Origin of the sequence: Candidatus Cloacimonas sp. (assembly GCA_039680785.1) — a bacterium.
Classification (GTDB): Bacteria; Cloacimonadota; Cloacimonadia; order Cloacimonadales; family Cloacimonadaceae; genus Cloacimonas.
The window spans coordinates 1-48,689 of sequence record JBDKSF010000122.1 but is presented as its reverse complement, the minus strand read 5'-3'; the positions used below and the strand labels follow the sequence as shown (position 1 = coordinate 48,689).

50 protein-coding genes and 1 tRNA gene are annotated in these 48,689 nt (G+C 39.0%); 37 read left to right on the top strand and 14 right to left on the bottom strand.

Annotated features, from left to right (window positions below):
* The 7 genes from cas1 to ABFC98_08730 all read right to left on the bottom strand — a co-directional run.
* Nucleotides 1–1,019 (bottom strand): CRISPR-associated endonuclease Cas1 (gene cas1, locus ABFC98_08760; protein MEN6446107.1); only part of this gene is annotated, 1,019 nt, incomplete at its 3' end.
* Entirely contained in the window at nt 1,019–3,430 is a 2,412-nt protein-coding gene (gene cas3 / locus ABFC98_08755; protein ID MEN6446106.1) for a CRISPR-associated helicase Cas3', read from the bottom strand. The genes cas1 and cas3, both read right to left, overlap by 1 nt.
* Nucleotides 3,427–4,206 (bottom strand): CRISPR-associated protein Cas5, encoded by a 780-nt coding sequence (gene cas5, locus ABFC98_08750; GenBank protein ID MEN6446105.1) that lies wholly within the window; start codon nt 4,204–4,206, stop codon nt 3,427–3,429. The genes cas3 and cas5 overlap by 4 nt, the downstream gene beginning before the upstream one ends.
* A gap of 12 nt (nt 4,207–4,218) precedes the next feature.
* Nucleotides 4,219–5,088: a type I-B CRISPR-associated protein Cas7/Csh2 gene (gene cas7b, locus ABFC98_08745; protein MEN6446104.1), complete on the bottom strand. Its 870-nt coding sequence runs from the start codon at nt 5,086–5,088 to the stop codon at nt 4,219–4,221.
* The gene (locus tag ABFC98_08740) at nt 5,075–7,174 is read right to left on the bottom strand and encodes a TM1802 family CRISPR-associated protein (GenBank protein ID MEN6446103.1); all 2,100 of its coding nucleotides are present in this window, start codon (nt 7,172–7,174) and stop codon (nt 5,075–5,077) included. Before ABFC98_08740 ends, cas7b begins: the two co-directional genes overlap by 14 nt.
* The gene (locus ABFC98_08735; GenBank protein MEN6446102.1) at nt 7,171–7,842 is read right to left on the bottom strand and encodes a CRISPR-associated endonuclease Cas6; all 672 of its coding nucleotides are present in this window, start codon (nt 7,840–7,842) and stop codon (nt 7,171–7,173) included. The genes ABFC98_08740 and ABFC98_08735 overlap by 4 nt, the downstream gene beginning before the upstream one ends.
* 331 nt (nt 7,843–8,173) lie before the next feature.
* On the bottom strand, nt 8,174–8,620 hold the full coding sequence (locus ABFC98_08730; protein ID MEN6446101.1) for a hypothetical protein: 447 nt from the start codon (nt 8,618–8,620) through the stop codon (nt 8,174–8,176).
* A gap of 1,010 nt (nt 8,621–9,630) precedes the next feature.
* On the opposite strand from ABFC98_08730, the gene ABFC98_08725 reads away from it, so the two are divergent.
* The 10 genes from ABFC98_08725 to ABFC98_08680 all read left to right on the top strand — a co-directional run bounded on the left by ABFC98_08725 (nt 9,631) and on the right by ABFC98_08680 (nt 19,616).
* On the top strand, nt 9,631–12,180 hold the full coding sequence (locus ABFC98_08725; protein MEN6446100.1) for a HEAT repeat domain-containing protein: 2,550 nt from the start codon (nt 9,631–9,633) through the stop codon (nt 12,178–12,180).
* Complete coding sequence (gene rsmG, locus ABFC98_08720; protein MEN6446099.1) at nt 12,177–12,818, top strand: 16S rRNA (guanine(527)-N(7))-methyltransferase RsmG; 642 nt, start codon at nt 12,177–12,179, stop codon at nt 12,816–12,818. The genes ABFC98_08725 and rsmG overlap by 4 nt, the downstream gene beginning before the upstream one ends.
* 21 nt (nt 12,819–12,839) lie before the next feature.
* Complete coding sequence (locus ABFC98_08715; protein MEN6446098.1) at nt 12,840–13,619, top strand: AAA family ATPase; 780 nt, start codon at nt 12,840–12,842, stop codon at nt 13,617–13,619.
* Nucleotides 13,616–14,473, top strand: coding sequence for a ParB/RepB/Spo0J family partition protein (locus ABFC98_08710; protein ID MEN6446097.1), 858 nt, complete (start codon nt 13,616–13,618; stop codon nt 14,471–14,473). Before ABFC98_08715 ends, ABFC98_08710 begins: the two co-directional genes overlap by 4 nt.
* Nucleotides 14,470–15,540: a dTDP-glucose 4,6-dehydratase gene (rfbB, locus tag ABFC98_08705; protein MEN6446096.1), complete on the top strand. Its 1,071-nt coding sequence runs from the start codon at nt 14,470–14,472 to the stop codon at nt 15,538–15,540. Before ABFC98_08710 ends, rfbB begins: the two co-directional genes overlap by 4 nt.
* Before the next feature lie 108 nt (nt 15,541–15,648).
* A complete protein-coding gene (locus tag ABFC98_08700; protein MEN6446095.1) occupies nt 15,649–16,773 on the top strand; it encodes a M20/M25/M40 family metallo-hydrolase in 1,125 nt (374 codons plus the stop codon).
* 1 nt (nt 16,774) lies between these two features.
* Entirely contained in the window at nt 16,775–17,524 is a 750-nt protein-coding gene (gene dapB / locus ABFC98_08695) for a 4-hydroxy-tetrahydrodipicolinate reductase (protein ID MEN6446094.1), read from the top strand.
* Complete coding sequence (gene dapF, locus ABFC98_08690) at nt 17,518–18,306, top strand: diaminopimelate epimerase (GenBank protein MEN6446093.1); 789 nt, start codon at nt 17,518–17,520, stop codon at nt 18,304–18,306. Before dapB ends, dapF begins: the two co-directional genes overlap by 7 nt.
* Nucleotides 18,294–18,914: a helix-turn-helix domain-containing protein gene (locus ABFC98_08685; GenBank protein ID MEN6446092.1), complete on the top strand. Its 621-nt coding sequence runs from the start codon at nt 18,294–18,296 to the stop codon at nt 18,912–18,914. The genes dapF and ABFC98_08685 overlap by 13 nt, the downstream gene beginning before the upstream one ends.
* Before the next feature lie 264 nt (nt 18,915–19,178).
* On the top strand, nt 19,179–19,616 hold the full coding sequence (locus ABFC98_08680) for an Hsp20/alpha crystallin family protein (protein MEN6446091.1): 438 nt from the start codon (nt 19,179–19,181) through the stop codon (nt 19,614–19,616).
* A gap of 1,758 nt (nt 19,617–21,374) precedes the next feature.
* On the opposite strand, the gene ABFC98_08675 is transcribed toward ABFC98_08680, so the two are convergent.
* The 7 genes from ABFC98_08675 to ABFC98_08645 all read right to left on the bottom strand — a co-directional run bounded on the left by ABFC98_08675 (nt 21,375) and on the right by ABFC98_08645 (nt 29,527).
* On the bottom strand, nt 21,375–24,374 hold the full coding sequence (locus tag ABFC98_08675) for a S8 family serine peptidase (protein ID MEN6446090.1): 3,000 nt from the start codon (nt 24,372–24,374) through the stop codon (nt 21,375–21,377).
* A 9-nt stretch (nt 24,375–24,383) separates the two neighbouring features.
* Nucleotides 24,384–24,737, bottom strand: coding sequence for an HIT family protein (locus ABFC98_08670; GenBank protein ID MEN6446089.1), 354 nt, complete (start codon nt 24,735–24,737; stop codon nt 24,384–24,386).
* Between the two features lie 264 nt (nt 24,738–25,001).
* Nucleotides 25,002–25,919 carry an exopolyphosphatase gene (locus tag ABFC98_08665; GenBank protein MEN6446088.1) on the bottom strand — a complete coding sequence of 306 codons (918 nt, stop codon included), beginning with the start codon at nt 25,917–25,919 and terminating at the stop codon, nt 25,002–25,004.
* A 71-nt stretch (nt 25,920–25,990) separates the two neighbouring features.
* Nucleotides 25,991–27,283: a serine hydroxymethyltransferase gene (glyA, locus tag ABFC98_08660; GenBank protein MEN6446087.1), complete on the bottom strand. Its 1,293-nt coding sequence runs from the start codon at nt 27,281–27,283 to the stop codon at nt 25,991–25,993.
* Nucleotides 27,283–27,714, bottom strand: coding sequence for a ribose 5-phosphate isomerase B (rpiB, locus tag ABFC98_08655; GenBank protein ID MEN6446086.1), 432 nt, complete (start codon nt 27,712–27,714; stop codon nt 27,283–27,285). The genes glyA and rpiB overlap by 1 nt, the downstream gene beginning before the upstream one ends.
* Entirely contained in the window at nt 27,711–28,619 is a 909-nt protein-coding gene (locus ABFC98_08650; protein ID MEN6446085.1) for a phosphate acyltransferase, read from the bottom strand. Before ABFC98_08650 ends, rpiB begins: the two co-directional genes overlap by 4 nt.
* Before the next feature lie 5 nt (nt 28,620–28,624).
* Nucleotides 28,625–29,527, bottom strand: coding sequence for a phosphate acyltransferase (locus ABFC98_08645; GenBank protein MEN6446084.1), 903 nt, complete (start codon nt 29,525–29,527; stop codon nt 28,625–28,627).
* Between the two features lie 552 nt (nt 29,528–30,079).
* On the opposite strand from ABFC98_08645, the gene ABFC98_08640 reads away from it, so the two are divergent.
* The 27 genes from ABFC98_08640 to secY form a co-directional block, all read left to right on the top strand.
* Nucleotides 30,080–34,330, top strand: coding sequence for a chitobiase/beta-hexosaminidase C-terminal domain-containing protein (locus tag ABFC98_08640; protein ID MEN6446083.1), 4,251 nt, complete (start codon nt 30,080–30,082; stop codon nt 34,328–34,330).
* A 690-nt stretch (nt 34,331–35,020) separates the two neighbouring features.
* The gene (locus ABFC98_08635) at nt 35,021–35,995 is read left to right on the top strand and encodes a class II fructose-bisphosphate aldolase (GenBank protein MEN6446082.1); all 975 of its coding nucleotides are present in this window, start codon (nt 35,021–35,023) and stop codon (nt 35,993–35,995) included.
* Between the two features lie 175 nt (nt 35,996–36,170).
* Nucleotides 36,171–36,713 (top strand): BglII/BstYI family type II restriction endonuclease, encoded by a 543-nt coding sequence (locus ABFC98_08630; protein MEN6446081.1) that lies wholly within the window; start codon nt 36,171–36,173, stop codon nt 36,711–36,713.
* A gap of 21 nt (nt 36,714–36,734) precedes the next feature.
* Nucleotides 36,735–37,733 (top strand): type I glyceraldehyde-3-phosphate dehydrogenase, encoded by a 999-nt coding sequence (gene gap, locus ABFC98_08625; protein MEN6446080.1) that lies wholly within the window; start codon nt 36,735–36,737, stop codon nt 37,731–37,733.
* Nucleotides 37,734–38,008: 275 nt separating this feature from the next.
* Nucleotides 38,009–38,084 (top strand) — tRNA-Ala (locus ABFC98_08620).
* 589 nt (nt 38,085–38,673) lie between these two features.
* On the top strand, nt 38,674–39,000 hold the full coding sequence (gene rpsJ / locus ABFC98_08615; GenBank protein MEN6446079.1) for a 30S ribosomal protein S10: 327 nt from the start codon (nt 38,674–38,676) through the stop codon (nt 38,998–39,000).
* Nucleotides 39,001–39,002: 2 nt separating this feature from the next.
* Nucleotides 39,003–39,635: a 50S ribosomal protein L3 gene (gene rplC / locus ABFC98_08610; GenBank protein ID MEN6446078.1), complete on the top strand. Its 633-nt coding sequence runs from the start codon at nt 39,003–39,005 to the stop codon at nt 39,633–39,635.
* Between the two features lie 10 nt (nt 39,636–39,645).
* Nucleotides 39,646–40,281, top strand: a complete 636-nt coding sequence (rplD, locus tag ABFC98_08605) for a 50S ribosomal protein L4 (protein ID MEN6446077.1) — start codon at nt 39,646–39,648, stop codon at nt 40,279–40,281.
* Nucleotides 40,278–40,565, top strand: coding sequence for a 50S ribosomal protein L23 (gene rplW, locus ABFC98_08600; protein ID MEN6446076.1), 288 nt, complete (start codon nt 40,278–40,280; stop codon nt 40,563–40,565). Before rplD ends, rplW begins: the two co-directional genes overlap by 4 nt.
* A gap of 10 nt (nt 40,566–40,575) precedes the next feature.
* Nucleotides 40,576–41,406: a 50S ribosomal protein L2 gene (gene rplB / locus ABFC98_08595; GenBank protein MEN6446075.1), complete on the top strand. Its 831-nt coding sequence runs from the start codon at nt 40,576–40,578 to the stop codon at nt 41,404–41,406.
* Nucleotides 41,407–41,423: 17 nt separating this feature from the next.
* A complete protein-coding gene (gene rpsS / locus ABFC98_08590; GenBank protein MEN6446074.1) occupies nt 41,424–41,702 on the top strand; it encodes a 30S ribosomal protein S19 in 279 nt (92 codons plus the stop codon).
* A 9-nt stretch (nt 41,703–41,711) separates the two neighbouring features.
* On the top strand, nt 41,712–42,053 hold the full coding sequence (gene rplV, locus ABFC98_08585) for a 50S ribosomal protein L22 (protein ID MEN6446073.1): 342 nt from the start codon (nt 41,712–41,714) through the stop codon (nt 42,051–42,053).
* Nucleotides 42,054–42,063: 10 nt separating this feature from the next.
* On the top strand, nt 42,064–42,711 hold the full coding sequence (rpsC, locus tag ABFC98_08580; GenBank protein MEN6446072.1) for a 30S ribosomal protein S3: 648 nt from the start codon (nt 42,064–42,066) through the stop codon (nt 42,709–42,711).
* 12 nt (nt 42,712–42,723) lie between these two features.
* Complete coding sequence (gene rplP / locus ABFC98_08575; protein ID MEN6446071.1) at nt 42,724–43,143, top strand: 50S ribosomal protein L16; 420 nt, start codon at nt 42,724–42,726, stop codon at nt 43,141–43,143.
* The gene (gene rpmC / locus ABFC98_08570) at nt 43,140–43,334 is read left to right on the top strand and encodes a 50S ribosomal protein L29 (GenBank protein MEN6446070.1); all 195 of its coding nucleotides are present in this window, start codon (nt 43,140–43,142) and stop codon (nt 43,332–43,334) included. Before rplP ends, rpmC begins: the two co-directional genes overlap by 4 nt.
* Before the next feature lie 8 nt (nt 43,335–43,342).
* On the top strand, nt 43,343–43,597 hold the full coding sequence (rpsQ, locus tag ABFC98_08565; protein ID MEN6446069.1) for a 30S ribosomal protein S17: 255 nt from the start codon (nt 43,343–43,345) through the stop codon (nt 43,595–43,597).
* A gap of 15 nt (nt 43,598–43,612) precedes the next feature.
* Nucleotides 43,613–43,981, top strand: coding sequence for a 50S ribosomal protein L14 (rplN, locus tag ABFC98_08560; protein MEN6446068.1), 369 nt, complete (start codon nt 43,613–43,615; stop codon nt 43,979–43,981).
* A gap of 23 nt (nt 43,982–44,004) precedes the next feature.
* A complete protein-coding gene (rplX, locus tag ABFC98_08555) occupies nt 44,005–44,310 on the top strand; it encodes a 50S ribosomal protein L24 (GenBank protein MEN6446067.1) in 306 nt (101 codons plus the stop codon).
* A 14-nt stretch (nt 44,311–44,324) separates the two neighbouring features.
* Nucleotides 44,325–44,870 carry a 50S ribosomal protein L5 gene (gene rplE, locus ABFC98_08550; GenBank protein ID MEN6446066.1) on the top strand — a complete coding sequence of 182 codons (546 nt, stop codon included), beginning with the start codon at nt 44,325–44,327 and terminating at the stop codon, nt 44,868–44,870.
* A 10-nt stretch (nt 44,871–44,880) separates the two neighbouring features.
* Entirely contained in the window at nt 44,881–45,066 is a 186-nt protein-coding gene (locus ABFC98_08545) for a type Z 30S ribosomal protein S14 (GenBank protein ID MEN6446065.1), read from the top strand.
* Nucleotides 45,067–45,082: 16 nt separating this feature from the next.
* The gene (gene rpsH / locus ABFC98_08540) at nt 45,083–45,496 is read left to right on the top strand and encodes a 30S ribosomal protein S8 (protein ID MEN6446064.1); all 414 of its coding nucleotides are present in this window, start codon (nt 45,083–45,085) and stop codon (nt 45,494–45,496) included.
* 10 nt (nt 45,497–45,506) lie between these two features.
* On the top strand, nt 45,507–46,079 hold the full coding sequence (gene rplF, locus ABFC98_08535) for a 50S ribosomal protein L6 (protein ID MEN6446063.1): 573 nt from the start codon (nt 45,507–45,509) through the stop codon (nt 46,077–46,079).
* Between the two features lie 15 nt (nt 46,080–46,094).
* Nucleotides 46,095–46,466: a 50S ribosomal protein L18 gene (gene rplR, locus ABFC98_08530; GenBank protein MEN6446062.1), complete on the top strand. Its 372-nt coding sequence runs from the start codon at nt 46,095–46,097 to the stop codon at nt 46,464–46,466.
* Between the two features lie 9 nt (nt 46,467–46,475).
* Entirely contained in the window at nt 46,476–47,003 is a 528-nt protein-coding gene (rpsE, locus tag ABFC98_08525) for a 30S ribosomal protein S5 (protein MEN6446061.1), read from the top strand.
* On the top strand, nt 46,993–47,178 hold the full coding sequence (rpmD, locus tag ABFC98_08520) for a 50S ribosomal protein L30 (GenBank protein MEN6446060.1): 186 nt from the start codon (nt 46,993–46,995) through the stop codon (nt 47,176–47,178). The genes rpsE and rpmD overlap by 11 nt, the downstream gene beginning before the upstream one ends.
* Nucleotides 47,179–47,180: 2 nt before the next feature.
* Nucleotides 47,181–47,636, top strand: coding sequence for a 50S ribosomal protein L15 (gene rplO / locus ABFC98_08515; protein MEN6446059.1), 456 nt, complete (start codon nt 47,181–47,183; stop codon nt 47,634–47,636).
* Between the two features lies 1 nt (nt 47,637).
* The coding region (gene secY / locus ABFC98_08510) for a preprotein translocase subunit SecY (protein MEN6446058.1) at nt 47,638–48,689 on the top strand (1,052 nt) is incomplete at its 3' end.

The following is a 48,689-nucleotide window of genomic DNA, read 5'->3' as shown; positions in this document are numbered from 1 at the left end:
AGGAAATTTTGTAATTTCCTGTTTACAGAGGTCTCCAGATAGTTTTCCCTTTTCTCAATTAAGTAATTGGCAAAAGCATGAGCATCAGTTTGAAGCATATCAATGCGTTTACGGTTTTTATTATGATACCGGATAATTTCATCAAAATGTTCTAACAACAAAGGAGCTAAAAATTTTTTGCCTGCAGTGCTGAGTAAAACACCTTGATGAACCGGTTCAATAAACTCAGGCGAAAATTTATGCCGGGAAAAAATATAAAATACCGGCTCATCCACCAAAATACGATACGGCTCTATAAAATCAAACACAAAGGACTTTTTGTTATAGTTATCACTATGCAAAATACCCAAATAAGGATCGAGACCGGCAATAATTAAAGCTCGCTCCACTTTGGAATAAAGCATACCATAGCCATAATTCAACATAGCATTAAAAGCATCTTTGGCAGGACGCGAACTTCTGCCCGCAAATTTATAAGCATCCGGAATAAGCTCTGCCAAAATAGAAAAGTAATTTTTGGACGCACCTCCTTCCCAACCCATAAAAGAACCCGAAAGTTCTTCCAATTTGCCTTCTGCCTGCATTATACAAATAGCCGCCTCTTGCATATTTTGCATCCGATTTTGAAAAATACTTTTATCACAATCCCGCTTGGAAAGTAAACGCTGCACAAAACGATACTGATTCATTGTTTTAATGGCAACCCAGTTTTTGATGAATTGTAAACCTACATTATCGGAAAGCATTTCCAGCTGCCTTCTCCGAATTAAAACAGTACTACCAATCTTCGGAAACCAAATTCTGCCATAAGGATTGCCATATTTATCCAGAAAAACAATGTCTATATTATAATCCATCGCTAATTGAATTGCATCCGTAGTTATAATGGCAGCATTGGAAATTACAATGGAAGATATCTTTTCCGGAGAGAGCTTGGTTTTCCTGTCCTCAATGCTCAATTCAAACATTTCATCTTTTTTGCGTAAGTAACTGCCGTAGGTATTTAAATGAACTTCCATCAGAAAGCAAGACAGCTTGATTTAGCTGTAGAATATAGTTTAAAGCCAGTTGTGCATTCGTAAAAGTCATTAACAAATTCGTTCTCAATGTAATAAATATGGTCATTAAGTTTTTTTACCTTATACGAATCATAAATAGCGTTAAGTTCATTGAGGGAGAGATTTATTTGATATGAGTTCAAAGAACGATATTCTGTTTCCAGAGCTGTTTTTGTTTTTTGTAATTCCTCCTTTGTAAGCTTATTCTGCTTAATGTATTCTAGTTTACTTATTATAGATGAGATTGCTTTAGTAGATGTATCATCACAAAGAATATAGAGCGTCTCAGTAGCATAATTATCGGTAATGATTTTAAAATCAGCAATGGGTATTTGATTTTGAATGTTTTGATCGTAATTTAGAACGGAGATAGCTTTTAATATGGCTTCTCCTTTTGCACCAACATCAAGCTTTCTATAATAGTTATCTACAATATCAGTAAACTGACGACTTTCTAAGGTAGTGTTACCTTCAAGACACTCTTTTGTTTTAGATAATAGATATTTATCATATACATAGTGGCTAAGAAACTTGCCATCTTTTTGTAGATTGACCAAAAACATTTCTCCGCCAAGTTCACCTAATTCATTATGTCTATTACATCTACCTGCAACCTGGATAATACTATCTAAAGGACCAAAATCACGATATACTTTTTGAAAACTTATGTCAACACCTGCTTCGATCAATTGAGTGGAAACCAAAACTACTTTTGTCTTTTCTTCTTTAATGATACAACCAATTTTTTCTATAATTTTCTGCCTACATAAAGGGATATGCAAAGTAGTTAAACAGAAAACTTGATAAGATGATTTGAATTTAGAAGAAAGATAATCATATATAGCAAGAGCTGAGCGTTTAGTATTCATAACAATTAAAATACTCTTGGAACCTCCAAGCTCCAGGTAATTCTGGCAAAACTCATCTAAAGTTTGTTCCTTTAGATCAATATTTAGTTTTACACGATTAAAATCAGGAACTGAGAAAAGTTCTTTCTGACATAATTCTATATATGTATCCTGAGGAAATAAATAGGGTTGAGTGGCAGAACAAGACAATATAAAAGTATCAAATCTTTCCGCAAGCACTTTAAATAGAACTCTTAGTAAAGGATAATAATCTGCAGGCAAGTTTTGGACTTCATCCAGAAGAATTATTGAATTAATTATATTATGCAGCTTTCGGAGCATCCCGTTTCTATTGCCAATTAAGGAATGAAACAATTGAACAAATGTAGAAATAACACAAGCAGATTCCCAGGATTCAATAGACAAGATATCTTTTTGCAATTCATCCAAATTGTATGTTGGCTCAGCTTTTGTAACTGTTGAATAATCTACCAAATGATGATGTTTTACTATAAATCTGTAATCTAAAGTAGCTTGCTCAGAGAGGTTAGAATGTAACACACTTTCAAATTCTTTATAATTTTGGTCTATAATAGAAGTATAGGGAAGGCAATAAATAACTCTGCGTGAAGTATCCTCAAGGTTTTGAATGCAATTAGTAAATTCCAGACAGGCAAATGTTTTTCCGCTTCCGGTTGGAGCAGTTAGAGTATATAATTTCTGAGAGAGTTCAATGCTTAGATTTTCTTGGATATTAGCAATAAATTGATTTCTTAAAGTATTTAAAGCTCCCTGTTTCTTATTCTTTTCTGCAATTAATTTTGAGGGTGAATAGCAAAGTTTAGGTTTAAGCTTATCCAAATATACATATTCTTTCCCTGCTGCATTGTGTTTATCAGCATCAATAAGAACAGAGAATAATAGATTTTGAATGAGAAATGTTTCTATTTTATCATCGTTATCAGCAGGAGAATAAGTAAGAGAAAAATCATCCAAATTATCATTCAAAAGCTGAAAATAGCTATAGGACAAGTCCGGTAAGCTGATATTGTGTTCTTTTAGGAGTTTTGTTAGATCAACATCGTTATTTATGTTATCCAATACACTTTTATAGATAGTAAGGGTCTCATTGATAAGAGCTGCATTATCCAGTCCTTCACTATAAAAAGAACTTAAATTACTATGATGTTTTTGCACACATTTAAAGGCAAAGGGAGCAAAACAGGAAAATTCTTTCCAGGAGTTAAAATTAAAATATGTTATAACTGCCGAGATAAAACTATGATGGCTTAAGTTATTTTGTTTTCCCCCCCGGATATAGTTTTGAAAATAGGAAGATGCCTTTCCCAGATCATGCATTATACCAATTTTTTCAGCAACAGAAGCTAAATTATCTTTAGTTGTAGTATTTAAATTCAGGGAAAGCTTTTGGATCATCTCTTTAGCATTAGAAGCCACTTCAGCTAAATGATCTACCAAAAGCTTCTCCTGATATCCATTTTTTGCAGGATGGGAAATAATCATAAAAAAGATATTCTGGTTCTTTGGTTATTATGTAATTCAACCAAATCTTTGAACTTACCGGGAATTCTTTTCCCGTTCGTTTCTAATACTATATTTCCAAAGCGCTTGGTTTGACGATAACTTTTTCTTTTCCCTTCCATTAATTCCTGTTCCAGAGGCATTCTTTCCATAATTAAATCACAATCTTGAGAAGTAATGCCTTCTATCAATTCTCTTTCTATAGCAGAATCCAGATAGTCAGATTCAGATATTGGTTCAAATTCACCTTGGTTATAGGTTCTAATTAATTCCAGATGAGCAATAAACTGTCTTTGTCCTAAATATAAACCATAACCAAAATCTTTTACTTTGATCTTGTTTTCCAATTCTGTAAATACACTACTTTTCATCCTATCGAAACAAAGAAAAAGTATCCATTCCAGATCTTCAGAACCCTGTGCTTTAAGAAGTTCCAAACGACATTGTTTATGAGCAGAAAGATCATTTATCGGAATTTTGGTAGTTGCATCTTGTGCATAATTCAATGTCTGAAATACTTTATGATAGTATATGTTGGGGACTAAAGATATGGCAACTCCAAGATTTTCTGAACTCATAATATCATAATAACCGTCTCTTTCGATTTGCATAATAGAAGCAAGTAAACCACAGATTGTAGTTCGGGGCGGTATTATGTAAGTTAGAGAAGATGCGTTAGTATAAAATTTACGGAAATGCGCAAATTTACCTGTTAGCTTCAGCTCTAAAATCTGATTAAAATTATCAGGTATTTTCATATCTTTCCCCCATCATTTAAGGGAAAGCGGTTTTTTCCAGTTCTCTTGGATAAAAATTTTATCAAACTCAGGAATTGATATCTGTTCATCTTTCCAGTAATTAATGCAGGAAATCAATTCTCTGTTTTGATTTAAATATTCTATTAAGGGGTTGATGTTTAATTCATAATCTTCCGGTTTTCGGATAAGACGAAGATTTTGTGCTATATTAGAATTCTGAGAAGTTACCTTAATCATACTGCGTAAGTCCTTTAAAAATTTATCTTTGTCCTTCAATTCTATCCGCAAATACAAACGTGGGTATTGTCCAATTTTAGTTCTGGTTCTGGCAAGAGGAATGGAATTAAGCATTGCCTCATCTAAAAGTTGCAGGTCTGTTTCGGAAAGATTTGTTTCTTTTGCAGTATTGGCATTTATACTTCCGGAAAAGGCAATTAGGGAATAATATAAACGATAATCTTTACCAATACCTTGACCACCTGAAAAACTGGAAGTGATCGTTGAACTATCAACCATTTCAACAGGATGTAAGGAATAACCCCAGTTAAATTGAACCGGTCCTGTAAAATGTCCACCCTTATCCTCTTCTGTAGTTACAGCTCCGAATAGACGAACATCAATCAAATCAATATGTCCTTTCTTGATTGCTTTAATTTGGCTATTGCGTTCTTTAGCATCTTTGGCTTTATTGGAAATAAAAATTTCCTCCCCTTTGATATCCTCAAAATAATCTCTAATATAGCGTTTTAAGCGGACATCGGAAACAAGGTTTATGAAAGTATCATAATCCATACGAGGTTTGTTTTCATTGTCCATATCACCATTAGGATTGCACATTTGTGCATCGTAAAGAAATAGGATTTCTGAGTTATTGTTGATCATTTTGTTCCTCCTGATTTTTTTCAGTTTTATCTGGATGTTCTAATTTATACATAGCACCTAAATAATTTGAATAAGCCCTGCCACTTAAAATGTGAAAGACAATTTCTTCCGGTGATAGAGAAGAGTTCTCTATACCTTGCAAACATTCTCTGTAATAATTTTCAGTTATAGAATCATAAAATATATTCCAAACCTTACCCATTTCATCAACCATAGCCATCAAGGACTTAACTTTTTGAACAGGAATACCACGCAGATTCAATCTATTAATTAAAGTGCTTTTGATATTCTTTTTTCTCTGTTCGGATTCTATCGCGGCAATATACATACCCAATATGAAAAGTCCTTGAGCAAAGAAGTTGTTTTCATAAATTTGGGAATGAGAGTTAAAATATACAGTGATTCTTTCATCCTGCAGCTTTGAAATTAAATTACGCTGTTCCATAATTGATACTCCTTCTAATTGATTAAATTTTATTAAGTGATCTAAATATAGGGTCATAAGAAAGGGGGTTATATTTAAAAAATACTTATTCTCGGTTTTCAAATTATTGTTTTTCCGATTATAAATATCAGCAAACCTACAGATAAGATCATAATATTGAAAGTTCCTTTTATATATGTATGTCCCTAAAGAACTGATAATGTTTTTATTCAATACAGTATAATCATTTTGATCCATACCTGGATGAGATTCTTTTGAAGGTAGAATTAAATATCTAAGCCCTTCAAAAGATAAACATGCCTGTTTACCATATAAAGAACCTAAGTTATAATCCTGAACCATTTTATTCAAGTGTTCAGTTTTAGCGATTAATTCCTTTAGATTGATGTTTTTAATCATACCATTAATGATAAATTCTTGTGAAGTAGGGCTTGGTTTGTTATAAAAAAGCAAAGTAAATTCTTTTAACCTTCTGAGAAGTGTATTAAGAGTATTAATATCATCCCTTTTTTGATCTAAGGGTATTCGCTCCAGAAGCTTTGTAGCCATATTAAGTTTTTGAGGATCAATTAGTTCTTCATCATTATCAATTTCAAACTTAATTTCGGGTAGGACTATAGTTTTCAAACCAAGTAAGGTTGTTCTCAACTTTGTAGATGCATATTGAATTCCTATTAAAACTTGCTGATTGCAATTTTCGCACATTGAAAAAGCATTGTGAGTTAAATTTCCGTCTACTTTATCAAAATAAAGAGGGTTAGTAGTTCCAAAAAATTTCTGTTTAATAGCTATGTCTTTAGGTAAGGTAGATTCATTTCCACAGATATGACAATAGCCCTGTTTTGTGTTATCTAAATAATGTCTGTCAAAAAGGTAATGATACAAAACATCAATATAACAATCGGCATACTTCGTTTGATGCAAAAATTGACCATCAATCTTTAAAGCATAAGCTTGTCTTTCTGTAACAAAATCTTTTATAGTAGTAGAAAGATATTTTTTTAAGTATTTTTGAAATTCTTTGTTGTAGTCCTTTTTTTCATTCAGCTTATCTTTAAGTTCAGGTATATTCTCAGGATCAGGAAAATCCTTTTGTTGGTCTTCTTTAAGCTTATCATATTTAAGTGAGATAATATTATTTTCCATTCTGAAAAATGTCTCTTGTATATCTTTGAGATAGTTTAAGAACTCCTTTCCCCGAGTTTCTTCTTTCCACGGTATTTTTTTGAAGTTGTTTTCTACATAATTATATAGTTCAAATTGCAGTAGTGGTTTTAACGATATGTGGGCAGCATAGATAGAAGGATCATTTGGAGAATAATTAGAAAAAACCAAGAGTTCATCTTTTTTTTCAGGAATTAATTGAGTACCCTGGGAAAAATAGCATACCTTTTTAGTAGTATCAAGGTTTAACTCCAATAACCTTCCAACATCATCTTTTACATTATTGTCCACATTATTGTCCACATTATTGTCCACATTATTGACCACATTATTGACCACTTTTTTCGGCCATTTATAATTGTTCAGTTCATTACAATACTGTTTCACAATCAATAGTTTTTGTTCTTTTTCGGGAAGCGAGTTAAAATTCACTGTTTTTAATACTATTTTCCCTATAGCTTGATATAAAGGAATCATTTTTCCTCCTTTCTTTTTCTTACTACACCAAAGCCGCGAGCACTTTGTTTTCCGAGACCAAGGAATTCAGGGATAAGGAAATTGGTTGTAAAATCGCCGGTAAAGCATTGCATAGGTTGATTATGGAAATTTACTTCCAGGGGTTTAAACCAGCCATCCACATTTAGTTTTTCCACATCTGGAATCCAATAGTTAAATGCCTTGGAAAGGGTTTTGAGGTTATTTTTCAGGATAGTTTTTAGTTTTTGGTTACGCTGAAAAGCATTCATTTTATTATAGTCCTTATAGTTTTCCTGGTTCAAAGCCATCCAGGGAGAGGCAAAAAAGTAAGTATAATAGTTTTCGGTTAAGCCAAAGTCCTCTTCTTTCAAGGAGATCTCTCTTTCGTTGGAAACGAGGGTTTTACCGTTAATTTCCAGTTTATCCACTTCCAGAAAGACCTTTTTGATAATATCTATACCATCATTGATGGCAAGCAAGGCAGGATGTTTTTCCATTACCCGATATTGAATTTGGGGAGCTTTATAGTTATATCCAAACCCAGGTAAGTGATTATGAAAAATATGATCTTCAGGAAATTGATTCACAAAGAAACCTCTCAGTTTGGGTATATCCCTTGGCTCGAGCAGAACATCAGTCCAGCTGACAATTAAATATCGAATTTTCATCTCACCCTTTCCCAGTCAGATATTTAGCGACAATCACCATAAAATCTTCCTTCCTAAAAAACGCCATTAATTCTTTATTGTTACATAAGATAATCTTGTCAAGTGGAAAAATTAAATATGGAGAATTAATGCTAAGGTATTAAGACAAAAATATAGAAGAGAAGAATTATTTTCCTATATGAGCTCAATGAAATAGAAAAAGTATAAGAAATATTTGTCCTTGGATTACCAAAATTCAATTATGGAAATACAATGGATTAGCCCCACACAAAAAGGATAAAGTGCACAATTTAAGCACACTTTATCCATTATTGAAACAGCGATTTCGTAGTTACAATAAAGCGGTTAATCTTTCATAACCTTCCACTGGAGATAGGATACCTGCCTCCACCGCTTTTTTAATATTTTGGCAGGGCAGGTCGTTTTGATAAATTTCGGCGCGAGTGATAGTATTTAAGTTTATATTGGGCATTGCTTTTGCCATATTGGTCATCAGGATCACATAGAGATTTACCCAGGAGCCAATACGCTTTTCCTGGTTGTTTCGTAATCCATTATAGCGCATACAGTAAAGCTGTAAATCGTCCTTATATGCCGCCGATGGTTTTAAGCCAAATATGTTTTTGGACATTTTTCCGATGCGTTCATTTTCTTTCGTTAAGCGAGGATTGCTTTTGTGACGCGCATACACTTTGCCAGTATGGCGGTTATAACAATAGACCAGTCCGTCCGTTTTGCCGGTATAGCCGGCTAATCCGTATTTGAAGCTAACTTTCATTTTGTATCTCCTAAATTTTCTTCTTCATATATAAGGGGGTGACAAAAATGCCCAAAAGGGTGACAAAACCGAAATATTTTTCTCCATTTTTGTAATTAACGGAGTTACAATGCATTAGGGACATTCTTAATAGATGCCTGCTTGTTTCTCAAATGCTGCTCGAACGCATCCCGAACGCTTCTCTTATTTTCATTCGGGATACATTCAGGAAGTAGCGGAGTGTTATAAGCGCCATAAGCAGGCAGATAGTAAAGAGATAGATGTAAGTAATTAGATTGATGCAAGATAAAAAGTTTGGGCGTTTGAACTTTTGGTTATGCCTCTGCCTGGGTTTAAAAGGGTTAAATGAATGGTGTTATATTGCTTTATCTGATTCTGGGACAGCGAATAAGGAATCGGGTTAGAGAGAATGTTTGTGTAAAGAGAGGTGTTGCCTTTGGGGGCTTTTTTTGGGTATATGAGAATGAGAATATGATGTTTTTGTCTTTCTTTTTCGAGGGGCTTACGCACCCATCGCTATGATTGTGTCGCCCTTGGGGGGCTTTATGGGTAAACGAAAATGAAAAAGAAAAAGATTGTGTCTTTCATTTTTACGAGGGGCTTACGCACCCATCGCTATGATTGTGTCGCCCTCCGGGCTTTTAAGGTAAATATTGTTTTAAAAATCTCTAACATCTTTTCAATCCTGTTCATCCCAAACCTATTCTCTTTTTAATCTGTGTCATCTGTGCAATCTGTGAGAGATCTTTTTTTTCTCTGCTCTCAGCCCTCCGCTAAAATAGTCCATTCATCCCAAACCTATTCTCTTTTTAATCTGTGTCATCTGTGCAATCTGTGAGAGATCTTTTTTTTCTAAGCTCTCAGCCCTCCGCTAAAATAATCCTATTCATCCCATACCTATTATCTGTTAAATCTGTGCAATCTGTGAGAATTCTTTTTTTTCTCTTGGGATAATCTAAAGGTTGACAGCAAAACAACTTTCCCAGAATTTGATTTTTCAAGAGGAATAAATGAAAAGAACTGCCATACTAATCTTTATGCTTCATATAATACTGATTTCCGTGCTGAAAGGAGAAACTTTTTCTGCCGGTGATTCTCTTACGGCAAAACAAGATACACTTGCAGAAAAAGATTATCATCCGCTTGCGGAGAAGGACTTATGTGAGCTGGAAAAAATGCTTGCAGCGATTCAATTGAGCCCTTCCGATTTGAACTACGAAAAGGATTGGGACCTTTCTACCTGGGGAAAAAGTCAGGACTTTTTAAGAGCTTTGCAGGAGCCCTATTACGGTTTGGACTTGATGCAACAAATTAGAAAGGCAGCAAATGAAGCGAATGATGATGAGAAATTTGCCTATCTGGCGGATGTTCTTTATCGAAAGGCAATTGATGAAGATAGCGCCTTTTCTATTTATCTGCGCTACAAAGAATTTTACCTGCAGGATTTTTGGCATAAAGTAAAGCAGCCCAAAGACATCTGCAATTTTTACGAGACCGCTCTAAACCAGATTATACCCGTTTTGGCAAAAGCATATTCCAATTATGACAATGAACAATGGGACAAATATGTTGCCTATCTCTTTACGGCTCTGATGGAAAATGAAGATAAAGATAGCTATGCCGCTTATTTTGCCAAACATCATTTACCCGTTTTGGCAGAAATTGAGGACGCCGAAATAAAAGAACTGATGGGGTCTCTTTCCGAATTAGATTTGCAACAAGCTGGAATGCAATTTTTAGCTTTAGCGGATGTAATCAGCAGCGAAGCAGGAAAATTATCCTACAAAAATAAAAAGCCCATAGTGAAAATAGGCAAATATGGAACAATGCTGATCGGAACGCTAAATGATGATTACTATAACGATAAAATGCTTAAAAAACCGCTAATTCTGCTGATTGAACCGGGCGGAAATGATAAATATACAATGACTTTGGCAACCGGTGCAAAAAATTATACTTATCTGCTGATTGATTATAATGGGGATGACAGCTATCTGAATCCAGCCATTGGAGGTCAATTTTTGGCTCTTTCCGGTTTGGGAATTTCTGATGATAAAGCCGGAAACGATATTTACCGCACAGGTGATTTTTCTTTTGCGGCAATGATGGGACTGCAAATCCATCGTGATTTTTCCGGAAACGACATTTATGAAAGTGGTCTATTTAGCCAGGGTGCTGCTGTGCGCGGACTTTCCCTACTTCAAGACATTGAGGGAAATGATTTTTACAGTGCCAGTTGTCTGGCTCAAGGATGTGGTTCAATTCGTTCTACTGGCGCTTTGCTGGATTTTGGCGGTGCCGATAATTATACAATAGGCGGAAAATATTTCCATTCACCTTTAATGCCAAACGATTATTTAACTCTGGGACAAGGTATGGGATTTGGTTTTAGACCCGATTTTGCCGGTGGCTTGGGACTCCTTTTTGATAAAAAAGGTAACGATAGATATATGGGAGGGGTTTATGCTCAGGGCTCAGCTTACTGGTATGCTTTGGGAATGTTGATAGATGAAAGTGGAAATGATGTTTATAATGCCATATATTATCCTCAGGGCTCTGGTATTCATTTGGCGGGTGGTTTTCTTTTTGATGGCGAAGGTGAAGATACATATTACAGCCGACATGGACCCGGTCAAGGTGCAGGTCACGATTGGGGTGTGGGAATTTTTATTGATGCCAAAGGCGATGATGCCTATTCCATTGAAGGTGGCAATGGCTTGGGTTTAAGTAATTCCGTAGGTATTTTTGTGGATAAAAGCGGCAATGATCGTTATGAAAGAAATAATCCCCAAAATTATGGAAACGCTGCTTACAGTAGAGTTACAGGCAGTATAGGTCTTTTTTTGGATGAAGGTGGAACGGATATTTATCCCGATACCCTTAAGGCAGATGGAAAAGTATGGAAACAAGGCACTTATGCTATTGGCAGCGATTTAATCAGCCCAGCAATAAGTGAAAAAGTAAAACAGGCAGAAATGGAAATGCTGCCCCCGCCTACTTCGGATGAGCCAATGGAACAAATTTTTGCCGCTGCCTCAGAATGGGAAGTTGGCAATGCCGTTGAAAGAGTGAAAAAAGCGCGTGAAATAATGCTTTTTAGAGCTGATGAAGCGATTGATTACATTACAAAAAACAAGCTGGGAACGAAGTCCGGACTGGAATATCGTGCTTTGGAGGTTTTGGTGGATGCCAATGCCGATTTTAAAAAAGAACTATTTAACTATGTTGACGCCGAAGATAGCTTGAAAGCTAAAAATGCTCTAACTTTGATTGCCGAGACAGGTGACAGCACTTTAATTGAGCCCTTGCGAAAACATTTAGAAAACGGAAAATATGTAACAACCTGCCTTTCGCTGTTAGGAAGCATAAAAAATGCAGAGAGCGTAAATTTGCTTGCCCAATATGCTTTTCATCCCTGTGAAAGATATCGCTATTTAGCTGCCAAATCCTTAAAACAAATTGGAACTCCCGAAGCATATAACTGTCTGAAACAGATGGCAAATGACAGCTCTTTTTTGGTGAAAGCTCTCATCCGCACTTCGGAAAAGGAATTAAGATGAGCGAAGATAGACAACTTTTTGAAGCATATCTCCAAAAACTAAATTTGGAAAATGCAGAGCATATCATTGGGCAGTTTGAACATTATCTGCAATTGCTCTCTACCGCCAATAAGAATGTGAATCTGGTTTCGCGTAATATACCCATTGAGCGATATTGGGTTCAGCATTTTCTTGACAGCTTAGTTGCTTTGGAATGTTTGGATTTACAGGAAAAAACCGTTTTGGATTTTGGCACGGGAGGTGGTTTACCCGGAATTCCGTTAAAACTGGCTGTCCCCAATATGAATATTACTTTATTGGAATCGGTGCAGAAAAAAGCCAAGGTCTTAACCGAATTCGTAGATGCCTTAGGTCTTTCCGCTACAAGCGTGGAAACAAGTCGTTTGGAAGATTATGCTTTTGTGGCAAGAAGACCAAGCTACGATTATATTGTTTGCCGAGCGATTGCTTTGGAAGAAAGATACCTCTACCCATTAAGAAAATTGCTGAAACCAAGCGGAATGGCTGTTTTTTATAAAGCGCAAAAATTGGATGATGTGCAGGACTTTAATTATGAAATCCTGCTAAGTGAAAATATTCCGTCCCTGGGAACGCGCAAAATAATCGGCATTAAACAGCGTAACCTGATTGTGCATTAAGTATAGATAAAAAGGATAGATATGCCTAAAGTGATAACTGTAGCAAACCAAAAAGGTGGAGTTGGCAAAACAACTTCCGCCGTAAATTTGGCTGCTGCTTTGGCAGTTTTGGAAAAAAGAACTTTACTGGTGGATTTTGACCCTCAGGGAAATGCCACCAGCGGAGTAGGCATTGATAAAGACAAAGTGGAACTGCAAATTTATGACGCCCTGATTGGTAGAGCTCCCATTGAAAAAACCATCCTGAATACTACTACGGATAATCTATTTTGCATTCCGGGAAATATAGATTTAACCGGAGCGGAAATTGAACTGGTGCAAGAATATGCCCGTGAACACAAACTGAAAAATGCCCTGCAACCAATTGTGAATTCCTTTGAATATATAATAATTGATTGTCCTCCCTCGCTGGGTTTGTTGACCGTAAATGCAATGACAGCAGCCACGGAGGTTTTAATCCCGATTCAATGCGAATATTATGCCCTGGAAGGAGTTAGCCAATTACTTACTACTATCCGCTTAATTCAAAAGAACTTAAACCCCAGTTTAAACATTTTGGGCGTGCTGTTAACGATGTTTGATAAAAGGGTAAACCTCTCTTTGCAAGTGGCTAAGGAAGTGCATCGCTATTTTAAGGAAAAAGTGTTTAGAACCATTATCCCGCGCAATATAAAATTAACTGAAGCGCCCGGTTTTGGCAAACCCATTTTTCTATACGATATAAAGTCACCCGGAGCAATGAGTTACCTTAATCTGGCAAACGAAGTGATCAATAGAAACAAACAGGATAACCGGTTATGAATGAAAAATTGGGACGCGGACTTGCGGCTTTGATTCCGGAAAAGGACTCTGAGCCAATTCCCTCAGCTGGAATTACTACTTTGCCGATTGAAAGTATCAAACCCAATCGCTATCAACCTCGTAAAAAGTTTGATCCGGAAAAGCTGGCGGAATTAACTGAATCCATCAAAGAAAATGGCATTATCCAACCCCTGATCGTTACTAAAACGGATGATTCCGAATATGAACTTGTGGCGGGTGAAAGACGCTTGGAAGCAGCCAAACAAGCAGGACTGGAAAAAGTGCCGGTGGTAATTCGGAGCGTTTCTAAAAAGGAACAATTGCAGCTTGCTTTGATAGAAAATATTCAGCGGGAAGATTTGAACCCGCTTGAAGAAGCCATTGCCTATAGTGCTCTGGTGGATGATTTTGGCTTAACGCACAATGTAATTTCGGAAATTGTGGGTAAAGACAGAGCCACGATAACCAATTCATTACGCTTGTTAAAATTACCGGAAGAAGTGAAACAAATGCTTGTTGCCGGAGAACTAAATGCAGGACAAGCACGCGCGATATTGTCCGTGCCCGTTGAAGTGCAAAAAAAGTTTGCCGATTACATTATCAAATATAATTTAACGGTTAGGCAAGCAGAAGAAAAAGCCAAGACATTTTCCGTAAATAAACAGGATGAACCTGAAAAAGCCAAAAAACAGTTGCGCAACAAAGAACTGGAAAAAGACCTGAAAGACATTTTCCATCTGAAGGTGAAAGTGCAAGAAGACAAAGGCAAAGGCAAAATTACTTTTATGTATAAAACACCCGCGGAATTGGAGAATTTTATCGCCCTCCTAAATAAAATAAGGCAGGAAGAATGAACAAAGTTATCGTAACGGGTGGAGCTGGTTTTATTGGAGCCAATTATTTGCATACCCTTTTTGCAGACCCCAATTTTAAGGGTAACATACTGAATATTGATAAACTTACTTATGCCGGCAACAAGGAAAGTTTGCAGGATTTGGAAAGCCAATATGGTGGAACGCGTTATTTCTTTGAGCAGGCAGATATCTGTGCTGCCGAAAAAATGCAAGAAATAATGTTCCATTTCCAACCGGACACGATTGTCCATTTTGCTGCCGAATCCCATGTGGATCGTAGTATAGATGGCCCGATGGAATTTGTGCAAACAAATCTGGTGGGAACGGCAACTTTGCTAAATACCGCTTTGGAATACTTTCGTTCCTTGCCGGAAGAGGCAAAAAAGCAGTTTCGCTTTCATCATATATCTACTGATGAGGTCTTTGGCTCTTTGGGGGAGACAGGAATGTTTACAGAAGAGACCTCTTATGATCCTTCTTCACCCTATTCAGCTTCCAAAGCGGGTTCCGATCATTTGGTTCGCGCCTGGCAAAGAACTTTCGGATTGCCTGTTTCTATTTCCAATTGTTCCAATAACTATGGTCCGTATCAATTTCCGGAAAAACTGATTCCTTTAATTATTCTAAACTGTCTGGCACACAAGCCGCTACCCGTTTACGGAAAAGGACTTAATGTTCGCGATTGGCTGTTCGTGACCGATCACTGTGAAGCCATTAATACTATTATTCGCCAAGGCAAAAACGGAGAGACCTATAATATAGGCGGTCATAACGAAATGAAAAATATAGATATTGTAACTACAATATGTGAAATTCTGGATGAAATTGAACCCTCACCCACTTTAAATAGTTACACGGAACTGATTACTTTTGTGCAAGATAGGCCTGGACACGATTTACGCTATGCCATAAATGCCGAAAAAATTGAAACAGAACTGGGCTGGCATCCTGCTGAAACATTTGCCACAGGCATTCGCAAAACCATTATCTGGTATCTACAAAATAAGCAGTGGTGGCAAAACATCCAAAACAATAAATATAAACAGGAACGCTTGGGACTTGGATAATAAAAATTACCAACTGAAGACATTAGGATATTGTGCATAAGAAATATTTGCCGTTACCTAAATATTGGTTATTATATAATAAATGCCGAGACATATAAAGGATGAAAAATGCAAAAAGATGTAGTTAAATATTTCCTTGAACTTATCAATATTGATAGCGAATCCAAAAACGAAAGAGCAATGATGGATAAACTGAAAATGGATTTGGAAGAGCTGGGAGCAACCGTTGAAGAAGATGATTGCTATACTAAAACAAACGGCAATGCAGGAAATTTGTTAGCCCGTTTTGAGGGAACCATAAATAAAAAACCCATTCTGTTTTGTGCTCATTCCGATACCGTAACCCCCGGAAATTCCATTAAACCAAAGATTGCTAATAATATTATTCGCAGCGATGAAACAACAGTGTTGGGCGCCGATGATAAATCCGGCATCGCCGAAATTATCGTTGCCTTGAAACATATCAAAGATAAAGGCATTGAACACACTCCTATCGAAGTGCTGATTACCGTTTCCGAAGAAATCGGACTCTTGGGTGCCAAGCATTTTGACAAATCCAAACTGAAAGCAGATATTGGTTATGCTTTTGACAGCAATCAGGTAGGTGAACTGGTAATCGGAGCTCCCTATCAAAATACTTTCGTCATAAACTTTTACGGAAAAGAAGCTCATGCGGGCGTGGAACCTGAAAAAGGACTAAACGCAATTCGTTTGGCTTCTGATTCAATTGTGGCAATGCCCAATGGAAGAATCGATTTTGAAACTACTTGTAATTTAGGGTCTATTTATAGTGGATCACCTACCAATATCGTTCCTAAGGAAGTAGTGGTTAAAGGTGAAGCTCGAAGCCATAATAAAGCCAAGCTAAATAAGGTCTGTAACGAGATCGAACAAGCGGTAATTTCTACGGTAGAACGCTATAATGAACAAAACGGCAATGCCTCTTATAAATTTGAAATGGAAGAAGAATATGAAGGATTTCTCATTCCTCGCAATGCTTTAGTTGTAACTCTTGCTGAAAATGCTCTGAGAGCTTTGGATGTCCCTTCCAATATTAAAATTCTCGGCGGCGGCAGTGATGCCAATATTTTCAATGCCCAAAAAATCCCCACCCTCATTGTGGGAACGGGGATGAACAATATCCATACCGTTAAGGAAAGTATCGATATTGACCAGCTTTATAAAGGCGCTGCTTTTGTAGAACAGCTGATCATTCAATACTCGGAGAAATAAAATGGAACTAAAACTGTGCTTGATTGGCTACGGGAAAATGGGAAAAATGATCGCTGATCTGGCAAATGACTACGATTGCAAAGTCGTTTCCATTATCGACCCTCGCCAAGATAACTGCCACAGTGACATTTCACTTCAAACCATCGGAGAAGCGGAGGTCTGTATTGATTTTAGCCACCCTTCCGTAATTCTAAACAATATCCAGAAAGTGCTGTTTTGCCAAAAAAACCTGGTAGTTGGCACTACCGGCTGGTTTCAAAATTTAGCCGAAGTGCAAAAATTGGTGGAACAAGCGGGAACAGGTTTTCTTTATGGAGCCAATTTTTCCATCGGAATGAATATTTTTAACCGTTTGGTAGCGGAAGCGACTAAGGCATTTGATCGTTTTTCAGATTATGATGTTTACGGTTTGGAAATGCACCATAATCAAAAGGCAGATAGTCCATCCGGAACTGCCATTGAGCTCTCCAAAACCATTTTAGCCAACAGTCAGCGTAAAAAGAAAGTCCTGTTTGATCCTGCCTACCGAAAAATTGAGCCGGAAGAATTACATTTTGCTTCTTTACGAGCCGGCTCTTTCCCCGGAACGCATAAAGTTGGTTTTGACAGCGAAGCCGAAACCATAGAACTAAGCCATTGTGTCCGATCCCGCAGCACTTTTGCCAAAGGCGCTTTACAAGCAGCTAAATGGATTAATGTCCGCAAGGGCATATTCACCTTTAACGATATGATTGCGGATATTTTATGCTGATCCCTTTTCTCAAAATGCAGGCACAAGGTAACGATTTTGTAATTGTGGATTACTTTGTCCCCGAAACCAATGCACTGGCGGAAACCGATTTCCCTTCGCTGGCTGAAGATGTTTGTAAACCACATTTTGGCGTGGGGGCGGATGGTTTGGTTCTGCTAAAACCATACCCAATTTGTGATGCTCAAATGATTATTTACAATGCCAACGGTTCAAGAGCTGAAATGTGTGGTTCTGCTTTACGCTGCGTAACCTGGCTGCTGCATAAAAAAACGGCAAAAAAGGAATTTAGGATTCTTACCGATTCCGGCGAAAAAAAATGCCGGATAAATGCAGATAAAACCATAACCGTTAATCTCGGTGTGCCCGAAATGCTGAAAAATAATTATATTGCAGAGGGATTTACAGGTGATCTGATAAAAATTGGCAATCCGCATTTTATCATCTGGAAAGATGATTTGACCGATGAACCCCAGTTTAAATACGGAGCGCTGATTGAACATCATAGTGGTTTTGAGGAGACAGTTAATGTCCACTTTGCTTCTTTGCTAAATAAAAATAAAATAGCGATAAAAATCTGGGAAAAAGGTTGCGGAGCCACTCTTGCTTGTGGAACGGGAGCTTCTGCATCTGTGTTTAGCGGAATTTGGAAAGGGATTTTGGATAATGAGGTCTATGTAACGATGCCAGGAGGAACGGTTGAAATAACTGCTTCGGAAAGTGGTTATCTACTTAGCGGCGAAGTTAACGAGACCTTTCAGGGTAAATACATTTGGAAAATCTAAGTAAGTATTTGCAGGAATTGCGTTTGCAGCGTGGATACAGCTATAAGGATATCTGGAATGAATTGCGTTTCCGCGAAGAACAGATAAAAGCAATCGAAGAAAATCGCTTATCCGACCTTGGTCCCTATGGCATAGCTAAAGCCATTGTTTATAATTACGCGCGCTTTCTGGAAGCTGATGTTGATGCAGTGATGAAGGCATTTTCCATTTTGATGCCAGAAAGCAAAAAACCGGAATTCAAACCCGTTACCACTGTGAAAGAAAAAAAGATTATGCTCTCCACTAATTTTATGTGGATGCTGGGGATTATTATCATCATCATTGTTTTGGGTTCCATTTTATTTTATGCCTATCAACAAAACTGGCTTAAAATGCCGAATTTCTTTTCTGCTTCAAAACCAGATACAACTGCAGTTAATGTGGTGGAAGAAAAAACAGAGAACAAACCGGATACTTTGCGTCAACGTTTACGCGCCATCAGCGAAACAATTCCTCAAAGTAACACTATACCAACTGAGAAGTTAGATAAAAAAACCGTTCCACCAGATACAACCGATTATCTTGGCAATATTTTGGGTGAAAGCCCTCTGAATGTCCCCATCCATTAACCCTACCGATAAGAACTGAAGCCAAATTCGTTAACTTGTTTATGGCAATTTGGGGATGGGCAATCCTAAACTGTCCCCTTACCTCCTTTTTTTATACCTTCCGAAAAAAATTTATATCTCATAACATAATAATTTTCAGATAGTTAGCCATTGGTTAATAACATTTTTAGCACTCTTTTGATTAGATTGCTAATTTTTTTCTTGCTTTTTTGAAAAACCCGATTATAATAATTAGTGAACTTATAAAAAATATGGAGGTTCAAAATGAAAATAGTACCTTATCGCAGAACAAATGAATTAAGACCAATGAGCAATATGCTCAGCTTATTCGACGATTTCTTCAATCGTTTCTACGAAGAAGAAGGAGGAGATGATAATTTCCGCCCGATGGCTATGGATATAGTAGAACAGGATAAAGAATTTCAGGTGATAGCAAATCTGCCCGGATTCAAGAAAGACGATGTAAAGATCAGTATTCACGACAATCAACTGATTATCGAGGCAAATTGCGATACAACCAAAGAAGAAACCAAGGGAACCATTTATCGCTGTGAAAGATATAGCGGCAGCTATCGCAGAAATCTGGTTCTTCCTGAAAATGTAGAGAGTTCCAAAATCTCCGCCAAGATGGAAGACGGTGTCCTGAAACTCACTATTCCAAAGAAAGAACCCTCTCCCAAGAAAGAGATTAGCATTCAGTAATCTCTGACCAAAAACAAAATATGAGGATTGCGCTTAACCGGCGCAGTCCTTTTTTTGTAGTCAAAGCCATTTTTCGAATCAAGAAAAGTGTTGCAAAGATGTAAAAGTATAAAGTGCAGCTAAACATAAAGTGTAAGTAGTGGTTGATTTTCAACGGAATTTTAATGTGAAACGGTTTTGGCACTCTAAAGTGAACGCTAAACAGTAGAGCGAGTGAAGTAATTGATGAGGATGCCAAAGGAATTTAAAAGTGCACCAGTTTTGGCACTCTAAAGTAAACGCTAAACAATAGAGCGAGTGAAGTGGTTGATGAAAACATCAATCTTCTTGTGTTTTTGCCAACAGGTTAAAATCCGTTGTTAATATCTTTCGTCCCGCTGGGACTTTTTCCCCTGTCCATCTTTGCACCGGGTTAATACCCGTTGTTAATATCTGTCGTTCCGCTGGGACTTTTTCCCCCTATCCTTCATTGCACCGGGTTAAAACCCGTCGCTTCAATCTGTCGTCCCGCTGGGACTTTTTCCCCTGTCCTTCATTGCACTGGATTAAAATCCGTTGTTAATATCTGTCGTTCCGCTGGGACTGTCTTTTTTCGTTATGTGTTTTTCCCCGAGGGGCTTACGCCACCATCGCTATCATTGTGTCGGCCTTTGAGTTAAAATCGGTTTTCTTGTGATCTTCCATCCAGTTTCATTCTTTTTTACTATCTTTGAATAAGGTCATTAATAATCTCATAGAATAGGCCGATTTTGACTTAAAGACGACAGCCAACAGCCAACTGCTTAAAACCGACAGATTATTTACACGACCATCGCTATGATTGTGTCGCTCTCAGGGGCTTTCTCAGGTAGCAAAATAAAAACTGATAACGATTGTATCATTCATTTTACGAGGGGATTACTCCACCCTCGCTATGATTGTAGCGGTCTTTGAGTTAAAATCGGTTTTCTTGTGATCTTCCATCCAGTTTCATTCTTTTTCCTATCTTTTAATAAGGTCATTAATAATCTCATAGAATAGGCCGATTTTGACTTAAAGCCGACAGCCAACAGCCAACTGCTTAAAACCGACAGATTATTTACACGACCATCGCTATGATTATGTCGCCCTCAGGGGCTTTTTCAGGTAGCGAAATAAAAACAGATAACGATTGTATCATTCATTTTACGAGGGGCTTACGCCACCATCGCTATGATTATGTCGCCCTCAGGGGCTTTTTCAGGTAGCAAAATAACAAGAGATAACGATCGTATCTATCTTTTTACGAGGGGCTTACGCCACCATCGCTATGATTATGTCGCCCTCAGGGGCTTTTTGAACAAGAGAATAAATAAATGGATGCTGAATGTAATTTTCCCTTACAAGAAGGACGCCACCATTGGGAAAAATGAGCCAGCAAAGGAATTAAAGCAAGGATATAATTTATTTCGGTTCTGGTGGTTTCTATCTATCAGGTTGCAACAAAAATGTATCCTTTGTTTCACCTTTCCACTTTTACACTTTTCCACTTTCTTGCGGAGCTTCAGCGAGCTCCGGCTACACACCGGGTTTCAGCTCAAGACCCCAAGACCCCTCGACCTCAAGACCTCTCGACCCCTTTCCACTTTTACACTTTTTTGCGGAGCTTCAGCGAGCTCCGGCTACACACCCCCCTCTCGACCCCAAGACCTCTCGACCCCTCGACCCCAAGACCCCGCGACCCCTTTACACTTTTTTTGCGGAGCTTCAGCGAGCTCCGGCTACACACCCCCCCTCCAGTTACATTTTCAGAAGCTTGTGGATGATTGTTCTTTGCTCGCTTTTAACAATCATTAGGTAAATACCGGAAGGAACAGCACCTTTTTTATTATCCAAGCCATCCCAGGTAAAATGTTGTTGGCCTGTTTCCAAAGGAATAGTGTCCATTTTCCTAATTAGCTGTCCTTTAATGTTATAGATGTATATTTTAGCTTCAGAGGCAGAACTAAGTTTTAATTCCAATGCCACAGACGAACTGAAGGGATTGGGATAGCTATGCAAATATTCAATTTTTTCAGGAGGCAGAGGAGGATTTTCTGGTTCAGGATCAGGTAAAATAAGAACTATCGGACCCAAAACATCGTTAATTCCATTATAGGCAATTGTTTCCAGCCAATAGTAAAGTGTATCGGCAAAGGGCAATTCAGAATCATAAAAGCTATATTGATAACCACTTGCACCGCCTACTGCAGAAATTATGGAAGCATTCAATTTTAGGGCAGAAGCAAATTCTGGTTTATCGTTTCTGTAGAGATTATAGCCCGCGAGATTAGTTTCAGAAGCCGTATTCCAAAAAATATTGGCACCACTAACAAAGACAGCATAGAAAGCAGTAAGTTCTACAGGCAGGGTAACTTCTTCTGCCGTAAAGAAATCCATAATGCATTCCAAGAGGTTTGCTCTCGTATTGGGATAAGTTCCATCCGTTAATTCACTTAAAGCATAGCTAAATACAAAGCTGCGTTCATTATAGCCACCGGCGCTGGCAACAGCCACACATCCGTAATCACTTTCCTCAAAAGCACTTCTGGCATAAGGATAAACAGCCGTAAAACGGTCTATATAATCCACCATAGTTTGTGTGGAGCCAGTAAAAATCATTCCAGAAGTTGGGGTATTAGCAACGCCACTAAGATTATTTATAGCATTGGTTTGTCCATCTTCAGCATTCACTATTCCCAAGAGGGGCCAAAGAACTTCATCCGCATCTTGCTCGCCTTGAACATCCGGAAGATAGTATCCAAAATCGAATCCGACCACATCCACGCCTTCAATATATACTTTTCCGCCAGAAATTAAATAACTGGACAACGCATTGAACATAAGTAGGTTATCAAAACGAACAATGTTACTGCCCACTGCTCCAAAACTTAAAAAGACCGCTTCAAAACTGTAAAACGAACTGGGGAAAGTAGTTCCGTAAACGCAGTCATAACCTAAATCCTGCAAAGTGTTTTTAATAAAGGTCCCGCTCATATCTCTTCCTCCGGCAACTCCTTCCCACACAAATATTCCTCCCGCATTGATTAAAATGCTAAAGGACAAATTAGCTCCGGCAACCACAGGATAATCGCCAGTTGTATTCAAAGTAAAAGTAACATATTGAGAAGTAGCACTTGGCAAAACATAAATGCTAAATACATTTTCCAGAAGAAGATAACCATCAGCAGGAATATTTTGACTGTGGCTTCCGGAGAGGATATTAACATTAGCATTGCCTGTGGAAAGCGTAAAATTACCATTGGAAGCATATTCTCCGTAGCTTCTTAACAGCAAATTGACCGAAAATGTCTCGTCTGGCTCAACCGCTAAATTTCCATTAGCATCGGTTGCTCCTCTATTTTCTATTAAAGCAAGCCGAATTTCAGCATCAGGAAGAGGGTTGCTTTCCTGCAGAGCACGGCGGGCATTAAGTTTTCCTTCCCCCAAAAGATTTTCTCTACCAGGATTTACAGCATCCACATCATCGCAGCTACCTTTAATTCTATCTCTCAGTTCCGTTTGACTTATTTCCGGAAGATAGGATTGGATTAATCCTGCCAAAGAACTTGCCACCGGACTGGCATAAGATGTTGCATTACTTACAGTTGTATATCCACTGGCAGTCACTGTTCCCACTGAACCTGTAGGAGCGCCCACATCAACAAAAGAACCATAACTGGAAACGGAAGATTTTACCCCATTATTTTGCAAAGCGGCAACAGCTATAACATTTTGATAGGCAGCAGGATAGACGGGGATAGCGTTATTATTGTTTCCAGCAGAGGCAACAATAGTTGAGCCCAAAGAATAGGCATAATTGATGGCTTCCTGATTTGAGAAAGAAAAAGAGGAGCCACCCCAACTGCAATTTATGATATCGGCTCCCATTTCTGCAGCATAAATAATGCCATCGTAACCTTTATATATAGAGCTGGAACCTGGGAAACTACAGGATATGGGCAGCATTTTTAAATTCCAGGCAAGGGAATTAACCCCAATTGTGTTATTTGTTCTGGCAGAAGCAATTCCACAAACCGTAGTTCCATGTCCGCTGTTTTCAAAGGGATTATTTGCCTCATCGCCAGAACTGGTAAGCATAAAATCCCAGCCAATCAGGTCATCAATTTTCCCATTTCCGTCCTCATCAATTCCATTTAGGTCTCCCGCATCCATAACCCAAGTGCTTCCGTTATAATAAATTGTGTATCCATTGTCGTTTACATCTTCGCCTAAATTTTGCCAAATATTTTCTGCCAGGTCTGGATGAGTCCATCGGCAGCCGGTATCTACAATGGCAAGCAGCACAGAATTTGAGCCATTTTCGCCTTTATGAATATCCCAAGCGGTCTCTGCTTCCAGAGAAGAAAAATAGAGTGACTCTGCATAATGTTCATCATTGGGAATGGCAAAAACGCTATCAGGATAAACAATTTCCGCATATTGCACATAATTGTCTGTAGCAAGCAAGTTTACAATTGTCTGAGGAGGGTAGGAACTTTGCACCGTAAAAATCAGTTCCAGCTCACAATTATTTCTCTTTTGAGAAGATAGATTAAATTTAGGGTGGATGGATGAGACCTGTAATTTCTGCAGTTTCTCATCAATTGTGGCAATACCAGTGCGATTATGGGTTTTTTGCAGAGCGGAACGCATTTCTGGCTTAATTTTAAAAACCGCGGTTCCTTCTCTGTCATTCAAATCATAAGCAAAAAGAGAAATTGTCAGTAGCAAACATAAAAGCAGAGCAAAGTGCTTCATTTTAACCTCCTAAAAAACTGATTCGCGGCTCCTTTTAAAGATGTTTTTGCCATCTTTCTGGAAGCGGGGAATGATATGTAAATGAAAATGGGGGATACTTTGTCCGGCAGCAGAACCACAATTCATCGCCAAATTGTAGCCCTGCGGATTATACTTTTCCGCCAACAGCTTTTGCACAGTTATTGTAATTGCCTGCAATGAAACAACTTCCGCTTCAGTTAAAGCAAAATAATCGGGAGTATGCCGTTTGGCAATTATCAAAGTATGACCCTTACTGACCGGATATTTATCCCAAATTGCAAAAAAATGCTCGTTTTCGGCAAGGTATATAGAACAATCAAGGTTACAAAATTCACACGCCATCTTTTTATTACCTCTTTGTTATATAATAATCCAGTTCTTGCTAATCTCCAAATGATATAATTACTTATCAAACATCAAGTTCTATACTTGTCTCTCCTCATCCTCCCGTCCTCCACCCCTCCTCTACTCCTCCTCAACGAGGAGCGGAAGAGAAGTGAATGACGCGAGGATGATATGATTCTTGCAGGTATGCTTTGCCCGCATCAAAACAGGTTTTCATAATGCAAAAGTTAGATTGGTATAGATTATCCTTATTTCAAACTTTTAGATGGGGCAGACATACCATTTTGGCATTGTCAACATTCCGTGCCTGAGTCCTCTGGTGGAAACGCGAAATTTATCTTTTCCGCTAATTTTTAACAGCGCGGAAAAAAGCAAAACAGCGGCTAACATTATGTCCGCTCTTTCTTTTTCCATTCCGGCAATATTTTCGCGTTGTTTTAGGTCTGTTTGTTTGTATAATTCAATTTGGCGTTGCAGTTCCGCTAAAGTAACTTCATAGCCATCAGCTTGCTGAGGGGTTTTAATTTTGCCTTTTGAGGCAACGCAGGCACAAACAAAAGCCCCTCCTCCGGTTCCGATTAAAGTATCTTTGGTAGTTATGGAAACAGGTAAAACGCCATTAATATAGGATATCAAATTATTATAGTCCTGCGTGGAAATCGGATCGCTTTTCACAAATTGTTTGGTCAGCTGAAGTGCGCCTAAAGGAAAACTTTGGCTGCTTTGAATATGTCCCCCACTGCCCGAAATGATTTCCGTGCTAAAACCCCCGCTGTCAAAAACGGTTATTGACTGCAAAGGATTGGGCAAACCGCTCAACACGCCTTTCCATTCTAATTTTGCCTCTTGTTTTGGAGAAAGAATTTTCACTTCCAAGCAGTTCTGTATATATATTCTTCTGACAAATTCTTTCTTATTGGATGCTATACGAAAGGTCTCGGTGCCCGCGGCAATTATTTCTTCCACTTTATAAGCTCTAATTATGTTTAATTGCAAACACTTTAGAACATAAATTGCCTTATTTTGTCCCAATTCAGAAATATCTCCTTTTGGGGTAAGATAGGAACCCAGACGAAGAGGAATTCTAAGGTCCGTTAAACAATTAAAACTCTTCTCCCCTTTGTCTGCAATGAGACACTTTAGGGAATTGGAACCAATGTCCAATGCTTCTACAATCATTGTAGTTGTTTCCCTTAAGTTTAATTTATGCTGGAGATTGGCATCTTTGGGCTACTTTTTGTCTCCTCCCGCTATAATTCTGGGTAAAGTGGAAACCGCTCAGTTAAAGAATGCACTTCTTTTTTCAGCGCTTGCAAGTATTCCTCGTTATCAATATTATCATACACTCTTTTAATTAAATCGGCTATTATTTCCATTTCTGCTTTTCCCATGCCGCGAGTTGTAACGGCTGGCGTTCCTAAACGAATTCCGGAAGCAACAAATGGACTTCTCGTATCAAAAGGAACCGTATTTTTGTTAGCCGTGATTCCTGCCAAATCAAGTGCCTCTTCCATTTTTTTGCCACTGGGACTGCCATTAATTTCAGGTCCCAAATCAATCAACATTAAATGAGTGTCCGTTCCGCCGGAAACCAGTTTGAAACCTTTGTTAATTAAGGCATTGGCTAAAGCATTAGCATTTTCCACTACTTTTTGCTGATAAAGTTTAAATTCTGGCTGAAGCGCTTCTTGGAAAGCAACTGCTTTTGCCGCAATAATATGCATCAAAGGACCGCCTTGCACACCCGGAAATACCTTGCTATCTACTTCTTTGGCAAATTCTTCTTTGCATAAAATAAGTCCGGCGCGCGGACCGCGTAATGTCTTATGAGTTGTGGTTGTAACAATATCTGCATAAGGGACAGGACTTTGATGTAAACCGGCAGCTACAAGTCCTGCAATATGAGCCATATCAACCATTAACTTGGCTCCTACTTTATCGGCGATTTCACGAAATCTGGCAAAATCCAGTTTACGCGGATAAGCGGAGGCACCTGCTAAAATCATTTTGGGCTTATGTTCAACTGCTAAAGCTTCCAATTCATCATAATTTAGCTGTTCCGTTTCTTTGTTAACTGCATAGGGAACAATGTTATAAAGCTGTCCACTAAAGGAAAGAGGATGACCATGCGTTAAATGACCTCCATGCGAAAGTTCCAAAGCCATAACTGTATCCCCCGGTTTTACTAAAGTAAAATAGGCAGCCATATTTGCTTGCGAACCGCTGTGGGGCTGAACATTCGCATGCTCGGCTCCAAAAATTTGTTTCGCTCTTTCAATTGCCAATCGTTCAGCATCGTTGATAAATTCACAACCCCCATAATATCTACCGTAAAGCTTATAATTGATGGTTCCGGTTTTTTTACTCCAACGGTAGGGATAACCTTCGGCATATTTATTAGTCATAATACTACCCTGGGCTTCCAAAACAGCCATGGATGTAAAATTCTCGCTGGCAATAAGTTCCAGATTTTCACGCTCTCTATTTAGCTCATTCATAATGGCGGCGTAAATTTCCGGATCGGTTTTTTGAATGTGGTTCATTACCTTTCTCCTTGATGTATTTTATTAATTCTATTTATATGTCTTCCACCCTCAAAGGATGTATTTAACCAGACCTTAGTGATTTCTATGGCATAAGGAACGGCGGTAAACCTGCCTGCCAAAACCAAAATATTGGCATCGTTATGAAGCCGTGAAAGCCGCGCTACATCTGTATTTACACATAATGCGGCTCTAATTCCGGAGACCTTATTGGCAGTAATGCTCATACCAATTCCGCTGCCACAAATAAGGATGCCCTTTTCACATTGTTTTGTGGAAACTGCTTTGGCGGCTGGATAGCCAGTATCTGGATAATCCATACTCTGAGTGCTGTGCGTGCCAAAATCCTCAAATTCAATTTCCGGAAAGGCATTTTTGATTGCCTCTTTCAGTTCAAAGCCAGCATGATCTGAAGCAATGGCTATTTTCATTTTTCCTCCGCCATCAAACAAGATAGGGCTATACAGTAATATTTGGATTTTTCGCTTTCGCTGCGGCTCATAACTATCACTGGTTTTGTCGTTCCGCAAATTAGGCCTGCCAATTCTCCTGCTCCAAAAAGCATCAGACCTTTATAAAAACTATTGGCGCTTTCCAGATTGGGAAATATTAAAATATCCGCGTCGCCTTCCAGAGGACTTTGAATTCCTTTGATAGCTAAAGATTCGGGATCGCAGGCAAGAAAAATGTCTAAGGGACCATCTACAAGGCAATTTTTTATCTGTCCGCGTTCCGCCATTTTGCTAAGCAGCGAATAATCAATTGTTTCAGGCATATTGGCAGTAACTTTTTCCGTGGCTGAAAGGAGGGCAACTTTGGGCTTTTCAATGCCAAACTTTCTTGCCATCGCCACGCTGTAATTGATCATAGCTATTTTTTGGTCTAAATCGGGTTCAATCAAAACTGCGGTGTCGCTTACAAACAATAATTTATGATATTTAGGAATTTCAATGGCGCAAGCATAACTCATCACCGCTTTGGGAGGAAGAAGCCCTTTTTCTTTATCCAAAACAGCTTTCAGAAATGTCTCAGTGCCAATCAGACCTTTCATTAAAACATCCGCTTCGTTGTTGCGGACCATTTTAACCGCTTCCTGAACAGCCCTGCCTGAATCAGTTATGTTCAATATTTCTAATCTGTTAGGTGCTATATCAGCCGGTATTAAATCTTTTATTTTAGCTTCATTCCCAATCAGGATGGACTTTACAAATCCATCTTGAGTGGCTCTAATTATGGCATTTATAGTATTATTATCTTCTGCAACGGCAACGGCAATGCGGGTTTTTTTGCCGCTGTTTTTAGCTTTTTCTGACAGTTCAGATAGTTTCGTAATCATTTATTTTACGCCAACATAGCCGCTAAAGCTATGGAATATAATTTACTGTGTTCACTATCTCCCCGGGAAGTTAACACACAGGGCACCCGCGCCCCCATAACTATTGCTCCCAGTTCACTTTTCAGCAGTTTGATGATGGTCTTATAAAAAGTATTGCCAGCTTCAATATTAGGAAAAAGAATGCAATCCGCATCTCCGCAGACAGGACTATCCACACCTTTAATAAGTGCACTTTCTCTATCTATGATCATATCAAAACCCAAAGGACCTTCTACAATGGCTCCTTTAATTTGACCGCGCTTAGCCATATTGGCAATAATAGCCGCGTCCGCAGAAGAAGTAATTTTGGGAAGAACTTGTTCGCTGGCTGAAAGAAGCCCTACTTTTGGCTTTTCAATTCCTAATAAATGCGCCGTTTTAATCAAATAATTGGTGATGGCAATCTTCTGATTTAAATCCGGCAATGGTATAATGGCTACATCACCAACTATCAACAATTTATGATAATTTTTCGGTTCCGTAACCGTTACATGCGAAAGAATGGCCCCCGGATCCATCAATCCGCATTCCTTATTCAAAATGGCTTTCATATAACGATCGGTGGAAAGCAGGCCTTTCATTAAAAAATCACCTTCACCCTGGTTAATCATATCTACAGCTAAAGAAGCGGATTTAACATCTGTGGAACAGGGAACAATGTTAAAGTATGAACAATCAAGATTTTGCTGTTTGCAAACAGAAAGTATCTGTTTTTCATCACCAACTAAAGTTGCTTCAATAAGCCCCATATCTACAGCCATATATGCTGCTAAAATTGTATGTGAATCAACTCCCCAAGCAGCTATCATCCTTTTTTTAGGTTTCGTAGCTAAAACATCGAACATTTGGTCAAGCTTGCTAATCGGCATATTTTTTTGTCCTTTATACTTTTCTTTAGATAAAATTCTTTTTTGCTATGTGGGAAAACTAATTCCTATCCTCTATGTAGCTTAATTGTGCTGTATGTTATCAAATCTTAATTTTGTCAAGTTTTTGTTTTCCAAGGATTGATATGGACACAGATTTAAAGGATGATTTAGATGGAAAAAATCAACAGGATTTGCTATTGTTACTTTTTCCTGCATAAGGAAAAAAACCTCAAAAAATACTAATAACCTCATAAATCCTATACTCCTATAACTCTATAAACTTATAACTCCTATAGTCCCTTAGTCCTTAAAATCCTCTAATCCTTAAATCCTTGTTTCTAAAATCTTTTCTTCATTGTCAGAAGACGAACTCTGCCTCATCATATCTTCTTTTCGGTGCTCTCATTTATCCTCTGTGTCCTCGGTGTAAAAAACCCAAATAATCTGTAAGCGATAATTTTACTTGACGGCATAGCCATATTTAATTAGATTATCTTTTACGAGTAAATTTAGGTATCAGATAAAAATAGCTTAATTCTACAGGGAGGAATTATGAAAAAGACCTTATTTGTAATGCTTTTAGCCCTTGCATTTTTAGGAAGTTTGTCTGCTCAGGTAAATATCCAATCCGGGCAAACGCTTACTCAAAATTTTGATGTTTTAGGAACTTCCGCCACTGCAACAATGCCTGCCAGTTGGAAAGCAGATAAAAATACCACAGTCCGATTGGTTGGAACATATTCTGCAGCTGTAACTGCCACAGAAAGAAATGGTGGTAATAGTATGACTGATTCTGCCGGAAACGGTATTTACAATTTCGGAGCTGGTGATCCCACAACAGCAACTGATCGTGCTGTAGGTTTTTTATCTTCCAGTTCTGCCACAAAAAGTGGTAATGTATATGTTCAGCTTAGTAATAACGGTTCCACGACAATCAACTCTTTCGCTATCAGTTATAATGTGGAAAAATACCGGATGGGCACTAATTCAGCTGGTTTTTCCATCCAAATGTATTATTCCGCTGATGGAACTACTTGGACAAGTGCAGGAAGTTCATTTTTAACTTCTTTCCCAGCTGATGCTACAACTAATGGTTATGCTTCTGCTCCGGGAGCAACAGTTCCTGTAAATGCCACTTTAGCTTACTCTCTTACCGCAGGAAGTTCTTTATATCTTGCTTGGAATTATTCCGTAACTACTGGAACTTATACTTCCTATGCACAGGCATTGGGTATTGACGATGTAAGCATAACTGCCGAAGGAACTGCCTCACCCACCATAGTAGTTAGTGGAACTTTAACTCCTTTTTCCACTTATACCGGCACTCCTTCAACGGCTCAGAGCTACACTTTGAGCGGGCAAAATTTAACCGGAAGCATCACTGTTACCGCTCCCACCGGTTTTGCTCTATCTACTGATAACACTACTTTTTCGAGCGCTCTAACCGTAGCCAATAATTTTAACGGGCTTGTTTATGTGCGTTTAACCGGAACCGCGGCAGGAACTTTTTCCGGCAATATAGTTCATTCCAGCACAGGAGCAACTGCTATAAATCTTGCCGTGGAAGGAACAGTTTCAGCTCCTTCCCCACTGATAGACATTACTGCCAATTTAAATGATTTCAGTACAATTTTGGGAACTCCTTCAGCCGCACAAAGTTATACATTAACGGGACGCTTCTTAACTTCCGCCATTAGTATAACTGCTCCCGCTGGTTTTAATCTTTCCACCAATGACACAACTTTTACTTCCACTCTTTCTTTGGCAAGTAATTTCAGCGGAACTATTTATGTCCGTTTAACGGGTGTTTCGGCAGGAACTTTTACTGGCAACATTGTCCATAGTAGCACAGGAGCCCCAACTCAAAACTTAGCTGTAAACGGAACAGTTACAGACCCAAATGTTCCTACTACTCTTTTCGCTGAGGAATTTAATTACACTGCGGGAACAACATTAACTTCCAACGGTTGGAATGCACATAGTAGTGCAGGTTCCCATCCTGCCATCGTAGCCAATGAAGGTTTGGTTTATCCCGGTTATTATGCTTATCAGGGTTTAGCGGCACAGACAGTTCTTTCCGGTTCCGCGGAAGATGTTAACAAGACCTTTACCAATATGACAACGGGAACTTTTTACGCTGCTTTTCTGTTCAATGCTTCTGAAGCCAAAACCACCGCTGATTATTTCTTCCATTTTGCAACTAATCCCTGTGTATCTGACTTTAAAGGCAGGGTATTTGTCCAAAAGGACGCTTCCGATAACTTAAGATTTGGTGTTACCAAAGCAGGTGCATTTTCAGAAGCTGCGGCAACTCCTTACAGCTATGCTCTAAACACTACTTATCTGATTGTGATGAAATATGTTATCGTTTCGGGAGCAGCAAACGATGAGGTCTTTATGTGGGTAAATCCTGTTATCGGAGCTACTGAACCAGCCGCGCAACTTACTGCAGCTGATTTTTCCGGAACCGACATTGCAGGAATTGGCTCAATCGCCATTCGCCAAGGAACTAACACTCCCATAGCCAAAATTGACGGAATCAGAGTAACTAATAATTGGGCTAAACTTTGGGAAGGAACTCCAATGCCAACTCCCATAATTCATACCAGCACACCCGAACTTGATCCTTTGGAAAGCATTGTAAATTTGCCTTCCGACGAAACAAGGGACTATGTTTTAAGCGGAACCAATATTTTAGGCAGCATCACAGTTTCAGCTCCCAATGGCTTTCAGGTTTCTACTTCACAAACGGAAGGATGGGCTTCCAGTATATCTGTCCCGGCTAATTTCAATGCTAATATTTATGTGCGGATGTTGGCTTCTGCCATCGGTGAATACGAAGGCAACATTGTTCATACCAGTCCAGGAGCCACACCAGTTAATGTTTTGGTTACGGGAGAAGCGCTTCCCGCACCGGTTTCTTGGAATGTTTCAGGCAATTTGACTCCTTTTAGTTCCGAAGCAGGAACTCCTTCTGCAGTTCAGTCCTACACTTTAAGTGCACCCGGAGCCGTTGAACCCATTCAAATAACCACTGCTTATCCTTTTGAATTAAGTTCTACTGGCACAGGTAATTGGGCTACATCATTGTCCTTAAGTTATAATTTTAACGGCAATGTTTATGTGCGGATGAATGCATCAGGAGCAGGAACTTTTAACGGTGTAATTTCCCACAATACTACTTATGCTACTGAACATCAACTATTTGTGAGTGGAACTGCCACACCTCAGCCCGGAATGGCAAATGACTTGTTTTTCTCAGAATATTTAGAAGGCAGCAGTAATAATAAAGCATTTGAAATTTTCAATGGCACAGGTGGACCGATTGACTTGAGTAATTATTGGGTCTGCCTTTTTGCCAACGGTTCTTCAACACCTTCAAATCCTCTGAATTTAGCTGGCACTCTCAATTATATGGATGTTTATGTTATTGCCAATGCTGGTTCCAATGCAACCATACTGGGTCAAGCGGATATAACTTCCACCGTTACTTATTATAATGGAGACGATGCTCTTTTGCTTTACAAAAAAGTGGGGGCTGATTCCACCAGGATAGATGTTATCGGCACGATTGGAACAGACCCGGGAACTGCATGGAATGTGGCAGGAACTACAAATGCTACATTAGATCATACTATCATTCGTAAACCGACTATTACACAAGGCACTTTGGATTGGGCAGCCAGTGCCGGAACTACAGCAGAAGATAGTCAGTGGGTTGTTTATGCTATAGATTACATAGCCAATCTTGGCACTCATACCTTTGGCAATATGGTAGTTACGCCTGTTTTCAATCCACCTGCCGGTACTTATGCCAGTTCTATCAATGTTACAATCAGCACAACTACTCCGGAAGCTGTTATTCACTATACTACAGATGGTTCCGAGCCCACGGAGTCCTCTAATGTTTACAGCGCCCCAATTCCCGTCAGTTCAGATACAACCATAAAAGCCAAGGGTTATGCCACCGGTTTTTCACCTTCGGCAATCGCCACTGCTTTTTATGATTTTCCGGAAAATGTAGCCACCATAGCCCAACTCCGAGCCGGAACCGTAGGCAGTGCCTATCGTCTTACTGGACAAGCAGTTCTTACTTTCCAGCAAGCAAATCGCAATCAAAAATATGTTCAGGATGCTACAGCAGCCATCGTTATTGACGACCCAAGCGGCATAATCACAACCACTTATGCTCTCTACGACGGCATTACTGGCATTACGGGAACTTTATCTGTATATTCAGGTCTTTTGCAATTTGTTCCTCTTGCCGATCCGGGTGCCGCCACTTCTCATAATAATACCATTGTTCCAGTAACGAGAACCTTGGCAACCATCACTTCAGCCGATCAGGCAAGAATGCTAAAAATTTATGGCGTTACTTTGACCCCCAATACTACAGGTGTTTTTGCTGCCACGGCAGAAAACATCACTGCCACGGATGCCTCCGGAACTTTAATAATGAGAACTTTCCCCGGCGCCGATTATGCTGGAACAACCATTCCTACTACTCCGGTAGATATTGTCTGTTTGGGAGGCCAATATAATGATACAATGCAATTTAGCCCCCGTTTTCTGGCAGATATAACCCCCGCAGCGGGAATTTTGGAAGCGCCAATAATTAATATCAGTCAGGTGGGAGGAACGATAAATTTAAGCTGGAACGCTGTTTCCGGTGCCACAAATTATCGGGTGGAATCCGCAGATGATCCTTATGGAACTTGGACAACTGTAACTACCACTCCCAATCTTTTCTATAGCGGAATATCGGTTAATAAGAAATTCTACCGCGTTTTCGCCACTAATTAAACAGCACGATATCCCAAAATAATACAAAGAGGTGGAGATTATGTCTCCACCTTCTTTTTTGCCCATAACTACAGCAGTGCCAAAAGGAACAATCAAGTTCTTTTTCTGCTGCAAAACTTTTCACACTCGATACCCGAATACCTATCTAAATTTTCCTCAACCAAATTTGTAAACTCCCAAGTGTAATTTCTCCTGCCATAACTACATTCTGCCTACGCCTTTATCTTATGCCACCGTAACACTTACCAAACACTTCCCTAACGCTGCTCTTATGGTCGTTCGGGAAGCGTTCGGGAATTGCTAAATCAGCATAAGGGTTAATGACAAGGATGGCTTTGGGTAGAATAGGCAGTGTTATAATGCCCTCTCTTCCTGTGAAATTTGTTTCTTTCTCTTTCGCTTTCTTCCTTTCTCGCCCTTTTCTTTTTTTTTGGTTTACTAATATTTTCTCCTGATAATGCAGTTGCAGAAAAAAGGGTAGGCAAAATCCCGTTGGGAATAAGGCGTGAAAAACATTGAACAACAATATCTGAAGGCAAGTTGTATAGGTAACTACTACAACCCATAAAGCTCATTTACCTACTTAATAAATAAGAGGCATTTTTGGCAAATTTGCAGATTTCTCTTGACTAATAAACGGAATTTTTGAGATTATAAAATAGAAGATTTTTTACATACTGGAGGTATAAAATGTTTTTAAGCGGTGAACAACTTAAAGAGGTATTCCTCAAAGCCAAAAAAATGCGTTTTGGCATTATCGCATCCAATGTTGTTTTTGACACTCAAATCCGAGCTATAATTCAGGGATATGCTGCCGTCAATTCGGATGGTTTGATACAAATGAGTACCGGTGCCTGTAAATATGCGGCAGGTTCTTCGCAAGACATACAAGTTGGTGCCAGATTAATTTCTACAATCGTAAAGACCTTTGCCTCTCAATTTCCCAAATGTGGGATAGGTTTACATATTGATCATGCCACACCTAAAAACTTTGAATTCATTAAATTCTGCATTGAAAATGACCTTGTTTCTTCCGTGATGGTGGATGCCTCGGCAGAAAAACTGGAGGAAAATATCCGCATAACTAAAGAAGTGGTGGAATTGGCACATAAACATAACACTTTGGTGGAAGGAGAAATCGGTCACATTAAAGGAACAGAAGACGAAATTGTTTCTGCGGACGAACTTTATACCAAACCGGAAGAAGCATTGGAATTTGTCATTAAAACCAATGTTGACCTTTTTGCTGCTTCCGTAGGAACCAATCATGGCGTTACAAAAGGTGAAAATGTTGTCTTGCATCTGGATTTGATTAAAGAAATTGATGACCTGCTGATTAAAAACAGTGTGGAAAGAGGACTGGTTTTACATGGTGCTTCAGGCCTAACTGACTGGCAACAACAAACCGCTATTGCCAATGGGGTAGTAAAAATCAATAAGGATACTCACTACCAAATGGATATGGCATCCGCCATTCAAGCATATTGGGAAAAAGAAAAATATGCCATTGTCTGCCCTCCCGATGTTGATCCGGCTGCTTATCTTCCTGATAAAAGCAAATTTGATCCCCGTAAATGGTTGGTTAAAGGTGAAGAAAAAATGCAGAATACCGTTATGGGTTTTTGCAAGATGTCCGGTAGCGCCGAAAATAGTATTTTACTATAAAACGCAGTGCAGAAAATTTGCAATAATGGGTGCCCTGAAGCTAACCTTTATTTATTTTCAAAGTGCTTGCTTGGAAATGTTAAAAACACAACCGAAAGCGAGGAAACCGATTATTGTGAATTTAAACGATATAAACGAAAACACTTAGTATGTGTTTTGATTGGTGTTTGAGAAAATGAACTTTATTTATGAATACTCATATTTTGGCGGTTTGGAAATTTTGATGGTGAAATACCCTGAAATTCTTGGGGAAGTAAAAGAAGTAATTAAAGCTATTTCCCCACCCCAAACCAAGATTAGTAAAGAAAAAACAAGAAAAAGTAAATCACTATTTTCTCCAAAAGACATATATGCCCAGTTCAAAGATAAATTTCAGAGTTTGGGTTATAAAGAACTAAGAGACACTTTTAATATAGAGTTACCGAATTATAATACAAAAATAATTCGCTCTTACAAGCAAATTGATTTCTGCCTTGGTAAGGTGCTAATCGAAGTTCAGTTTGGTAAGTATCCTTTTATGTTTTATGACCTTGCTAAGTTCCAATATTTCTTCAATGAACATAAAGCAGATGTAGGCATAGAAATTGTGCCCTGCCATCAATTGCATAAATTAATGTCCACAGGGGTATCTTATGGAGAACAGCTTATAAACGATGTTGAAAGATTGAATAGACACTTTACGGCTGTTCCCGTAGCTATCTATCTAATCGATATATAAAAAATTAAGAGGAGATATATTATGACAAGTGTAGCAATTAACGGTTTTGGACGCATTGGTCGTTTGGTTTTACGCGTAATATTGGATAAACATCCCGAATTGAATGTAGTAGCCATCAACGATATTACAGATGCTAAAACGCTGGCATATCTTTTTAAATATGACAGCATTCACAAAATATATCCTGGCAATATTTCCAGCGAAGAAAACAATTTAGTGGTAAATGGTAAAAAGATCAGAATTTTTGCCGAGAAGGATCCGGAAGTTCTTCCGTGGAGAGATTTAGGCGTTGATTTCGTAGTTGAATCCACCGGACTTTTTACTTCCAAAGAAAAGGCCTCCAAACATTTGAAAGCAGGAGCCAAAAAAGTGATTTTAACCGCTCCGGCAAAAGATGAAATTGATGCCACAATCGTAATGGGAGTAAATCAGACCTTTTTAAAACCAGAACATTTAATCGTCTCCAATGCTTCCTGCACAACTAACTGTCTGGCTCCCATAGCTAAGGTTTTACAAGATAAATTTGGTATTGTAAACGGCTTGATGACAACTGTGCATAGCTATACTAACGATCAAAGAATTCTGGATTTGCCACATAGCGATTTAAGAAGAGCCAGGGCTGCCGCGATGAGTATGATTCCAACTTCTACTGGAGCCGCCAAAGCCATTGGTTTAGTTATTCCGGAACTGAAAGGAAAATTGGATGGCGTGGCTATTCGCGTTCCCACTCCGGATGGATCTTTAGTTGATCTTTGTGTTAATTTGGCAACGGAAGTGACTAAAGAAGATGTAAATTTGGCAATGAAAGAAGCGGCTGAAACATATCTGAAGGGCTATCTGCAATACTCAGAAGAACCCATCGTCTCCATTGATGTGGTAGGAAGTAGCTATTCATCTATTTTTGACTCGCTGATCACTTATACCAAAGGAAAAATGGTGAAGGTCTTCAGCTGGTATGATAATGAATATGGATATTCCAACCGTGTTGAAGATCTACTGGAGTATATGAGTAAACTGTAAATACTTGTATTCTGCCGAATAAGCAGATGCAACAAAGTTTTAAAAGATTTCTTAAAGAAAAAAGGAAGTTAAGAGAAGAGAGAAAGTCAAAAAAGTCATTTGTCTCAGATAAGTGAATAAGTTAGGAAACACACTGCCAAAATGACTTATAACTTACTTGAATTGGCATAGCAGCGTGGATTTATAATGACGATGCGGAGCTGAGAAAAGTTCCGATTGCCAAACTTTTGGCTTGACAAATACTATTCTTCAAAATCTTTTCCTAAAAATGTGTCGGGGCTATAGCTCAGTTGGTAGAGCGAATGGTTCGCAATCATTAGGCCAGGGGTTCGAATCCCCTTAGCTCCACCACAATTTTTTTTGATCTAAAAATTTCTCTATTTTACCAGTTCGCAAAGATGAATAATTAGATTTATGCTCTCACAGATTACACTGATTACACAGATAAAAATGAGAGAATGGACTAATAATGTATAACTGGTATATTGTAAGTTTTGCCATATATAGATAAGATACTATCGTTATAGTTCATTAAATGTTGCCTTCAGCTTTGGATAAAAGTGAACAAGGTAATAAAATTCGGTTATGCTATAGTCAGCTTGGCAAGTGAAGAATGATCCGTCTTGAGACAAAGACGAATTCCGCGGGCGACCCTTTTAGGCAAAAAAAAGATTTGACAGTTTAAGCTTTATAAAAATTGATGTTCTAAATTAAAAATTACACTTTGAGTGTAAAGCACAAGTCCCATATTTTGCAGGGGCTTATAGTTCTTTAGGAGGAACAATGTTATCCCTAAAACGGAATAGCGGAAGGGAAATTTTTTCATTCCGCCCTATAAACTTAACAAACAGCAGTTTGCTTTTCTGTTTAGAAAACGGAACAATTCAAATGTTCCCTTATTTTGAACAGGAGCATTATGCCTTAATTTTTGGAGGTTCCGGTGAATAAACGCGATAATCGTATCCGTATCAAATTAAAGGCATACGACCATCGTCTTTTGGATAAATCAGTAGCTGAAATAGTAAAATCCACTCGCAATCCAGGAGCGAAAATTGTCGGTCCCATTCCTTTGCCTACAGATCGTTCCATTTATACTGTATTGCGTAGCCCGCATGCTGATAAAAAGAGTCAGGATCAATTTCAGATGCTGGTTCACAAGCGTTTAATTGATATCGTTAATCCTACCCAGCAAACCACAAATGCTCTTAAGCAATTAAGTTTGCCTGCAGGTGTTCATGTAGAAATCAAAGCGAACACAAGGAGCTGATGATGATAGGTTTAATTGGGAAAAAAATAGGAATGACCCAGGTCTTTGACAGTGAAGGAAAAGTAGTTCCTGTTACAGTCATCAAAGCGGGTCCGTGTAAAGTTATCTGTAAAAGAACCAAGACCGAAAATGGTTATGAAGCATTACAGCTCGGTTATGAAGAAATTCAGGAGCGTAAAGTAAGCAAACCGATGCAAGGTCATTTTAAAAAATTCAACAGTCCATTTTATCGTTATGTGAGAGAATTCCGCCCTTCTTACAAACAGAATATTGATCAAATCCAGATTGGAGATGAATTGAAAGCTGACATATTTAACAATAATGAGGAAGTTGCCATTTCTGCCAAATCTAAAGGACGCGGTTTTACCGGTGTTATGAAAAGACACAATTTTGGCGGATTTATCTCTTCACATGGGTCTCACGAGTCGTTTCGCGGTCCCGGTTCAATTGGTCAATGTGCTCAACCTTCAAGAGTGTTTAAAGGTATGAAAATGGCGGGACAATATGGAAATACAAAAGTAACCGTTCATCATATCACTATCGTAAAAGTAGATACTGAAAACAATCTGATAATGGTAAAAGGCGCCGTTCCCGGCCATAGAAATACTTTAGTAACCATTCTTAAGGAACAATAGGCGGTAACAGATGACAACAGCTAAAAGATATAATATGCAAGGTGATTTTTTGGGTGAAGTTGATTTACCGGATACCATCTTTGCGGTAGAGGTAAAATCACCCAAGATTTTATTGCATGAAGTAGTTACAATGTATCTTGCCAATCAGCGTCAAGGCACGGTGCAAAAGAAAAATAGAAGTATGACTGCCGGCAGCACGAAGAAACTGTTTAAACAAAAAGGAACCGGAAATGCCAGAGTGGGTGCACGCAGATCTCCTGTCAGAGTGCATGGCGGAAGAGCTTTTCCCATTTATCCGAAAAACTGGTATCACAAAATTCCACACACCAAGAAACGCCAAGCATTAAAAGTGGCATTAACAGACCGCGCTCGCGAAGGCAGAATAATGATCGTGGAAAATCTCAATTTTACTAAGCCAAGCACAAAACTGGCATTGGAATTTTTAAATAAAGTCATCCCCGAAAAAGGGTATAAACTGATTGTAACAGAGGGACATCATATCCCCACTGTAAAAAGTTTTAGTAATTTGCCTAAAGTTATGACTGATCGCGCGGACAGCATAAATGCCTATGAAGTCCTGAAAAGCAGCTATATAGTTATGACAGACGATGCCCTGAAAAAAGTGGAGGAGGTATTCAGCCAATGATACACCCACGCAATATAATAATCAGCCCCATAATCACTGAAAAAAGCAGTAATCAGGTTCAGAAACAAAATACTTATAGCTTTAAAGTGAGTGGTAATGCTAATAAAATTGAAATTAAGAAAGCCATAGAACGCATTTTTGCCGTTAAAGTTCTGGCAGTGAATACGATCTGCTATCAAGGCAAACCCAAGAGCTTAGGTAAATATAACGGTAAGCGTCCTGATTGGAAAAAGGCAATTGTAACTCTGCGCAAGGGCGATACAATTGCCGATTTTGAGGTATAAAGAGGTTATAATGGGAATAAAGAAATACAGACCTACTACTTCGACTCTCCGTTTTCGTACCGGTTATACCTTTGATGAATTAACTACGGATAAGCCAGAAAAATCCTTACTAAAAACTAAACAAAAAACCGGTGGCAGAAACAACTATGGCAGAATCACCTGTCGTCATAGAGGCGGAGGTAATCGTCGTCACTATCGGATAATTGATTTTAAAAGAGATAAAATCGGAATTCCTGCCAAAGTCGCTACCATAGAATATGATCCTAATCGGACAGCCCGCATCGCATTATTGCATTATGTGGACGGAGAAAAGAGATATATCATTGCTCCTGATGGTTTGGAAGTAGGAGCTAAAATTATGAGCGGACCCGATGCCGAAATAGCAGTCGGTAATGCTATCCCGCTGGAAAAAATTCCGTTGGGAAGCGTAGTTCATAATGTGGAATTAAAAAGAGGAAAAGGTGGACAAATTGCTCGCAGCGCCGGAACCTATGCTCAGGTAGTAGCCAAAGATGGTGATTATGTCCATATTAAAATGCCTTCCAATGATGTTCATTTAATTCGCAAAGAATGCCTTGCCACGATAGGAAGCGTTAGCAATCAAGATCATTCCTTGATCCAAATAGGTAAAGCCGGACGCAAACGCTGGATGGGAATTCGTCCTACCGTTCGCGGCGTAGCAATGAATCCTGTAGATCATCCTATGGGAGGAGGCGAAGGTAAAACATCCGGTGGTGGACATCCTGTTTCTCCTTGGGGTAAACCTTCCAAGGGTGGTAAAACGAGAAAAACCCGCAAATATAGTGATAAATATATTGTGAAAGCGGTTAAAAAGAGATAGTGAGAGGATTATAGAAAATGGCACGTTCAATTAAAAAAGGACCCTTCGTTGATACTCATCTGCTGAAGAAAGTGGAAGTGCTGGATGCTGATGGCAAGAAAAGTGTAATAAAAACCTGGTCTCGTCGTTCAACCATAACTCCTCTGTTCATAGGCCACACATTCAGTGTTCATAACGGTCATAAATTCGTACCTGTTTATGTAACCGAAAATATGGTAGGACACAAGCTGGGAGAATTTTCTCCAACGCGCACCTATCGTGGTCATAAAGAAAAGAAGAAAAAAGTGACGAAATAGGAGAATATGATGCTCGCAACAGCAAAACTTCGCCATACACGCGGTTCAGCCCGTAAAGCACGATTGGTTTTAGATACCATTCGTTATAAACGAGTAACTGAAGCGCAAAATATCTTGCGTTTTTCTCATCGCAGAGCAGCTGCTACAATAAATAAATTATTGGCTTCAGCTATTGCCAATGCCCAAAACCAGGATCCCAAAATAGATTTAACTAAGATGTTTGTAACTGTGGCAACCGCGGATGAAGGTCCACAAATGAAACGCTTTATGCCCCGTGCACAGGGTAGAGCTTATATGATCAGGAAACAGACCTGCCATATTGCTCTGGAAATTCAAAGCTTGGAAGAATAGGAGGAAGACCTTGGGACAAAAAATACATCCCGTTCTTTACCGTATCGGTATAAATAAAGAAACCGATTCCGTCTGGTATGCTGAAGGCAGTTCGTATGTAGATTTTCTCCAGGAAGATATTAAAATCAGAGATTACATTCAGAAACGCTTAAGCGATAAGATGGTATCAAAAGTAAAGATATACCGTAAAACAAATTCCATAACCGTAGATATTCATACTGCCCGTCCCGGTTTAGTTATCGGTAAGAAGGGAGAAGATATCGAAAAACTTCGCACAGAATTAAATGTGTTCATCAATAAGAACCGTAAGAACCCACTCCTTGTTTCCATTAATGTAGAACCAGTAGATAAAATCTGGCTGGAAGCGCGTTTGGTGGGACAAGAAATTGCCCGTCAATTGGAAGAACGAATATCTTTTAGGCGCGCAATGAAAATGGCTATCCGCTATGTAATGAAAGAAGGCGCACAAGGTGTTAAAGTTCAGGTTTCAGGTCGCTTGGGAGGAGCTGAAATAGCTCGTTCCGAAAGTTACAAACAAGGTAGAACACCCCTCCATACTTTAAGAGCTGATATTGATTATGCTAATATAGTGGCAAATACAACCTATGGCGTTATCGGTATTAAGGTCTGGATATATAAAGGTGATATTTTAGGTTAAAGGAGATATGTAATGTTAGCCCCCAAAAAAGTTAAACATCGTAAGATGATGAAGGGAAGAAGGAAAGGTCTATCCTGGACAGGATGCAATGTCTCCTTTGGCGATTACGGATTAATAGCCCTTGAAGATTCATTCATTTCCAGCCGTCAGATTGAGGCCTGCCGTATTGCCATTACCCGTCATATGAAAAGAGAAGGAAAGGTCTGGATCAGAATTTTCCCCGATAAACCAATAACGAAAAAGCCAGCCGAAACCCGTATGGGAAAAGGTAAAGGCGCTCCTGAATATTGGGTAGCGGTAGTTCGCCCCGGCAGAGTTCTTTTTGAAATTGAAGGTGTAGACATTGATGTTGCCAAAGAAGCGCTGCGTCTGGCAGCTCATAAACTGCCGATTAAAACTCGCTTAATTGCCCGCGAAGGAGTAGAATTATGAAACCAGATGAAATTCGCGACTTAAGTATGGAAGAATTGCAGGCAAAACTGGAAGAACTGAGGATAGAACTGTTCAATCTTCGGTTCCAAAAATCTAAAAACCTGCTCGACAGACCTGATCGCATTAAAAATATCCGGCATGATATTGCCAGGATATATACAATTATGAAAGAAAAAGAGAATAAGGACTGAGGTGAAAAGTGGCTACAACCCATAAAATGATTAAACAGGGAATTGTCGTAAGTGATAAGAACGATAAAACCATAGTTGTGCGTGTTCAACGACAATTTATCCATCCACTATATAAAAAGACAGTTCGGCGTCATAAGAAATTTATGGCTCATGATGAAAACAATACTGCCCACGAAGGTGATGTAGTTCAAATTATTGAATCTCGCCCGATGAGTGCCAGTAAGCGCTGGACTTTACATAAAATTGTGGAAAGAAGCAAATAAAGGAGTTATACTGAAATGATACAAGTTCAGACAATGTTAAATATAGCCGATAACTCCGGTGCGAAAAAAGCAATGTGTATAAAAGTTCTGGGTGGAACACAGCGTAAATATGCAACTATCGGTGATGTTATCGTAGTTGCCATAAAAAGTGCCACCCCCGGCGGAAAAGTTAAAAAAGGCACCGTTGAAAAAGCCGTTATCGTCCGAACTCGTAAAGAAATTCGCCGTCCCGATGGTTCTTATATTCGTTTTGCCGATAATGCGGCAGTTATCATTGACGAAAAACATGAACCCAAAGGAACCCGTATTTTTGGACCGGTGGCGCGTGAATTGCGAGAAGCCCACTATATGAAAATAGTTTCCCTGGCACCGGAAGTTCTGTAGGAGGAATTGTGGTAAAAAATAAGATGCACTTTAAAAAAGGCGATCTTGTAAAAGTGATTGCTGGTGACGACAGAGGAAAAAAAGGTCATATTCTGAAGGTCTTTCCCAAAACCGGACAGGTTATTGTAGAAAAAATTCATATGATTAAAAAACATGCCAAGCCAACTCAGCAGAATCCTCAAGGTGGCATTATTACAATGGAAGCGCCTATTAATGCTTCCAATGTTATGCTCTTCAATGAAAAACTGAATGCCGTTTCTAAGCCGGTATATCAAATTCACGAAGGACGCCGCATTCGGGTTTGTAAAAAGAGTGGTGACGAACTGTAGAGGAGATGGAACAAATGAACCGTTTGAAAGAACAATATAAAAATCAGGTGATGGGAGCTTTAACTAAGCAATTTGGCTATAAAAACTGCCACCAAGTTCCCAAACTGGAAAAGATCGTTGTAAGTATGGGAGTAGGGCAGGCAACTCAGAATAAAGCTCTTTTAGATAATGCCGTAAAAGATATGGAAATTATCTGCGGACGCAAACCTGTTGTTACCAAAGCTCGCAAATCCATATCCAACTTCAAGCTCCGTCAAGGTATGCCAATTGGGTGCAAAGTAACTTTGAGAAATGAGGTAATGTATGAATTTTACGACCGGTTAATTTCTTTGGCGATACCCAGAATTCGTGATTTTAGAGGTATTCCGGCAGATGCCTTTGACGGTAGGGGAAATTTCTCCTTTGGTTTGAAGGAACAAACCGTATTTCCAGAAATTGACTATGATAAAATTGATACTATTCGTGGACTCAATATCACGATTGTAACAACGGCAAGAACAGATGAGGAATGTCGTGCCCTGCTTCAAGAACTGGGTATGCCTTTCCAAAAAAATGAATAAGGAGATATAAGTGGCGAAAAAATCACTCATCATTAAACAACAACGAACTCCCAAATTTAAAGTAAGAAAATATAACCGTTGCAAGATTTGCGGACGCCCGCGCGCCTATATGCGCGATTTCGGTATGTGCCGTTTATGTTTTCGCAAATATGCATCACTTGGTCAAATACCTGGAATAACCAGAAGTAGCTGGTAAAGAAGAGAGGAAAAGAATGAGCGTTAGTGATCCGATAGCTGATGCATTGACGAAAATTCGCAATGCATATCGTGCCGGACATTCGCAAGTGACCGTTAACCATAATAACCTTGTAGAATCACTGGTTAACATCCTTGCTGAAGAGAATTTTGTAAATAGTATTCATATTCTTGATAAAGATCCGGAACATAAAATAAACTACAAACGCATTGAGGTAATTCTGCGCTATACTAATGACGGAAAACCTGTATTACAGGGAATCCAAAGAATATCCAAACCCGGAAGAAGGGTTTATGTGAAAGCCGATAAATTACCCTGCGTTTATAATCATACCGGTTGTGCAATTATTTCTACCAGCAAAGGTGTGATGGTAGATCGCGATGCCCGCCTTCAAAAAGTGGGCGGCGAATATATCTGCAAGGTCTGGTAAGGGAGAGAAGATGTCACGCATTGGAAGAGCCCCGATTAAATTAGACCCCGGAACACAAGTGCAAGTCAGCGATAATGTTATAACAATTAAAGGGAAGCTGGGTGAGCTAAAACAAACCCTGATGCCCGGAATCACAATTGAAGCTGAAGATAATGTTTTAAGAGTTCACCGCAGTGACGATAGCAAAAGTCAGCGTGCTTTGCATGGTCTTACCCGTGCTTTAATTCAAAATATGGTAATCGGTGTAACGGCAGGATATCAAAAAATTCTGCATATTTATGGAACTGGTTATTCTTCCGAGGTTACAGGACCTTGGCTGAAACTCACGCTTGGCTATTCACATGATATTTTGCTGGAAATTCCTAAAGAATTACAAGTAAACGCAGAAGCAGTTCCGCGTTCCAAAGGAACCCGTTCTGATTTTCAAAGCATCATCACCATCAAAGGAATTGATAAACAGCTTGTAGGTCAGTTTGCTGCAGAAGTTCGTAATTGTCGCCCTCCTGAAAATTACAAAGGTAAAGGCATTCGTTATATTGATGAGCATATTATCATTAAAGCTGGAAAAGCCGGCACTAAATAAGGATAGGTAAAAGATATGATAACTCCAAGCTGTAAATTAAAAAAAGAACTGCGTAAGCGTCGTCATTTAGCCCTCCGCAAACGCTTAAGCGGAACGCCGGATCGTCCGCGTTTAGTTGTATATCGTTCTCTGAAACATATATATGCCCAAATTATTGATGATACCAAAGGTGTAACTCTCATTTCACTCTCTACCATAGCCAAAGATATGGACTCCCTGGATGGAAAGAAGAAAGCTGAACAAAGTTACGAAGTTGGCTTAAAACTGGGTGAAAAAGCCCTCGCCGCTGGAATCAAAAAAGTTGCCTTTGACCGTGGCGGTTATATGTATCACGGAAGAGTAAAAGCCCTTGCAGAAGGTGCTCGTAAAGCCGGATTGGATTTCTAAGGAGAGAAAATGAATTACGAACAACACCATTCAGAAGAAGAAAGCTTAATTGAAAAAATAATAGAAACCAAGCGGGTTGCCAAAGTTGTTAAAGGCGGCAGAAACTTTAGTTTTTCCGCTATTGTAGTAGTTGGCGATAAGCATGGCAAGGTTGGCATTGGCAATGGCAAAGCAAACGAAATCGTGGATGCTATTCGCAAAGCCAAAGAAAAAGCCGTAAAAAATATGTTTAAAGTTCCGATTGTGAAAGGAACTGTTCCTCACGAAATTGTATCTCGTTTTGGTGCCTCCCGGGTAATGATTAAACCCGCGGCTCCAGGAACCGGAGTTATTGCAGGTGGAACAGCCAGAGCTATTTTTGAAGCAGCTGGAATTGAAAATATTCTGTGCAAATCACTCGGCTCAAACACCCCTACAAATGTAGTCAAAGCAACTATAAACGGGTTAAAATCTATGCGCACTTTAGCAGATATTTCCCGCTTACGCAATAAAACGATGGCTCAAATTACCGGTCAGGAGGAGAGAAATGAAAATTAGAGTTACTCAAATCCGCAGCACGATAAATCGTGTGGAAAAACATAAAAAGGTAATCGAAGCTCTCGGACTGGGAAGAATAGGCAAAAGCCGCATTCATAATGATAATCCTACTATTAGAGGTATGATAGACAAAGTCGGCTACCTCTTAAAAGTTGAAGAACTGAAGGAGGAATAGTAATGTTGAATTTATCTAATCTTGAAGCGCCAGCTGGTAGAAAGAATAAAAAACGCCTCGGCAAAGGACAAGGTTCCGGTTGGGGACATCAAGCCGGGCGTGGACACAAAGGTAAAAAAGCCCGTGCGGGAGGAAATGTTCCGCCCCGTTTTGAAGGCGGTCAAATGCCTTTACATCGTCGCTTACCTAAACGCGGTTTTAAAAATATCTTCCGCGAAGATTATCGCACTTTGAACTTGTATCGTTTACAAAACCTGGATATAACAGAACTGGATATTCCGGCTATGGAAAAGATGGGTTTAATTCCCTGCAAAGGGAAAAAAGCCAATACTCCCGTCAAAGTTTTAGCCGGAGTTAAAGATGATTTCACCAAAACCGTTTATATCAAAGCTAATGCTTTTTCTCAAAAAGCCAGAGAGCTGATTGAAAAGAACGGTGGCAAAGCGGAGGTAGTGTAACTTGTTAAAAACGATCGGTAATGTATTCCGGATTCCGGACTTAAAGAAAAAGATCTTATTAACTGCCCTGTTTCTTGTTTTATACCGGCTGGGGAGTTTTATACCCCTCCCGGGAGTAGATGCTACAGCTCTGAAAGCTTTTTTTGAAGGTGCACGGGAAGGTGGAAATACTCTTTTTGGTTTATTAGACCTCTTTGTCGGCGGGAATTTTGAACGTGCCTCTGTATTTGCCTTAGGAATTATGCCCTATATTACTGCCTCCATCGTGATTCAGCTTTTAGGCAGCATTATTCCTTATTTTGAAAAACTGCGTAAAGAAGGAGCCGACGGACAAAAGAAATTGAATCAGATAACTCGTTATGGAACAGTTGCTTTAGCCGCTTTCAACGCTGTTACTATCACTATGTGGCTTACTAATCTTTCCGGAGGAGTAGTTCCGCGTCCCGATTTTCTTTTTCATTTAACCGGAATTATTACTTTGGTTAGTGGCACGATGATTGTTATGTGGATTGGAGAGCAGATAACTGAGCACGGAATTGGTAACGGGATTTCACTGATCATTTTTGCCGGTATCATTGCCAGGTATCCGGAAGGTTTTGTAAGAATGTTTCAAAAAATATCGGTTGACCCAAGTTACACTTGGAAGGCAATTTTAGCTGTTTTATTGATGGTAGCAGTTACAGCCGCCGTTATTTTTGTAACCGAAGCAGTGCGTAAAATTCCCGTTCAGTATGCCAAACGCATTGTGGGAAGAAAAGTTTACGGAGGTCAAAGTACCTATATACCTTTGCGGGTAAATACTGCCGGTGTTATTCCAATCATTTTTGCTCAGAGCGTTTTAATGTTCCCGGCAACCATTGCTGCACTCATTGGAGGCAAAAGCACTTTCTGGACTACTTTACAGCGTTGGTTATCACCTGGAGCCGTTCTTTACACTGTTTTATATGTCGGACTCATCATTTTCTTTGCTTATTTCTATACGGCAATTGTGCTGAATCCTACTGAAATGGCAGAAAATATGATTAAATATGGCGGACACATTCCAGGTAAGAA

Bases quoted from the DNA above. Each gene is read 5' to 3' on its own strand.
- ABFC98_08630 (MEN6446081.1), top strand. From the start codon at position 36,171: ATGAACTTTATTTATGAATACTCATATTTTGGCGGTTTGGAAATTTTG.
- rplE (MEN6446066.1), top strand. From the start codon at position 44,325: ATGAACCGTTTGAAAGAACAATATAAAAATCAGGTGATGGGAGCTTTA.
- rpmD (MEN6446060.1), top strand. From the start codon at position 46,993: ATGAAAATTAGAGTTACTCAAATCCGCAGCACGATAAATCGTGTGGAA.
- rfbB (MEN6446096.1), top strand. From the start codon at position 14,470: ATGAACAAAGTTATCGTAACGGGTGGAGCTGGTTTTATTGGAGCCAAT.
- rplX (MEN6446067.1), top strand. From the start codon at position 44,005: ATGCACTTTAAAAAAGGCGATCTTGTAAAAGTGATTGCTGGTGACGAC.
- rplF (MEN6446063.1), top strand. From the start codon at position 45,507: ATGTCACGCATTGGAAGAGCCCCGATTAAATTAGACCCCGGAACACAA.
- cas3 (MEN6446106.1), bottom strand. From the start codon at position 3,430: ATGATTATTTCCCATCCTGCAAAAAATGGATATCAGGAGAAGCTTTTG.
- dapF (MEN6446093.1), top strand. From the start codon at position 17,518: ATGCTGATCCCTTTTCTCAAAATGCAGGCACAAGGTAACGATTTTGTA.
- ABFC98_08700 (MEN6446095.1), top strand. From the start codon at position 15,649: ATGCAAAAAGATGTAGTTAAATATTTCCTTGAACTTATCAATATTGAT.
- ABFC98_08675 (MEN6446090.1), bottom strand. From the start codon at position 24,374: ATGAAGCACTTTGCTCTGCTTTTATGTTTGCTACTGACAATTTCTCTT.
- ABFC98_08650 (MEN6446085.1), bottom strand. From the start codon at position 28,619: ATGATTACGAAACTATCTGAACTGTCAGAAAAAGCTAAAAACAGCGGC.
- ABFC98_08670 (MEN6446089.1), bottom strand. From the start codon at position 24,737: ATGGCGTGTGAATTTTGTAACCTTGATTGTTCTATATACCTTGCCGAA.
- rsmG (MEN6446099.1), top strand. From the start codon at position 12,177: ATGAGCGAAGATAGACAACTTTTTGAAGCATATCTCCAAAAACTAAAT.
- ABFC98_08735 (MEN6446102.1), bottom strand. From the start codon at position 7,842: ATGAAAATTCGATATTTAATTGTCAGCTGGACTGATGTTCTGCTCGAG.
- rplD (MEN6446077.1), top strand. From the start codon at position 39,646: ATGACAACAGCTAAAAGATATAATATGCAAGGTGATTTTTTGGGTGAA.
- rpmC (MEN6446070.1), top strand. From the start codon at position 43,140: ATGAAACCAGATGAAATTCGCGACTTAAGTATGGAAGAATTGCAGGCA.
- ABFC98_08680 (MEN6446091.1), top strand. From the start codon at position 19,179: ATGAAAATAGTACCTTATCGCAGAACAAATGAATTAAGACCAATGAGC.
- ABFC98_08635 (MEN6446082.1), top strand. From the start codon at position 35,021: ATGTTTTTAAGCGGTGAACAACTTAAAGAGGTATTCCTCAAAGCCAAA.
- rplW (MEN6446076.1), top strand. From the start codon at position 40,278: ATGATACACCCACGCAATATAATAATCAGCCCCATAATCACTGAAAAA.
- ABFC98_08640 (MEN6446083.1), top strand. From the start codon at position 30,080: ATGAAAAAGACCTTATTTGTAATGCTTTTAGCCCTTGCATTTTTAGGA.
- rpsS (MEN6446074.1), top strand. From the start codon at position 41,424: ATGGCACGTTCAATTAAAAAAGGACCCTTCGTTGATACTCATCTGCTG.
- cas7b (MEN6446104.1), bottom strand. From the start codon at position 5,088: ATGATCAACAATAACTCAGAAATCCTATTTCTTTACGATGCACAAATG.
- rplC (MEN6446078.1), top strand. From the start codon at position 39,003: ATGATAGGTTTAATTGGGAAAAAAATAGGAATGACCCAGGTCTTTGAC.
- rplV (MEN6446073.1), top strand. From the start codon at position 41,712: ATGCTCGCAACAGCAAAACTTCGCCATACACGCGGTTCAGCCCGTAAA.
- rpsH (MEN6446064.1), top strand. From the start codon at position 45,083: ATGAGCGTTAGTGATCCGATAGCTGATGCATTGACGAAAATTCGCAAT.
- rplR (MEN6446062.1), top strand. From the start codon at position 46,095: ATGATAACTCCAAGCTGTAAATTAAAAAAAGAACTGCGTAAGCGTCGT.
- ABFC98_08665 (MEN6446088.1), bottom strand. From the start codon at position 25,919: ATGATTGTAGAAGCATTGGACATTGGTTCCAATTCCCTAAAGTGTCTC.
- glyA (MEN6446087.1), bottom strand. From the start codon at position 27,283: ATGAACCACATTCAAAAAACCGATCCGGAAATTTACGCCGCCATTATG.
- ABFC98_08740 (MEN6446103.1), bottom strand. From the start codon at position 7,174: ATGATTCCTTTATATCAAGCTATAGGGAAAATAGTATTAAAAACAGTG.
- rplB (MEN6446075.1), top strand. From the start codon at position 40,576: ATGGGAATAAAGAAATACAGACCTACTACTTCGACTCTCCGTTTTCGT.
- ABFC98_08715 (MEN6446098.1), top strand. From the start codon at position 12,840: ATGCCTAAAGTGATAACTGTAGCAAACCAAAAAGGTGGAGTTGGCAAA.
- rpsE (MEN6446061.1), top strand. From the start codon at position 46,476: ATGAATTACGAACAACACCATTCAGAAGAAGAAAGCTTAATTGAAAAA.
- rpiB (MEN6446086.1), bottom strand. From the start codon at position 27,714: ATGAAAATAGCCATTGCTTCAGATCATGCTGGCTTTGAACTGAAAGAG.
- ABFC98_08730 (MEN6446101.1), bottom strand. From the start codon at position 8,620: ATGAAAGTTAGCTTCAAATACGGATTAGCCGGCTATACCGGCAAAACG.
- gap (MEN6446080.1), top strand. From the start codon at position 36,735: ATGACAAGTGTAGCAATTAACGGTTTTGGACGCATTGGTCGTTTGGTT.
- dapB (MEN6446094.1), top strand. From the start codon at position 16,775: ATGGAACTAAAACTGTGCTTGATTGGCTACGGGAAAATGGGAAAAATG.
- ABFC98_08710 (MEN6446097.1), top strand. From the start codon at position 13,616: ATGAATGAAAAATTGGGACGCGGACTTGCGGCTTTGATTCCGGAAAAG.
- ABFC98_08645 (MEN6446084.1), bottom strand. From the start codon at position 29,527: ATGCCGATTAGCAAGCTTGACCAAATGTTCGATGTTTTAGCTACGAAA.
- rplN (MEN6446068.1), top strand. From the start codon at position 43,613: ATGATACAAGTTCAGACAATGTTAAATATAGCCGATAACTCCGGTGCG.
- rplP (MEN6446071.1), top strand. From the start codon at position 42,724: ATGTTAGCCCCCAAAAAAGTTAAACATCGTAAGATGATGAAGGGAAGA.
- rplO (MEN6446059.1), top strand. From the start codon at position 47,181: ATGTTGAATTTATCTAATCTTGAAGCGCCAGCTGGTAGAAAGAATAAA.
- ABFC98_08725 (MEN6446100.1), top strand. From the start codon at position 9,631: ATGAAAAGAACTGCCATACTAATCTTTATGCTTCATATAATACTGATT.
- cas5 (MEN6446105.1), bottom strand. From the start codon at position 4,206: ATGAAAATACCTGATAATTTTAATCAGATTTTAGAGCTGAAGCTAACA.